The 57,671-nt window shown below is 40.2% G+C and carries 57 protein-coding genes and 4 pseudogenes (1 of these 61 running past the window's edge); 15 read left to right on the top strand and 46 right to left on the bottom strand.

Annotated features, from left to right (window positions below):
- The 6 genes and pseudogenes from rutB to ACAM37_RS11180 form a co-directional block, all read left to right on the top strand.
- Nucleotides 1–676 carry the 3' portion of a pyrimidine utilization protein B gene (rutB, locus tag ACAM37_RS11205; RefSeq protein WP_060994627.1) on the top strand. The gene continues 38 nt to the left of window position 1, outside the view, so 676 of the gene's 714 nt are visible here — the last part of the coding sequence; its start codon lies off the left edge, out of view; the stop codon is at nucleotides 674–676.
- A 56-nt stretch (nucleotides 677–732) separates the two neighbouring features.
- Nucleotides 733–1,116, top strand: a complete 384-nt coding sequence (gene rutC / locus ACAM37_RS11200) for a pyrimidine utilization protein C (RefSeq protein ID WP_369626875.1) — start codon at nucleotides 733–735, stop codon at nucleotides 1,114–1,116.
- Between the two features lie 132 nt (nucleotides 1,117–1,248).
- Nucleotides 1,249–1,821, top strand: coding sequence for an NADH-dependent FMN reductase RutF (gene rutF / locus ACAM37_RS11195; protein ID WP_369626874.1), 573 nt, complete (start codon nucleotides 1,249–1,251; stop codon nucleotides 1,819–1,821).
- A gap of 27 nt (nucleotides 1,822–1,848) precedes the next feature.
- Nucleotides 1,849–3,228 (top strand): solute carrier family 23 protein, encoded by a 1,380-nt coding sequence (locus tag ACAM37_RS11190; protein WP_060994624.1) that lies wholly within the window; start codon nucleotides 1,849–1,851, stop codon nucleotides 3,226–3,228.
- 127 nt (nucleotides 3,229–3,355) lie between these two features.
- A pseudogene (ribB, locus tag ACAM37_RS11185) lies at nucleotides 3,356–4,018 on the top strand (3,4-dihydroxy-2-butanone-4-phosphate synthase); the annotation flags it as partial.
- Nucleotides 4,019–4,116: 98 nt separating this feature from the next.
- Nucleotides 4,117–4,869: an SDR family NAD(P)-dependent oxidoreductase gene (locus ACAM37_RS11180; protein ID WP_369626873.1), complete on the top strand. Its 753-nt coding sequence runs from the start codon at nucleotides 4,117–4,119 to the stop codon at nucleotides 4,867–4,869.
- A 213-nt stretch (nucleotides 4,870–5,082) separates the two neighbouring features.
- Here ACAM37_RS11180 and ACAM37_RS11175 read toward each other — a convergent pair whose 3' ends face one another.
- Genes ACAM37_RS11175 through ACAM37_RS11165 form a run of 3 tightly spaced genes read right to left on the bottom strand, consistent with a single transcriptional unit; the run spans nucleotide 5,083 to nucleotide 11,062 of the window.
- The gene (locus ACAM37_RS11175; RefSeq protein WP_095356960.1) at nucleotides 5,083–7,371 is read right to left on the bottom strand and encodes a DEAD/DEAH box helicase; all 2,289 of its coding nucleotides are present in this window, start codon (nucleotides 7,369–7,371) and stop codon (nucleotides 5,083–5,085) included.
- A gap of 21 nt (nucleotides 7,372–7,392) precedes the next feature.
- The gene (locus ACAM37_RS11170; RefSeq protein WP_369626872.1) at nucleotides 7,393–8,706 is read right to left on the bottom strand and encodes an ATP-binding protein; all 1,314 of its coding nucleotides are present in this window, start codon (nucleotides 8,704–8,706) and stop codon (nucleotides 7,393–7,395) included.
- 16 nt (nucleotides 8,707–8,722) lie between these two features.
- Nucleotides 8,723–11,062: a tellurite resistance TerB family protein gene (locus ACAM37_RS11165; RefSeq protein WP_369626871.1), complete on the bottom strand. Its 2,340-nt coding sequence runs from the start codon at nucleotides 11,060–11,062 to the stop codon at nucleotides 8,723–8,725.
- Nucleotides 11,063–11,495: 433 nt separating this feature from the next.
- Here ACAM37_RS11165 and ACAM37_RS11160 point away from each other — a divergent pair, with 433 nt between their 5' ends.
- On the top strand, nucleotides 11,496–11,771 hold the full coding sequence (locus ACAM37_RS11160) for a transposase (protein ID WP_095356957.1): 276 nt from the start codon (nucleotides 11,496–11,498) through the stop codon (nucleotides 11,769–11,771).
- Between the two features lie 40 nt (nucleotides 11,772–11,811).
- On the opposite strand, the gene ACAM37_RS11155 is transcribed toward ACAM37_RS11160, so the two are convergent.
- The 15 genes and pseudogenes from ACAM37_RS11155 to ACAM37_RS11085 form a co-directional block, all read right to left on the bottom strand.
- On the bottom strand, nucleotides 11,812–12,096 hold the full coding sequence (locus ACAM37_RS11155; RefSeq protein WP_256999136.1) for an integrase core domain-containing protein: 285 nt from the start codon (nucleotides 12,094–12,096) through the stop codon (nucleotides 11,812–11,814).
- A gap of 404 nt (nucleotides 12,097–12,500) precedes the next feature.
- The gene (locus ACAM37_RS11150) at nucleotides 12,501–13,565 is read right to left on the bottom strand and encodes an IS701 family transposase (RefSeq protein ID WP_454800134.1); all 1,065 of its coding nucleotides are present in this window, start codon (nucleotides 13,563–13,565) and stop codon (nucleotides 12,501–12,503) included.
- Nucleotides 13,566–13,594: 29 nt separating this feature from the next.
- Nucleotides 13,595–13,738, bottom strand: a complete 144-nt coding sequence (locus ACAM37_RS11145; protein WP_179286603.1) for a hypothetical protein — start codon at nucleotides 13,736–13,738, stop codon at nucleotides 13,595–13,597.
- A 107-nt stretch (nucleotides 13,739–13,845) separates the two neighbouring features.
- Nucleotides 13,846–14,586, bottom strand: coding sequence for a Qat anti-phage system TatD family nuclease QatD (gene qatD / locus ACAM37_RS11140; protein ID WP_369626869.1), 741 nt, complete (start codon nucleotides 14,584–14,586; stop codon nucleotides 13,846–13,848).
- Nucleotides 14,586–15,911, bottom strand: a complete 1,326-nt coding sequence (gene qatC / locus ACAM37_RS11135; RefSeq protein ID WP_369626868.1) for a Qat anti-phage system QueC-like protein QatC — start codon at nucleotides 15,909–15,911, stop codon at nucleotides 14,586–14,588. The genes qatD and qatC overlap by 1 nt, the downstream gene beginning before the upstream one ends.
- Entirely contained in the window at nucleotides 15,904–16,656 is a 753-nt protein-coding gene (locus ACAM37_RS11130; RefSeq protein WP_201666677.1) for a hypothetical protein, read from the bottom strand. The genes qatC and ACAM37_RS11130 overlap by 8 nt, the downstream gene beginning before the upstream one ends.
- Nucleotides 16,657–16,676: 20 nt before the next feature.
- A complete protein-coding gene (locus tag ACAM37_RS11125; RefSeq protein ID WP_201666675.1) occupies nucleotides 16,677–18,470 on the bottom strand; it encodes a KAP family P-loop NTPase fold protein in 1,794 nt (597 codons plus the stop codon).
- Between the two features lie 464 nt (nucleotides 18,471–18,934).
- Nucleotides 18,935–20,488, bottom strand: a complete 1,554-nt coding sequence (locus tag ACAM37_RS11120) for a TerC family protein (protein WP_369626888.1) — start codon at nucleotides 20,486–20,488, stop codon at nucleotides 18,935–18,937.
- Nucleotides 20,489–20,850: 362 nt separating this feature from the next.
- Complete coding sequence (locus tag ACAM37_RS11115; protein WP_095356921.1) at nucleotides 20,851–21,330, bottom strand: YqhA family protein; 480 nt, start codon at nucleotides 21,328–21,330, stop codon at nucleotides 20,851–20,853.
- Nucleotides 21,331–21,411: 81 nt separating this feature from the next.
- Nucleotides 21,412–22,413 carry a TerC family protein gene (locus tag ACAM37_RS11110; RefSeq protein ID WP_060994617.1) on the bottom strand — a complete coding sequence of 334 codons (1,002 nt, stop codon included), beginning with the start codon at nucleotides 22,411–22,413 and terminating at the stop codon, nucleotides 21,412–21,414.
- A gap of 722 nt (nucleotides 22,414–23,135) precedes the next feature.
- A pseudogene (locus tag ACAM37_RS11105) lies at nucleotides 23,136–23,300 on the bottom strand (helix-turn-helix domain-containing protein); the annotation flags it as partial.
- A gap of 12 nt (nucleotides 23,301–23,312) precedes the next feature.
- Nucleotides 23,313–23,477 (bottom strand): hypothetical protein, encoded by a 165-nt coding sequence (locus ACAM37_RS11100; protein ID WP_257619762.1) that lies wholly within the window; start codon nucleotides 23,475–23,477, stop codon nucleotides 23,313–23,315.
- Between the two features lie 3 nt (nucleotides 23,478–23,480).
- Nucleotides 23,481–23,615: a hypothetical protein gene (locus tag ACAM37_RS11095; RefSeq protein WP_257619763.1), complete on the bottom strand. Its 135-nt coding sequence runs from the start codon at nucleotides 23,613–23,615 to the stop codon at nucleotides 23,481–23,483.
- An 89-nt stretch (nucleotides 23,616–23,704) separates the two neighbouring features.
- Entirely contained in the window at nucleotides 23,705–23,830 is a 126-nt protein-coding gene (locus tag ACAM37_RS11090) for a hypothetical protein (RefSeq protein ID WP_256713876.1), read from the bottom strand.
- A 99-nt stretch (nucleotides 23,831–23,929) separates the two neighbouring features.
- Nucleotides 23,930–24,760, bottom strand: coding sequence for a cation efflux transmembrane domain-containing protein (locus ACAM37_RS11085; RefSeq protein WP_128681863.1), 831 nt, complete (start codon nucleotides 24,758–24,760; stop codon nucleotides 23,930–23,932).
- 75 nt (nucleotides 24,761–24,835) lie between these two features.
- Between ACAM37_RS11085 and ACAM37_RS12240 the strand changes: the two genes are divergently transcribed.
- Nucleotides 24,836–24,952 carry a transposase-like zinc-binding domain-containing protein gene (locus tag ACAM37_RS12240; protein WP_418001145.1) on the top strand — a complete coding sequence of 39 codons (117 nt, stop codon included), beginning with the start codon at nucleotides 24,836–24,838 and terminating at the stop codon, nucleotides 24,950–24,952.
- Between the two features lie 658 nt (nucleotides 24,953–25,610).
- Here ACAM37_RS12240 and ACAM37_RS11075 read toward each other — a convergent pair.
- Nucleotides 25,611–26,687 carry an ATP-grasp domain-containing protein gene (locus tag ACAM37_RS11075; RefSeq protein ID WP_369626887.1) on the bottom strand — a complete coding sequence of 359 codons (1,077 nt, stop codon included), beginning with the start codon at nucleotides 26,685–26,687 and terminating at the stop codon, nucleotides 25,611–25,613.
- Between the two features lie 129 nt (nucleotides 26,688–26,816).
- Between ACAM37_RS11075 and ACAM37_RS11070 the strand changes: the two genes are divergently transcribed.
- Together ACAM37_RS11070 and ACAM37_RS11065 are read left to right on the top strand one after the other, a co-directional pair.
- Nucleotides 26,817–27,197, top strand: coding sequence for a helix-turn-helix domain-containing protein (locus ACAM37_RS11070; RefSeq protein ID WP_095357001.1), 381 nt, complete (start codon nucleotides 26,817–26,819; stop codon nucleotides 27,195–27,197).
- Nucleotides 27,198–27,217: 20 nt separating this feature from the next.
- Complete coding sequence (locus tag ACAM37_RS11065; RefSeq protein ID WP_369625809.1) at nucleotides 27,218–27,736, top strand: IS630 family transposase; 519 nt, start codon at nucleotides 27,218–27,220, stop codon at nucleotides 27,734–27,736.
- 241 nt (nucleotides 27,737–27,977) lie between these two features.
- Here the strand turns inward: ACAM37_RS11065 and tatC are convergent, their stop codons facing one another.
- From tatC to ACAM37_RS11015, 10 genes are all read right to left on the bottom strand, one after another.
- Entirely contained in the window at nucleotides 27,978–28,847 is an 870-nt protein-coding gene (gene tatC, locus ACAM37_RS11060; RefSeq protein WP_011959994.1) for a twin-arginine translocase subunit TatC, read from the bottom strand.
- Complete coding sequence (tatB, locus tag ACAM37_RS11055) at nucleotides 28,844–29,230, bottom strand: Sec-independent protein translocase protein TatB (protein WP_099808687.1); 387 nt, start codon at nucleotides 29,228–29,230, stop codon at nucleotides 28,844–28,846. The genes tatC and tatB overlap by 4 nt, the downstream gene beginning before the upstream one ends.
- Before the next feature lie 55 nt (nucleotides 29,231–29,285).
- Nucleotides 29,286–29,570: a Sec-independent protein translocase subunit TatA gene (gene tatA / locus ACAM37_RS11050; protein ID WP_011959992.1), complete on the bottom strand. Its 285-nt coding sequence runs from the start codon at nucleotides 29,568–29,570 to the stop codon at nucleotides 29,286–29,288.
- A gap of 80 nt (nucleotides 29,571–29,650) precedes the next feature.
- Nucleotides 29,651–32,260 (bottom strand): copper-transporting P-type ATPase, encoded by a 2,610-nt coding sequence (locus tag ACAM37_RS11045; protein ID WP_369626886.1) that lies wholly within the window; start codon nucleotides 32,258–32,260, stop codon nucleotides 29,651–29,653.
- A gap of 303 nt (nucleotides 32,261–32,563) precedes the next feature.
- Complete coding sequence (locus ACAM37_RS11040; protein WP_060995563.1) at nucleotides 32,564–33,049, bottom strand: DUF305 domain-containing protein; 486 nt, start codon at nucleotides 33,047–33,049, stop codon at nucleotides 32,564–32,566.
- Between the two features lie 27 nt (nucleotides 33,050–33,076).
- Complete coding sequence (locus ACAM37_RS11035; RefSeq protein ID WP_369626885.1) at nucleotides 33,077–34,201, bottom strand: copper resistance protein B; 1,125 nt, start codon at nucleotides 34,199–34,201, stop codon at nucleotides 33,077–33,079.
- Nucleotides 34,202–34,232: 31 nt separating this feature from the next.
- Nucleotides 34,233–35,939 carry a copper resistance system multicopper oxidase gene (locus tag ACAM37_RS11030; protein ID WP_160001745.1) on the bottom strand — a complete coding sequence of 569 codons (1,707 nt, stop codon included), beginning with the start codon at nucleotides 35,937–35,939 and terminating at the stop codon, nucleotides 34,233–34,235.
- A gap of 94 nt (nucleotides 35,940–36,033) precedes the next feature.
- Nucleotides 36,034–36,672 (bottom strand): DUF411 domain-containing protein, encoded by a 639-nt coding sequence (locus tag ACAM37_RS11025; RefSeq protein ID WP_369626884.1) that lies wholly within the window; start codon nucleotides 36,670–36,672, stop codon nucleotides 36,034–36,036.
- A gap of 165 nt (nucleotides 36,673–36,837) precedes the next feature.
- Nucleotides 36,838–37,428: a c-type cytochrome gene (locus tag ACAM37_RS11020; protein WP_099834547.1), complete on the bottom strand. Its 591-nt coding sequence runs from the start codon at nucleotides 37,426–37,428 to the stop codon at nucleotides 36,838–36,840.
- Between the two features lie 61 nt (nucleotides 37,429–37,489).
- Nucleotides 37,490–37,762: a hypothetical protein gene (locus ACAM37_RS11015; protein ID WP_065253219.1), complete on the bottom strand. Its 273-nt coding sequence runs from the start codon at nucleotides 37,760–37,762 to the stop codon at nucleotides 37,490–37,492.
- 501 nt (nucleotides 37,763–38,263) lie between these two features.
- On the opposite strand from ACAM37_RS11015, the gene ACAM37_RS11010 reads away from it, so the two are divergent.
- From ACAM37_RS11010 to lgt, 3 genes are all read left to right on the top strand, one after another.
- Complete coding sequence (locus ACAM37_RS11010) at nucleotides 38,264–38,998, top strand: heavy metal response regulator transcription factor (protein ID WP_201666703.1); 735 nt, start codon at nucleotides 38,264–38,266, stop codon at nucleotides 38,996–38,998.
- Nucleotide 38,999: 1 nt separating this feature from the next.
- The gene (locus ACAM37_RS11005; RefSeq protein WP_219300491.1) at nucleotides 39,000–40,472 is read left to right on the top strand and encodes an ATP-binding protein; all 1,473 of its coding nucleotides are present in this window, start codon (nucleotides 39,000–39,002) and stop codon (nucleotides 40,470–40,472) included.
- Between the two features lie 183 nt (nucleotides 40,473–40,655).
- Nucleotides 40,656–41,540, top strand: coding sequence for a prolipoprotein diacylglyceryl transferase (lgt, locus tag ACAM37_RS11000; protein ID WP_096489774.1), 885 nt, complete (start codon nucleotides 40,656–40,658; stop codon nucleotides 41,538–41,540).
- 343 nt (nucleotides 41,541–41,883) lie between these two features.
- Here lgt and ACAM37_RS10995 read toward each other — a convergent pair whose 3' ends face one another.
- From ACAM37_RS10995 to ACAM37_RS10965, 7 genes and pseudogenes are all read right to left on the bottom strand, one after another.
- Nucleotides 41,884–42,216, bottom strand: coding sequence for a type II toxin-antitoxin system MqsA family antitoxin (locus tag ACAM37_RS10995; protein WP_065253217.1), 333 nt, complete (start codon nucleotides 42,214–42,216; stop codon nucleotides 41,884–41,886).
- Nucleotides 42,217–42,218: 2 nt separating this feature from the next.
- The gene (locus tag ACAM37_RS10990) at nucleotides 42,219–42,533 is read right to left on the bottom strand and encodes a type II toxin-antitoxin system RelE/ParE family toxin (RefSeq protein WP_099808677.1); all 315 of its coding nucleotides are present in this window, start codon (nucleotides 42,531–42,533) and stop codon (nucleotides 42,219–42,221) included.
- A 103-nt stretch (nucleotides 42,534–42,636) separates the two neighbouring features.
- Nucleotides 42,637–43,149 (bottom strand): recombinase family protein, encoded by a 513-nt coding sequence (locus ACAM37_RS10985; RefSeq protein ID WP_264755059.1) that lies wholly within the window; start codon nucleotides 43,147–43,149, stop codon nucleotides 42,637–42,639.
- 29 nt (nucleotides 43,150–43,178) lie between these two features.
- Nucleotides 43,179–43,277, bottom strand: a pseudogene (locus ACAM37_RS10980) (calcium/sodium antiporter); the annotation flags it as partial.
- A gap of 88 nt (nucleotides 43,278–43,365) precedes the next feature.
- Nucleotides 43,366–44,553, bottom strand: a complete 1,188-nt coding sequence (gene nhaA, locus ACAM37_RS10975; protein ID WP_036604826.1) for a Na+/H+ antiporter NhaA — start codon at nucleotides 44,551–44,553, stop codon at nucleotides 43,366–43,368.
- Between the two features lie 23 nt (nucleotides 44,554–44,576).
- Nucleotides 44,577–46,319 carry an alpha/beta-hydrolase family protein gene (locus tag ACAM37_RS10970; protein ID WP_060994965.1) on the bottom strand — a complete coding sequence of 581 codons (1,743 nt, stop codon included), beginning with the start codon at nucleotides 46,317–46,319 and terminating at the stop codon, nucleotides 44,577–44,579.
- 65 nt (nucleotides 46,320–46,384) lie between these two features.
- Nucleotides 46,385–47,509, bottom strand: a complete 1,125-nt coding sequence (locus tag ACAM37_RS10965; protein WP_219332326.1) for an AOC03_06830 family ribosome hibernation factor — start codon at nucleotides 47,507–47,509, stop codon at nucleotides 46,385–46,387.
- Between the two features lie 320 nt (nucleotides 47,510–47,829).
- On the opposite strand from ACAM37_RS10965, the gene ACAM37_RS10960 reads away from it, so the two are divergent.
- The gene (locus ACAM37_RS10960) at nucleotides 47,830–48,330 is read left to right on the top strand and encodes a winged helix-turn-helix domain-containing protein (protein WP_099808673.1); all 501 of its coding nucleotides are present in this window, start codon (nucleotides 47,830–47,832) and stop codon (nucleotides 48,328–48,330) included.
- Nucleotides 48,318–48,872 carry an IS630 family transposase gene (locus ACAM37_RS10955; RefSeq protein WP_099808672.1) on the top strand — a complete coding sequence of 185 codons (555 nt, stop codon included), beginning with the start codon at nucleotides 48,318–48,320 and terminating at the stop codon, nucleotides 48,870–48,872. The genes ACAM37_RS10960 and ACAM37_RS10955 overlap by 13 nt, the downstream gene beginning before the upstream one ends.
- Before the next feature lie 259 nt (nucleotides 48,873–49,131).
- Here ACAM37_RS10955 and tnpC read toward each other — a convergent pair whose 3' ends face one another.
- From tnpC to ACAM37_RS10905, 10 genes and pseudogenes are all read right to left on the bottom strand, one after another.
- Complete coding sequence (tnpC, locus tag ACAM37_RS10950; protein ID WP_369626883.1) at nucleotides 49,132–50,919, bottom strand: IS66 family transposase; 1,788 nt, start codon at nucleotides 50,917–50,919, stop codon at nucleotides 49,132–49,134.
- 75 nt (nucleotides 50,920–50,994) lie between these two features.
- The gene (gene tnpB, locus ACAM37_RS10945; RefSeq protein ID WP_050326033.1) at nucleotides 50,995–51,357 is read right to left on the bottom strand and encodes an IS66 family insertion sequence element accessory protein TnpB; all 363 of its coding nucleotides are present in this window, start codon (nucleotides 51,355–51,357) and stop codon (nucleotides 50,995–50,997) included.
- Complete coding sequence (locus ACAM37_RS10940; protein WP_160002932.1) at nucleotides 51,354–51,788, bottom strand: transposase; 435 nt, start codon at nucleotides 51,786–51,788, stop codon at nucleotides 51,354–51,356. The genes tnpB and ACAM37_RS10940 overlap by 4 nt, the downstream gene beginning before the upstream one ends.
- Before the next feature lie 385 nt (nucleotides 51,789–52,173).
- A complete protein-coding gene (locus ACAM37_RS10935; protein WP_099808669.1) occupies nucleotides 52,174–52,515 on the bottom strand; it encodes a helix-turn-helix domain-containing protein in 342 nt (113 codons plus the stop codon).
- Between the two features lie 3 nt (nucleotides 52,516–52,518).
- A complete protein-coding gene (locus ACAM37_RS10930; RefSeq protein WP_099808668.1) occupies nucleotides 52,519–52,818 on the bottom strand; it encodes a type II toxin-antitoxin system RelE/ParE family toxin in 300 nt (99 codons plus the stop codon).
- Between the two features lie 19 nt (nucleotides 52,819–52,837).
- Nucleotides 52,838–53,143, bottom strand: a pseudogene (locus ACAM37_RS10925) (transposase); the annotation flags it as partial.
- A complete protein-coding gene (locus ACAM37_RS10920; protein ID WP_369626882.1) occupies nucleotides 53,058–54,092 on the bottom strand; it encodes an IS701 family transposase in 1,035 nt (344 codons plus the stop codon). The pseudogene ACAM37_RS10925 and the gene ACAM37_RS10920, both read right to left, overlap by 86 nt.
- Nucleotides 54,093–54,249: 157 nt before the next feature.
- A complete protein-coding gene (locus ACAM37_RS10915; RefSeq protein WP_099808665.1) occupies nucleotides 54,250–54,861 on the bottom strand; it encodes a recombinase family protein in 612 nt (203 codons plus the stop codon).
- Nucleotides 54,862–54,994: 133 nt separating this feature from the next.
- Entirely contained in the window at nucleotides 54,995–56,131 is a 1,137-nt protein-coding gene (locus tag ACAM37_RS10910) for a Fic family protein (RefSeq protein ID WP_369626881.1), read from the bottom strand.
- Between the two features lie 95 nt (nucleotides 56,132–56,226).
- The gene (locus ACAM37_RS10905; RefSeq protein ID WP_007117284.1) at nucleotides 56,227–57,426 is read right to left on the bottom strand and encodes an ATP-binding protein; all 1,200 of its coding nucleotides are present in this window, start codon (nucleotides 57,424–57,426) and stop codon (nucleotides 56,227–56,229) included.
- Nucleotides 57,427–57,671 lie beyond the last annotated feature (245 nt).

The raw sequence follows: 57,671 nt of genomic DNA, 5'->3' as shown, positions 1-57,671 counted from the left end.
AGAAACTGCACCTGTGTTAAAAGCTGAGCCAGAGTCTATCAAACTAGATCCAGCCCAAACGGCTCTCATCATTGTCGATATGCAAAATGCTTATACCAGTATGGGTGGCTATTTGGACTTGGCAGGGTTTGATGTGTCTAAGACCACCCCTGTCGTTGCCCAAATTAAAAAAGCCATTGATATTGCTCATAAAGCAGGTATCCAAGTTATCTTTTTTCGTAATGGTTGGGATGAGAATTATGTGGAAGCAGGCGGTGAAGGCTCACCGAACTTTCATAAATCAAACGCCCTAAAAACCATGCGACAAAAACCAGAACTCAATGGCAAGCTGTTGGCAAAAGGTGGCTGGGACTATGATTTAATCGATGAGTTGTCGCCCAGTAAAGATGATATTGTTATTGATAAACCCCGTTATAGCGGTTTTTACAATACCAGTCTCGATAGCATGTTGCGTGTCCGTGGTATCCGTAATTTAATTTTTACAGGCATTGCCACCAACGTTTGTGTTGAATCCACCTTGCGAGACGGCTACTTTTTAGAGTATTTCGGCATTTTATTGGATGATGCGTGTTATCAAGCAGGCCCTCGTGAAGCCCATGACGCCACACTTTACAACGTCAAAACCTTTTTTGGTTGGGTGAGTAATGTCGCAAATATGGAATCCTGTTTTCCATAGAAAATAAATAAAATCAATTATTAACAAATAAACAACTCAATATAAGGAATTTTATCATGGCAAAAACAGTCATTATCCCAGAAGGCACTGGCAAACCATTAGCACCCTATGTACCTGCTACCAAAGCAGACAATATTGTGTATGTATCAGGGACGCTTGCGTTTGATGAAAACAATAACGTGGTGCATGTTAGTGATGCGGCAGCTCAAACCCGTCATGTATTAACCACGATTCAAAAAGTGATTGAAACAGCAGGCGGCACAATGGACGATGTGACTTTTAATTCTATTTTTTTAAAAGACTGGGCGGATTATGCAGCGGTTAATACGGTATATGCCGAATTTTTCCCAAATGACAAACCTGCTCGTTTTTGTATTCAATGTGGTTTAGTTAAACCTGATGCGTTAGTCGAAATCGCTTCTATTGCCCATGTTGGCTAAATAACTTTAACTAAAGGTGGCTTTGACCGAAGGTGTTGTCAATTAATCATCTAGTGTAAAAAATTACCGCTTTAATCTTAACCCAAGCATAGCAATCACCCATTTCTATGCTTGGTGTGCAGGGGAGACACCATGAATTCATTAAATATTGAAAAAGCTTTGGGTGGTACCGCTAGAATTAAGAGTGATTCAACCCAGTTATTAAAACCCAAACTGAATGAAACCCAGCAAAATTATCGTAATGCAATGAGTAATTTAGCAGCTGCGGTAAATATTATTACAACGGATGGTGCTGCTGGTAAGGCCGGATTTACCGCTTCCGCGGTATGTAGTGTGACCGATACGCCACCCACCTTGTTAGTGTGTCTGAATAAAAATGCCTCTGTTTATCAAACCTTTAAAAATAACAAAGTGTTGTGCGTGAATACCTTGGCGTTAGAACATAAAGAGTTGAGTAATCTGTTTGGTGGTAAAACGCCCATGCTAGAACGTTTTGCTCAAGGTAATTGGACGACCTTAACAACAGGCTCACCTGTACTTGAAGATGCTATTTTATCCTTTGACTGTGAAGTTAAAGCCATTAACACGGTCGGTACGCACGATATTTTCATCTGTGAAGTGGTGGATATTCGACATAAACCTGAATCGCAAAGCTTGGTTTATTTTAACCGAGATTATCATCAATTAAGTAAAGTCAATCATTAGCTACTTAACTCAAACATAGGGGGCAATATGGAAAATTGGTTTGTAAAATGGCGACCTTATCAAGGTAATATCGAGACGACACCTGTCAAGATTGATGAATATTTACCCATGGGTAAAAATATCATTTTAGGAGCTCAGCACGCTTTTGCTATGTTTGGTGCGACTATTCTTGCACCCTTGCTAATGGGGTTTGACCCAAGCTTAACCATGATGATAACAGGCTTTGGCACGATTTTGTTCTTTTTAATAACAGGCGGCCATGTACCTAGCTACTTGGGTTCAAGTTTTGCCTTTATTGGGGCGGTTGCTGCGGCAACAGGTTATAGTGGTACAGGGGCTAACCCGAATATTGAACTGGCATTGGGCGGTACCATCGTTTGTGGCATTTTATATGCCATTGTCGGTTTGATTGTTATGAAAACGGGTACAGATTGGATAGAGCGACTGATGCCACCTGTGGTGACGGGTGCGATTGTGATGATTATTGGCTTGAACTTAGCCCCTGTTACAATCAAGAGTGTGTCAGGCAGTAATTTTGATGCTTGGATGGCATTAGTGACCGTGCTTTGCATTAGCTCAGTAGCGGTATTTACCAAAGGTATGGTACGTCGACTGTTGCTATTGGTGGGTTTGGTAGTTTCTTATATTATTTACTTTTTGGTCGCCAATGTGATGGGACTCGGTAAACCCATTGACTTTGCACCAGTTGCCAATGCGGCTTGGTTTGGTTTACCAACTTTTCATCATCCTGTGTTTCAAACCAACGCTATTTTGATGATTGCCCCTGTGTTTATTATTTTGATTGCTGAAAATTTAGGGCATTTTAAAGCCGTTGGTGCAATGACAGGACAAAATATTTCACCTTACATGGGTCGAGCATTTTTAGCGGATGGGGTATGTACCACGCTTTCTGCCTCAATAGGCGGCACAGGTATGACCACTTATGCGGAAAATATTGGCGTTATGGCTGCCACCAAAATTTATTCTACCGTGGTATTCGTGATTGCAGGGGTGTTTGCTATTTTATTGGGCTTATCACCGAAATTTGGTAGCTTGATTAGCACGATTCCTGTGGCGATTTTAAGCGGTGCGTCGATTGTGGTATTTGGTTTGATTGTGATTGCAGGGGCAAGAATTTGGCTAAATGCCCATATCGATTTTAGTAAAAATAGCAATATGTTTGTCGCTGCCGTACCAATTATCATGGGTACAGGTAACTACTCACTACATATTGGTAGTTTTGATTTGGGCGGTATCGGTACCGCAACCTTTATTGCTATTTTGATGAATGTACTTTTCAGTTTTTCAAAAGAAGAGCCTGCTATCAATAGTACAAGTGATACCAAAAACATTGAATCGACTAATTGGAATGCTGAACCAGCATTGAGTGTCACTAAAACTCACTAGGGGGCTTCTTGGAGTTATTCAATAAACAAAATAATTCATGATAAAAATAGGTATGAATAAAAACTTAAGGTAAGGCATTTGTTAATGCAATGTCTTACCCATAGATATACGATAAAGGTAATATAAAATGAACACGATTGATGAGATTATTCAAGATATTAAACAAGGAAAAATGGTTGTTATTTTGGATGATGAAGACAGGGAAAATGAAGGCGATTTGGTGATGGCGGCATCTTGTGTCAGACCAGAGGATATTAACTTTATGATTACTCACGCTCGAGGACTTGTGTGCTTGACCTTAACCCCTGAACAATGTTCTAAATTAAACTTACCTTTGATGTGCCGAAATAATCAGTCGCAATTTAGTACCAATTTTACGGTTTCGATTGAAGCAGCCAAAGACATAACCACTGGTATTTCTGCTCTTGATAGAGCAAAAACCATTCAAGCAGCCGTCTCACCCAATGCAAAAGCAACAGATGTGGTGAGTCCAGGTCATATTTTCCCTATCATGGCAAAACCCAATGGTGTACTGCAACGTAATGGGCATACCGAAGCAGGCTGTGATTTAGCAAGATTGGCTGGATTACACCCATCTGCCGTCATCGTTGAAATCATTAAACCTAATGGTGAAATGGCTCGGCGTGACGATTTGATAGCATTTGCCAAAAAACACGATTTGAAAATAGGCACGATAGCTGATTTGGTCAAGTATCGTAAACGTGAGGAAATAAGTACGTTTAGTCATAAGCAAACAAATATGACTCACTATGCAGGTAGTCGCCTTTATTGTTAATTTCATAATAATTTACAGATCTAAAGTTTACTTTTTTTAACCTAAAATCACTTACTTGAGTACTGATAGAATTAAAATATGTGAGAGAAAATATGAATATTTTAGTTACGGGCGTAACAGCAGGGTTTGGTAAAGCAATTGCTGAATTACTTATTTCAAAAGGTCATACGGTTATTGGAACGGGTAGACGCCAAGAAAAATTGGATGAAATCAAATCTCAATTGGGTGATAACTTTATCCCAATGAATTTTGACATATCCGATTTAGCAGCGACAAAAAATGCTTTACAAAGCCTGCCAAAACATTTACTCGCCAATATTGATGTTCTTATTAATAATGCAGGGCTTGCTTTAGGATTAGAGCCAGCGGACAACGCAAATTTCAATGATTGGCAAAGAATGATTAATACTAACGTATTGGGATTGGTTCATCTTACCCATCAGATTCTCCCCTTTATGACAGCTAAAAACAGCGGATATGTCATTAACATCGGCTCTACAGCAGGTAATCATCCCTATTTTGGGGCAAATGTGTACGGAGCGACTAAGGCATTTGTTCGACAGTTTAGCCTAAATTTGCGAGCTGATTTGGTTGGTAAAAAAGTGCGTGTGACTAACTTAGAGCCTGGCTTGTGTGGTGGTACAGAGTTTAGTAATGTACGTTTCAAAGGTGATGATGACAAAGCATCTGCTGTGTATGAAGGTGTGGAGTATATCCAACCAACTGACATTGCCAATATTGTAGCATGGCTGGTTGAACAACCTGAGCATCTAAATGTCAACGAATTAGAACTTATGCCTACTGCCCAGACCTTCGCAGGGCTGACTGTTGTTAAAGATTTATGAGTCAATAGAATCCTTAGTATTGAAGATAATTTAAAAGAACAACACCGATAATGGAATTTAATAAACTTTACTTTATAAATAGTTAAATGTTTGTGAGATTAAAGTTTGACAGGCATTTAATTTTTGAAATTTAGAATTTTTCTTTTGTAAATATTTGGTTTTAAATAAATTATTTAACATAAAATAAATTGTGCGAAATTATAGATGAAGCTATTAAGCGTTACAAACCAATTCTAGCCACTGTTTTAATTCATCTAAATCAAATGCAATTGCGCTATAGCTCAAACAAAGTAAACTTTCAGGTAAAAAGTCATCAAATTTTTCAAGAGACTTTAGCGGCACTTGTTTTGCTAGCTGTTCAGCGGTTGGCAGTCCCTGCCTTAATATACGTTTTAAACACCTTTGGATTTCAGCGGCAGAAATTTTATCTTCATCATTTGCAGATTTACGTATATCAATTACACCACCATCATTACCAACCATATAACCAGATTGCGCTAGTAACGCGACCAAGGCATTATTTGCTTTATCACCTAACCAAGTAAAAATATAAACCGTTGAGCCTGCTTCAATTAGCCAATTGTTATTCAAACCAAGTTGGTAAAAATTCTCGATACTTTCGTTGAATAATTCTTTAGCAGTTGGATTAATATAATCCCTTTTTTCCCCATTTACCACAATGCAGTAATCCCGCTGCATAAAAATTTTCAGCATCTCTTGACGAACAATTGTATGCACACTTAGACTACCACCGCCAAATAAAGGCGGAACACCCCCTTTAGCACGTTCAACGATGACAATTCTTTTGTCACTATCAATGAATGTTACTAACCACTTTCTACCCCCAAAAACAATATATTGCTGTTCAACAATCATTGAATCAATAGGGAGCGTACCTAAAGGTTTACCTTGATAAATGATTTGATATTCTTCAGGTGTTTTAAAGGCGGCATAAAAACTATAATGGCTAGTTAGTTTTTCACCAACGATACCAAGCGTTATTTCACCACTGCCAAGTTGAGTTATCAGTTGCATTTGACCCATATGAGTCAGTAATTGTTTAAAGTGTTGCGTATTAATGTTTTGGAATATGCCTAATTGGCAAAGTAATCTATAAAGTTGCTCCGCTCGAATACCGCCCCACTGAGCAATGGTGGCTAATATCTGATGAATTAGGGTAGAGAAATGGTATAGTGATGTATCAGCGGGTTCATACCATTGATTAATCAATAAGCGAACCATAGCCAGTGATTGAATTAAACCCAAACGTAGACGGTCTGGGATAGCGGTATCTACGGTAATCTCACGCTCAGAGATTAGCATCCTAAGTTTTGCAGGGTCGCCCCGTCGCCCTGCACGACCCATACGTTGACGTAAGCTGGCAACCGAGTGTGGGGGCGTAACTTGTATGACAGAATCTACTTTACCGATATCAATACCCAGCTCAAGCGTCATGGTACAAAGTGCGGTGGTTGGAATTTTTTCTTGTTGCAGCCGATGCTCAAGCGTCTCTCGCAATTCTTTTGCTAAAGAACCATGATGTGGAAAAAATTCATTGGGTACATGGTTCACTTCACACATATCACTTAGCTTGGCTGATAGATACTCAGTTCTACCACGACTATTGGCAAACACCAAATGATTGCCTTTACGACAGAATTTATATAAGTCAGAAATCAGTAAATCTGGGTCTTCTATAATTGCTTCGGATGTATTTTCAGCAAATTTGTCTAAAGAAATCGGAAGGATTTGTTGAGTATTTTCTGATGGATTTAGCTCTCTAGTAGGCTCTTTGATGAGATAACCACGCACTTGTAGCTGAAGCTGACTAGATGTTTTGTCGTCTTTGATTGTTTTACATGGGAAATACTGATTTTGGTTGGGACGCAAAATATCAGGAATGGCTTCTAAATTACCTAATGTTGCACTTAAGGCGACTCTAGGGATTGGTCTATCCAAGCGTCCCAGTAGATGCTCTAAACGAGTGAGCAAGGATAATAACTGTTGTCCCCGCTCCATACCGATGAAAGCATGAAATTCATCAATACAAATATACGTTAAATTGGCAAATGCTGTTTTTACCCAACCAGATTGGCGCATCATTAACGATTCTAGCGATTCTGGGGTGATAAGTAATATACCACTTGGATTTCTTCTCAGTTTGCCTTTATGACTCTGTGAGCTATCCCCGTGCCATGGCGTGACAGGGATTTGGGTGATTTCAGATAAGCTCTCTAAACGGCGATATTGGTCATTAATCAAGGCTTTTAATGGACTGATATATAAAATACCAATGCCCTCTTGATTATCAACAATAGCGGAGCAAGCAGGCAAAAAGAAGGCTTCAGTTTTTCCCGAGGCAGTTGATGCACTGATAAGTACGTCAGTATTCTTCGAGAGAATAGGGTCAATCGCATCCTGTTGGATGGGACGTAAATCTGACCAACCCTGTTTAAAAATCCATTGCTGAATCCGTCTATCAAGGCATTGATACGATGACATGGCTATCTCTATCTTCTAGCATCACAGTTTAAAGTCAGCAAAATCATCATCCAAATCTTCATCATCAATCGCTATATCCATATCCGAAGGCTTTTCTTCTTCAATATGGATATCGCCAACTAATTGTTGCCAACTGATTTGTGGGTTTTGTTCAATCACGGCTAACATATCCAAAAATGCTTTAATGGTATTGCGAGGGGTTCTAAAATACGCTTCACCAATGGTTTGTTGGCAATGAGCTAAAAACTGCTGAATCGCTTCATCAGGCACTAAATAGTTGCCTTCATCGCCTTCTGCAAAGACATGACGGATGTTTTTTAACAATATATAGAGTTCTTCGGGTGTTAAATTGGCTAAATGCAACGCAGGCGATGAGTAATCAATCACTCCTGCTTGCTTGGCAAAGTTATTTTGTGCCAAACGAGATTGTAAGGCTTCATAGCTATATAGTCCTTTTCGAGGGTCAAGTAAAAATTCAGGCGTACCACCGAGCAAAAGCCCTAAGTGCTCGGCAGTGCCTTGCAAACAGTCATTAAGCATACGCAGGATTTGCTCATAGTTTGACATGCGAGCCTGGCTACTGTTTAATTTATAAAGATTGACCATTTCATCAAGATTGACTAATAACCCTGCATAACCCGCTTGACGCACAAATAAACTTAATAACTTTAGACTGTCATAAAAAGAGTTGTCTGAGATAATAGTACGCACACCCAAGTCGTTTTTGGCATCGGTTTTAGTTGTGTATTCGGCTCTTAGCCATTTGATGGCATTATTTTTAAGGATTTCATTATCCTGCTCATGACCATACCAGTAGGCTTCAATCACTTGAGCGAAATCGTAACCGCCGACCATGTCAGTTAAGGCGTTTAATCGTTGTTGAATGACTTGAGCGACATTTTGCCCTTGGCTATCGGCTTGTTTGCGTGCTTCGGTAATAAATTTCTCAACGACGCTGGTTAAAGCATTGCCATCGGGTTTATTACGAGTGGCAAGATTTTTCATGAGCTCAGCGTATAGATTGCGAGCTTGTCCTGCAGAAGCATGCAGACGGCGGTCGGGTGATAAATCAGCATTGACCGTCACCAGTTTTCGCTCAAGGGCAATGGTACGAATCACGCTTAAAAAAAACGTTTTGCCAGAGCCATATTCACCAATAATCAAGCGAAATGCCGAGCCACCGTCTGCAATACGGTCAATATCTTTGATGAGTGCTGATAGCTCATTGACTCGTCCGACTTGAATGTGCTGAATGCCAATCTTTGGGGTGACCCCTGATTTTAACGATTGGATAATGGCATCTCGTTCTTTACTGCGTATACGTTTTTCGCTCATAGGGTGTCCTTCATTTTTAGTGTAACAGTGCTTGTAATTCTTCAACGATCTCAAAATCAATATAAATCATTTCTTCAGCATCAATGACAGGGGCATCAACGCTGTCGTAAGCCCAATCATTTAACACTTCAATGACCGCATCAGGCATCATATTGGCAGGTCTACATAACTCGGTAAATTCTTCATATGACCATTTTTCTTTGGTGATGAGTTGTTGGAATAATTGTTCATAACTGCTCTCAAGCCCGTTAGCATTGTAGGTTTGGTTAGCATGGAGAGGTTTACTAGTCGATTCTGGTTGAGGTATCGCCTCTTCACTGTCTTGGCTAGCAAAGATTTGGGCCAGTAGAGTTTGAGCGTGTAAGGTATCTTGCTCATGTTTGGCTAATACATCCTGATTAATCACCCCTGCCTGTGGCATTTTAGCCTGCTCATTGAGAGTGGTTTCAGCACTTCCAGATGTATTAGTTTGCATTTGGTGGATATCACTGGTCAGTTGTGATTTGTCAAAACCTAAACTGGTATAAAGTTTCTCTAATCGTTTGATTTTTGCGTTATCGACTTGACCTTCTGCCATTGCAATACGCAAAATATAACGTTTGACAATGTTTAAAGCATTAGTAGGCAATGCGGTCAGACGAGATTTTAAACCTTGGGCATTATTGGGTGTATTCAGTTGCCAAAGTAAATAAGCTCTTAAGCTCATTTTTTCATTGTCAGTTAAACGTTGTTGTTGGTCAATTAGACTGACCACCGTCAGCACTTCTTTTTCTGACACTTGATTATCGTTTACAGCAACCAATGCCCCGATTCTAAGCATCACAACGACTTGGTTAAAAGTAGTACTTGGTTTGATAAAATCTGGCATAGGCTGATATAGCACGATATAACCGTCAGTCTTAAGTTTTTGTTGGTGTAAATTGACATCGGGCGCAATGGCAAAACCTGCCTTATTGGCTATGGCGTGCATAAAATCAAAGTCTTTTTTGCCAAGCGTTTGGGGTAAATCTCTTCCCACATGATCCCAAAAATCCGACACCCAAACCAATCCCTCTTGTTCCTCAATCATTTGCTGTGCCCATTGACAAAATTTTCGTAGAATGGGCTGTTGATTAGCGTCGATGAGTTCCTCGGGCATCAATAGCAAAGCCGATAAATCAGTTCTTTGGCTACCTTCTTTTGCTAAATAACGACTGAGGGGATTTAACAACTCAGTACAGTCATCAGCGATTTCAGCCAGTCTTTTGACAGGAGTCGTAAGTCTGCTAGGGTCTGGCAAGTCACCCACATTAATATTGACACTTTGCATGAGTCTGCTAGCAGGACGGTAATCAAATTTAAGGCGGGTTTTATTTTCGCTGACTTCAAGCCCTCTGCCAAAAGCTTGTTGGTATCTGTGGTTAAATAATTGCTTAAACTCAGTTTCACAGCGTCTTGCGGGCGTTTTTAACGAATAGTTTTCTGAGAACTTCAGCCATGCTAAGGCCAATGAAGCAGGAATAGGGCGTTTTTCTACGACCGTCTTGGCTAATTCAAACCGAAATGATTCGGCATTCATATTCTCGTCATCTTCACTCTCGTCCACGGAAAATAAATGCGGACGGCTAAACTGCATGAGCGTTAAGAAGTTGGTAGCATAGTATTTAAACGACTGGTTATGGCTGTAAATCGCTAATAGACGCTCGACTTCCTCATAAATTTGAGCAAATTCATCAATGCTTACGTTATCATTCTCTAAATTGGTGATAATCCGATACTCAAGTCCATAAAAATAGATGAATACATAACCGATTGGCATATTAGGATAGTCCCGTTTTGACGCCAACCAATCTAAATAAACGCCTTTGCATTGTGGAGATAGTTCTACGTAACTCGGCCAATAGCCTAGCGTATCATCTTGATAGACGTTTTGAGAAGACACTGTAAAATTTGTATGTCCACTCACCCCCATATTATTAATTAATAATGAAGGTTCAATAGTAAACCGCCTACTTCTTGGCATTGACCAAGTATGATAAATCAAGCCTTTTCTAATCGTTCGACCTTGGATGGTTAAAGAAGCGTCGTATGTTAACCATTGAGCTTGAGATTGTGGTTCACTGCGAGTCGGTCGGGGATAAATTTGAACAGGCATGGCATTGAATTCGTTGAGTTGGTTGAGCTGAGATTGCTGATGTGTAGAATGCGGTGAAATTGTAAAATTGGCAAAATCATCATCATGCATAATTGGCTGAGGAGGACTATTTGAATTAATTGCCCTTAAAGCATTATTGTGCTGATTTCCCGATGCATGTTGATTCCCTAGGTTTTTTAGGAACTCACTACTCTTGGCGATTAAAATTTTTAGTTTTTGCATAGTAGATTAAAAGCTATCCGTAAATTTAATTTTTTGGGAGCTATCTTAATAAAGATTCACATGCGCTCAATATTATTTCGACTCAAATTTATCTATAAAATATATCACTTTTTAAGTTGGATATTTTTCCTTAATTAATTCATTTTTAAGTTTCTAAAAAAATATGATGATTAAAGCATTAAAAGGGGTTAGCACAGAAAACGGAAAAAATAGGGCAGTAAGGACTTTTGTCGAGTATTTTTAAGTATCCTTTACTTGTCTAAAAAACGTCGGTTTTTTGGTCACTTCCATTTAGACGAAGGACAGGGGCAAACTGCCCCTATTTTTGTCAATTAACTTGTATATTAAATAGCGTCTAATAAACCCTGTAGTGGTATAACAAACCTAGACAGTTAATAAGAGATTATAATGCCTTAAGTAGAGGGATAATCTCATGACAAAAGTAAGAAATCAATACTCAGCAGAATTTAAACTTGAACTCGTGAAACTGATTGAAGAGCAAGGACAGAAAGTTCCTGATGTTGCCAGTCAATACAATGTTGGCAAATCAACTTTGGAAAAGTGGCTTAAACGCTACCGAGCAGAACAACAAGGCAACCCATTAGTCAAAGGCAACGCCCTAACAGAAGAACAACGAGAAATACAGCGACTAAAAAAAGAAATCACCCAGCTTAAACTAGAGCGAGATATTTTAAATGAGGAGGGATAAGCGAAGCACTAAGGTACTCCCCAATGTCTAGACCAAATAATCACAAAATTAAGATAGAATTGAGTTGATAAAACACAGGATTAACCGAACTATTGTTTAAATAAACCTGTGCAGGTGTATGATAATCGAGCGACTGATGCAACCGCTCATAATTATAAAACTCAAAATAGTCTTTCAAACCAGCTCTAGCTTGGCTAACGGTATCAAACTGGCGTAAATACAATACTGCATGTGAGTTTTTTGCATCAAGAGAATTATATAGTTCGTTTATGCTATTAATCTGCTTTAGAGAATTATTTTCAAAGACTTTATCAAAGATAGACATGTTTTAAATTACCATTTTTAAATTCATAAACTAAAAAATTTTGAAACTCTAAAACTACTTTTTTTACATAGTTCACTTTGATTATCGCGCAAATTGACGGAATTCCTTAGATTTTAATATGATTCAAGTTCTGTGCTAATCTATGTAAGAAATGTCATATAGTGCTAATAAGAAAGTTATTTCGAGTTATAGAAATCATCAATCCATGACCTAAGTTGTTTATTTAAGCAGTCTTGGACTTCGGAAATAACAACTAAATTTGGATTATATAATGCGTAATATGCCCCATATTTTTCATGAAAGCCACCTATATTTTGAACTTTGCCTTGATAGCTATTTTCTCTTAATAAATCAAGATATCCGTTGTGCCAATGTTCGATTGCTAAATTATTTAATATCTGAAGTTACGCACCGCTAATAACCTTAAGCTGGGCAAAAGCCGACTGATTAGCGGAGACGAGTAACTTTAAACGCAAAGCGAAATGATTTAACTTGGTTTTGATTTTCAAACACTCAAGCTTAAACACCGCATACGTGGCTAAAAACATATGATTAAACCGAGCCCTTTGGCTATGAGCAGGCGACTTACCCAAATTGGCATTTTGCTTTAACGACTTATGATACACTTCAACCTGCCATCGTTTTTGATAGCCGTTGATAAATTTATCCTTGTCGCATTGCAAATCTGAGCATACCAGATATAACACCCCTGTAGAATCGTCCTTGTTTGTAAAGACTCGGCGTAATAACAAGACTTCATCATGATAGTCATTTAAAAAGCCGCGAACAGGGGTATTATCGGGTAGATTAGATTCATCAATACGTACAAAGTTACCTTTTTCTCTATCATCCGGGGTTAAAGCCACCAAGCGATTTGACTTTAACGCAAAGATGAAATGCTTGTTAGCTTTACGAATATGTTTGAATGTCGCTTTGGCTGAAAACCAAGAATCGGCTAATACATAGTCGAATTTGACTTGGTTTTTGATTGCCCTATCAAACATATCAAGCAGTCGCTGATTTTTGGTTTTATCACTTTTACGTTTAACGTTGCCTTTGTCATCGGTAAAGACATTGGATTTGGTAATGATGTCAAAGCTTAAGGGTATGTCGATATCTTTGCGATGATACAGACAGTTAAGCAGGTTAATGCCTTTAACATTTTTGTTTTGAGTGTGGTCGTAGTGCCAGCAGTTGATGTCGTCGACGCTTGTGTGCGGTTTGGGCTGTATGGTATCATCAAAGATGAGATAGCCGATGGCATTGGGTGTGGCATTTTCATGCTGTCTTAGCATGGGTTTAATCAGTTGCCATTGTTCTTTGGCGGCGAGTGTTTCACTGTTTAGAAAGCGGGTGATGCTGTCATGGTAGATGCTCCCTTGTAGTAGATTGGCAAGTCCTGTGGCGGTGGTTTGCCCAAAACTTGCAATGAGGTAGTCGCTGTAGAGTTCTATCATGTCTTTGTTCATTTGTTTACTCTCGCTGACTGCTTTTTTTGTTATGATAGCGCTTTTTTAAAGGGCTGCGTAACTTCAGTTAATATTTTATCAAACTCTGTAACATAGCCGATTGTTTCAAGTTTATTTATAGCAGTTATGATATCTTGTTGTGAATTAGCTAAGGAAATTTCCATGTTATTCATTATTAAATCCTATTTATGAAAATTTATTGAGTTATTGAGAGTAACAAATCAAGTTAAGTAAGAGAAATTTCATTTTACTTTTTCAGAATTACTAAGTTAATAGTTTATTAACTTACCTGCCTTATAAGGATTTTAAAGTTATCAAAGATTCTAGCGATAACTTGTTCTTTTGGTTCATTCCAAAGCTTAGATAAATTATCCATCACTGGCATAACTTCGCCAGGAAAAATTGGCTGATTTTTATTTTTAATAAATGGGCCATCAGTTTCAGTGATGATTCGATTTTTGGGAATTTTGCTGACGAGCTGTTTTCCTTTGTTGGTTGAAAGCATCCTTTGATTTACTGAAAACCAACAGCCATTAGCTATCGCTCTGTTTAATTGAATTTCATTTCCTGTGTACCAGTGTAGAACAGGTACGCCATTCGAAAAATGATTTTTTAAACAGTCAAGTACGCTATCCACAGCCTGAAGACTATGAATGGTTAAAATTTTAGGAGTAGACTTATTCGATTGTATAACAATATGCTCAAAAACTTTCTGTTGAATCGGTTGAAATTGTTTTAGTGAGCGCGAGCCATCTAATCCTATTTCACCTATATATTTTGTGTCGTCCACTAATAGGTCAAATAAATCTAGTTCTTCACTACGTTCATGAGCTATCTGTGGATGCAAACCAAGAGCTGTTTGAATTCTTTGATGGTTTTCTGCAAGTTCCTTTGTACCGAACCATGCTTTAGGTGTTGTCGTGACTGATAAGATATAACTTGAAGCATCGCATAAAGAAGCGACTTTATGCGAATTTTCATATAAATCCAAATGGCAATGCAGATCAATCAATGGGTACATTAGACAGTTACATCCAAATTTTGAGTTTGTAAATAATTTTTCACTTCACCCATTCCCCTTAAAACAGTATCGATAATGCTCTGACGTTCAGTTTTCTCAAATGGTAATGAACCAGACCTTGCCACCCAAATATTTTTATTCGAAGCATTTTCTAAATTCCGAATAGCGACAATCATAGACATCAAATCGTCTCTATTATTAGGGTTCTTGATGACATCGTTTAAAATTGGGAATTGGTATGGTGTAGTATCATTATAAGTGGCTGCATTAAAAGAAGCTCGCCTAATCAAGCATGGCACACATCTGCCGCATTGAGTACCTGAGCGTTTCCATTTACCACAGGAAACTGTATCAACGGCAACTTTTTTCAGTAAAGTCTGATTTTGGCAGTCTACTATCATCTCACCCTTTGTTTTAAACTGGTAAGGGTTCAATAGCTTAACAGGCAGACCAATATTGACAAACAACTCGTTCAACTTTCCTAAAAAAAAGGGATGGGTTGTTCTTGTACTCAATGAACCAATTCGTCGAGCTGTTAATGGTGGATTGATCGAAATAAGCCCATTTTCTGGGATATAAAGGTTAACGGTTTGATTATTATAGTGGTTTTTTGATAACGCAGTAGCAATCAATGCTCCAAATGCAATAAAGTTAAAACTCCGTGTTCTCATTTGTACATCGACTGGGATTTCTTTTACTTTTCTTGGGTTTGCGACGACTTGAAATTTAGCATTAGTAAGGCGAAGTTTGTTATAAACATCATCCTGTTTTTCCCTATCTTTTGGATAAGCATGGCTGACTAGTACAGGTTTTTTCCCTTGTTGTGTTAAATCTATGGCTCCAATCATACTGTCAAGACCGCCAGAGAATAAACAAACCGAGTCATGATTATCGATGTGTATTTTTCGAGCTCGTCGATGCGTTATCTTACTTGGTATTTGAAAATCACTTTGACTAAATTCAAAATCCCATAAGTCACCGCTGAGAAAATGTAAAGTTTCTTGAAGTAATGATCTTTGTTGTTGCCACAAATCTGGTTCTAGTAAAGGTAGATGAACCTTAAATTGACGACACCAAGCATCTTCTGCTCTTGTGTTTCGTTCAACAAAAGTATCAGCGGCAGTAACTGCTAACGATAACATCATTAAGTCAAAAGCTGTTTCGTCAGGCTGTTCTTGTAATCTTCTGAATTCTTGTAAAGCAGCTCCGCCAATACTGTTGTACATACCTTCCAGTGCAGATTTGCCAAACATCCGGACTGGTAATACATTGCTTGACATATTAGGTAATCTAGTGAGGTCAGTCTCAAAATATAGTTCAATCATTTAGATAGTCCTCCCACTCGGTCCAAATCTCTTTAAGTGCGGTTTGTTGGATGGTTTCAATGTCAATGCGGGTTAGTGTATCTTTGTTTTCTTTTAGCTGTTCACTCATATGTTTATCTACACAAGATTCAATCAGAGCATGTAAATCGTTTTCTAGTTCAAGAAATTTCTCTGGCGTATCTGCCTTGTCAAACGATGTTCTGGAATCTAGCATAATTTCTTCAAATAAGTATTCTGAGGTGTAATTAAGCATTAAATCAATAATCAAATCATCAGAAATTTGACTAGCGTCGAAGTCCTCTACCCCATCCAAGCATTCTGATAATGATTGATTTAAACTTGCTCTGATTCTTTCAGAATCACCATCCACTTCTAGGATTGTTTCAATGATTTTATCAATGACAATATCGATTGGTTGACCATTTAAATCAGATAATTTCAAACCTAAATAATCATTGCCAGCTTGAATGTTCTTAAATACATCAAATAACCCACCGCCTGCTCTAATTATTTTCTGGTAACGTTTTGGACCTACAGTTTTGCCACCAGTTGCATGTTTGGCATAATGACCGATAGCTTTCTTGAGATGATTGCTTGATTTATTTCCCGCAGCTTTACCTAGCTCACCTCTAAATCTCTTTAAATTTCTATCAATATTGGGTATTGGTTGGTTATCTTCATTAGCCCAAGAAGGAACTAACGGTGATTGCCCATTTGTTCCTTTACTGGAAGTTGATGTTCCCATAAATTTGTCACTCCCTAAAATTAGTTGTTGAACCATTCTTCATCTTTCACTGATGTTTTGAACCAAGGTTTTGATGTAGGCATTACTTCCGAGAAAAATGCTTTAAATTGAGGTCTGGTTTCTTCTCTTTCTTTAGCTAATAAAAACGCACCTGCATAACCATTTGGTTTATCGGCCCAATTAGAATTTTTACGCAGCTCATCTAATATTAATCCCATTACTTTCATCTCTTCACCGTCAGGAATGATACTAATGGCTTGTAAAGCGGCTCGTGAGGAGACCTTATTTGTACGCAATAGCAAATTAAATGCTTGACTTGCAGGTTCTGAAAGCCCTTTAGAAATAACCCTTAGCGGTACAGTTTCCTTACTTAAATAGACTAGTGGACGTAAATCTCTATTAGACAATGCTGGTTCTAGACTTATCCAATCAAAAATAAACCATTTATACTTATCCCACTCACTAGGTAATAATTTCTCAAATTGCTCAAAATCTTCTTTTGATGATTCAAGTTTTTTAAAAATTTCTGGTTTACCATCGGCCGTCGCATTTATTTCATTGTATAAGGTTGAAACTGCTTTAGAGTCACAGCATCGCTCAAATAATGCCATTTTCGCAATGAGTTTTAAATCTATGGGCATTTGACGTGCACTAGCAACCATATTTCGCATACTAATGACGTTGAGCATTCGTTTAACAATACGTGGATTACCTTCAACATTTTTTGAAGAAGCTAACAAAGGAGCGATACGATCTGCTACATTAAAGTCCGTTAAAAGATTTTGCACAGTTGGAGCAGCACTATCTAAAAGCTCAAGTGCATCGTTTACACTAATTGGCTCTTCTTTCCACGAAAGGCGTAAATTTTTCTCCAATCCCTCTCTTAGATTTTCCAGTTTTTCTTGTTGCTGACCATAGATAGGGTGAATTGAAGCATACAGTAGGAATAGATAAGCCCTTACCTCTCTAGTACTTATTTTTGGGACTTTGACAGGAAATTGAATCAATTTATCCAAATAATCGGTAACATGCTTTTCATCAATGCCATTAAAATGCTCTTTAACGGCATGTCTTACCATGTCTTCATCTGCAGCAATAACGAATGCTGTATTTTTCATGAATAAAAATAAGCGTAAAGATTCCAATGTCTGAATAGTTTGTTTTGGCAAACAACGATCTAAATTATCAACAAATACAATAATTTTTTTGTTGAACTCTGTTAAAAGTTCTTCAAGTTCTGTTTTTAGTGCAGCGATTTCCTTTGGTGCAGATAGAGCTTCTTCATTAAGAAAATCTTTAGTTCCTTCTTGTCCACTCTCGATAAATTTATTTACTGCCTCAGCATCTTCTTCGTTTGCTTGCCCGTTGAACCCATTGCCAACGGCTTCAATTGCTTTGGAAGCCATACCAAACATAGGAACACCTGCGGCTAATGCAGCCCCTTCGGTGAATAATCCAAATAACCTTAACTTATTAATTCTCTTACTAATTTTTTTTGTTTTCTTAAAAAGACTTTCATTATCTTGAACTAATTTTGCGATTTCTAGTGTTATTACTTCAAGTAAGGAAGCACGAGCATCATCAAAACCTTGGTATAACCAGGCATCAAATTTGATAATAATAAAATCATTATTAGTTTCTGCCTGGATTGTATCTTCAATTAAATTCAATATGGTTGACTTACCTGTTCCCCATGAGCCAAACACGCCTATTGAAATAGGTAACATCGAGGGGGTTTTTAACACATTAACTACTATCTCGGAAGCTTCCGAATAATTTAAAAAATCCTTTTTAGAATCAGTATCTGACCACATTTTTCGACCTATGTTTATCCTATTATCTTTTGTTTGAGTATACTAAGATAAAATTTAATAAAAAAGCAGATTTAAAAAAATTACGACAACTTATGTTATTTGATATCAGGCTAAAGTATTTTAATTAAGTTTTTTAAAAATTATTTAAAGAAAATTATATTAATATTATTGATATGTTTTTATTAAAGTAAATAATAGCGGTTATTATTGAACGCCAAATACGACAAAACTGCTGATTAGCCAGCGGTTATAATTTTCAACAAGAACAAGTGTTTTACTTAATTGAGAATTGACTGTGGTATATCTAATAGATATGGGTTTTGATTTATAAAATGGTGAAAAATAATTATTTTTATTGGGCACAGTCCTTTTTGACTAATTCATTATCAAAGTTTGGCTAAACATTTATTAAATCAAAAAATAAGCCCCTATTTCGGGGCTTATTTTTTAACACCACAACACAATTATTGATCAGTCATTCGCTCAATTCTCACCAACATCACCCGATTTGAGAAGATCTCGATAACAGTAAAGCGATAACCATCTTCCTCAATACTGTCATTGATATTTGGTAAATTGGGCAAATTCGCACCCATATAACCCCCAATCGTCAACTGCTCTGCATCCGCAAACAAATCGGAGTTATCGAGTTCTAAGCGCAACTGGTCTAAGCTTGCGGTACCATCGACCAACCAATGATTATCATGCTGGGTAATTTCTGGTGATTCGTCCTCGTCAGGGAACTCACCAGCAATCGCTTCAAACAAATCCAGCGGCGTGACCAAACCTGACACTTGACCAAACTCATCAATCACGATGGCTAAATTACCTTTGGAATTTTTAAGTAGCTTAATCAAATGCAAATTATCAATCGTGTCTGACACATACACGGGCTGGTGCTGTTTTGCCAAATCATACAAGGCTTGTTTATCAGCGTCTGTCATCGTTTCAAGCGTTGATAAAATACTCTTAGAACGCACCACACCCAAGATTTTATCGACTGAGCCATCGCAAATCGGTAATAAGCTATGCGGGGTACTTAACACCTGTGTCTTGATATCAGCCAACGACCCATTGATATCGACCCATGAAATGTCATTGCTCGGTGTCATCACTGTTTCGATATCTCGCTCACCTAGGGCTAACACGCTGCTAATCATATAGCGTTCTTCTTGGACAAAGGCGACTTCCGTATCAGATGGCCTATCTTCGCTAACGAGTTCACTGTTTGGCTCTGCTTTACCACCCATTAGTCGTAAAATACTGTCGGCGGTACGCTCACGTAGTGGTACACGATTTTCATATTTGGTGCGGTTACGTTGGGCAAACTGGTTAAAGGCTTCAATTAAGATTGAGAAACCAATTGCCGCATACAGATAGCCTTTGGGTAAATGAAAACCAAAACCTTCAACAATTAAGCTAAAGCCAATCATGAGCAGGAAGCTTAAACACAAAATCACGACAGTTGGGTGACGACCGACAAAGTTCGTCAACGGCTTTGAAGCAAATAGCATCACCGCCATAGCAACGATTACGGCAGCCATCATCACTTCAAGCTGTTTTACCATACCGACCGCCGTAATCACCGCATCAAACGAGAATACCGCATCTAAAATCACAATCTGTATGACGACAGCGGTAAAACTGGCGTAAATTTGCTTACCGCCGGTGTGTTCAGGTTTGCCTTCGATACGTTCATGTAGTTCTGCCGTGGCTTTAAACAACAAGAACACACCACCGACAATCAAAATTAAATCTCGAACAGAGATATCGAGCGAACCGAATAACGCAATGGGATTGGTCAAGGTGATTAACCAAGACATCACGAACAACAATCCGAGTCGCATGACTAAGGCTAACGTCAAGCCTAAGTTACGGGCTTTATCCCGCAGGTGAGGTGGTAATTTGTTGGCAAGAATGGCGATAAAAACAAGATTGTCGATACCCAGAACGATTTCTAGAATGACAAGTGTGAAGAAACCCAGCCAAACCGATGGATCAGCCAATAGTTCTATCATGGAAACTATACCCTTTTAAGTAATTAATCAGTCATTAAAATTGTTGAGTCAATGACTAGGGCAGATTGGGTGGGAAAGTTGGATAAAATAGGGCGTTGTTAGCGGTTTTCCTGACCTCCTCTTACCTTAGCAAAAGACAAGTCAAGGTCTGGCTAACTATGGGAAACCTTTAAATAAGGTTAAATGGTCATAGCTGATTTACCGATGGGATGGTAACATCCACATGGATTGACGATAAATCACAAGCTTAAAAAAGCAGGAAGTTACTCCCCTTGATGATCATGAGTATATTTTAAGCAACACTAAAAAGCAAATAGTTGCTTAAATTAATTAAAGCAATTTGTAACTAAACAGTTCGACTATTAATGTCGTAAACTTTTAATCGCTAACACAATCGCCCCAACCACCATCGCAATGGCAGCTCCATAAAGAAAAGTATTAAAATTAGCGCCACTTTCAACGGCTTGCTCCAAAAATAAAATCACCAAAATGATCATCGATACTTGCATCAAATTAATTTTTAAGTCATGAAAATCATGAATGCCAAGTACAGTTAAAAAACGAGATTCTTGGGCAGGTTTGTTGGAGATAAATAAACGGTAATAGGCAATCGCAATCATCTGAAAACTTAATGCAATCAATAAAATATCCAACGTCTTTAGCAGATTAACCGCCAAAATCTGCCCATCAAGGGGTTTAACCGCGGGATTGGTAATAAAGTCGGATAGCACATGAAAAATAATATTTAATGAAGCAACATACAGCGTTACTGAAGAGAGTAGGCTCACAATAATCGTGAGAAACACCAAATAACGGCTATTTTTAAACAGCTTTTCCATCATAAAAAAAATAAGCCTTTGTAAAAAAGGCTTATTTTATCACAGTTAAACATGATCATTAGCAATCGGTAATTACCGTCGGGTCTATGCTTTACCCAAATTCGGAAATTTCACTGACAAAATCGCCGTTATCGTTAATACCGTAGCGATAAAGCCGAGTGAAATAGCCATCGGCACGTGAAACACCTCAAGCAGTAGCATCTTGGCACCGATAAACACTAAAATCACGCTTAATGCATACGGCAGTAAATGGAACTTATCCGCCAAGCCTGACAACAAGAAGAACATCGCACGTAAACCCAAAATCGCCAGTAAATTTGCCGTCAATACAATAAACGGGTCGGTGGTTACCGCAAAAATCGCGGGAATCGAATCCACCGCAAAAATCACATCCGACAATTCCACCAAAATCAGCACCACCGCTAATGGGGTGAAATACTTAACGCCGTTTTTAACCAGTACAAATCGCTCTTGACCCGATGCATCATGGCTATCATCACTGATTCGCAAATGTTTTTGTAAAAACTTATACAAACCTGACTGTTTTGGGTCTTCTTGTTCATCATGGTTTTGCCACATCTTGATACCCGTGTACAGCAAAAAGGCACCAAATATATATAAAATCCAGCTAAACTCACTTACCAGCCACGCACCCGCAAAAATCATCACGGTACGCATGACAATGGCACCAATCACGCCATACAGTAGAATTTTACGCTGCATCGCAGGCGACACCGCAAACGCCGCAAAAATCATGAGCCACACAAACACGTTATCAATGGCGAGTGACTTTTCGAGTAAATAACCCGTGAAGAATTCACCGACTTTTTGATTGGCGATTGCCGAGCCAAACGACCCGTTTAGATACCACCATAAGCCACCTGCAAACAGTACAGAGACACCAACCCAAATCGCACTCCAAATCCCTGCCTGTTTCATGGATACGGATTCGCCTGGCGGCGGAGTCTTAAAAGTAAAAAAATCGACTAACAGTAATGTTGCCACAATGGCAAAAAACACGGCGTATAACATCGGACTGCCGATAGCTATCGCTTCGGTGTTGGCAGGTAAACTCGCAAGTAACATTATCGCTCCTTAAACGTCTCATCAAAAAATTGATAGTGTCATGGAAGCGATGGAAAAAGGTTAGCCTAAAACAGAAAAACCTTGACCCATGCTAACCACAAATGATTAACAACGAGTCAAGGTCTGGCTAACTATTGTGACAATAGCTGACTTACCGATAAGGGCTAATAATTGAACAATGCCTTACGTAATGACGATAAGCCACAAACTTAATAAAGTGAGAAGCTACTCCCCTTGAGTAACGCTAGCTTACTTTAAGCAACATCATTAGTCAATATGTTGCATATAAATAATTATAGAAGGGGTCAGCACAGAATTCGGAGAAAATAGTACGCTAAGGAATTTTGTTTATTAATAAGTTTATTAAAATCAAAGACTTATTTTTTTACCCTTTGCCTTTTTAATAGAGATGAATAATATGCAATTTAATTAAGAGTATTTTCATAAATTTATTAAACAACAAACACATAGAATTCAATAAATGTACCTAGCGTACAATATGAACCGAATTACGTGCTGACCCCAAGTTGATACGATTCAATTTGTCCAAAAAACGAGGGTTTTTTAGACAATTTTATTTAGGCGAAAAAACAGGGGCAAATCGCCCCTATTTTTATCAATTAACTTGTCTACAAATCAGCATCCAATAAATATATAGATAGGCCCTATTAGAAAATTTTAATTAAAATCAACGAAGGGTAGTTACTAAAAGGCTTCAAGTACTACGCCAAATGAGCAATCTCATCAATTAACTCAGGCTTTTTGCCTAATAATTTAAGTAAAACTTGAGCTGAACCGCTGGGTTTACGTTGTCCTTGCTCCCAAGATTTTAACGTATTGACCGAAATGCCTAGGATTTTGGCAAATTGACTTTGCGATAAACCCGCTTTATGACGGACTTAAGCCGTATCTGATATGTCTGTCGTACGTGCAAAGATACCTGCTTTGATTTGGTTCAATGCTTCAATCAGATTGTCTCGCTCTGCGACTAAATCAGGTTCATCATCAATAATCGCTTGAACAGCTGCTTCAATATCGAAGTCTTTAGGAAAATTTGTTTTCATCGGTTATCTTTTTAGCTTTTGAAGCTCACTTGGCGATATATTTTCTTGTTCATTTTTTGCGTAGAAGTAAGACATCACAATCAGCCCATCTTCTAATACATTAAAGTAAATGAGACGAACGCCGGTATTTTCAATCATAAAAAGACCAAACAAATTTCCTTAGCGTGCTATTTTCTCCAAATTCTGTGCTGACCCCATGTAGGTTTGAATTTTATTAGTGTCCTAAATTAGTTGACCACCACCAGATTCTTATCAAAGACTTCATCATCTATTATTCGCCAAACGGCAACTTGCTGATGGTCTTTGGTGGTGACTAGATTTAAAGTTTGTTCAATCATTGCTTGAGGTCTCATATCCTTATGATGTTTATTTGCTTCAAACCCAGTTACTTTACACTTAGCGGTTTAATTAAGCTACTTACTTGAGCTATTTGCTTCAGTTATTAGGCTTGGCTACTTACTCAACTTCAATATTCTAAAGGCGCCCTGAATAACTAAAGCAAATACGATGCTACCAATAATCAAATCAGGCGTACTAGAGTGTAACCAATTAACCAAAATCCCTGCAACAATTACCCCTAAATTGATAATCACATCGTTTGAAGTGAAAATCGTACTGGCTTGCATATGGGCTTCTTCTTTGCTTTTCGATTTTTGTAGTAAATAGAGGCAAATCGAGTTTGCAATTAGCGCAAGAATCGATATGACTATCATGGTAGAAAAGTCAGGTAACTGCTCATTGCCAAAGAAACGTCTTAGTACTTCTAAAAAACCAAGAATCGCCAGCGTAATTTGAAAATATCCGGCAACTCTAGCAATCCGTTTTTTCTTAATGACCGTTCCACCGACCGCAAATAAGCTAATTCCATACACGAAGCTATCTGCTAACATATCTAAGCTGTCGGCGACCAACCCCATCGAACGAGAAATCAGTCCCGTGCTCATTTCAATAATAAAGAAAGCAAAGTTAATGACCAGCACTATCCATAGTAGCTTTCTTTGCTCAGCATCTTTTTTGTGACTAGAGTCAGCATCAACTTTAAAATTATTGTTGGGATCAGAGGGGTCAATGGTTTCGGTCGAGAGTAGGGTGTCTCCTAATTTTAGGTCATGAATAGCAGTCTCTATCCCTTCTATATTGTCATGATGAAACACAGTTAATTGACGGTTAGGAATGTCGAACTCAAGATGTTCAATATTCGAGTGGCCCTCTAATTTCATTCGGATTAGGTTTTCCTCCGAAGGGCAGTCCATCTTTGATATTTTAAAAGTTGTTTTATTCATAGCTACATTTATATCCGGGTGGTGGTTCAAAAAGTAGGCTGGAAAAAACAGGCTGAGAAATTGATAAATAGTGAAATGCAAATGACACTATACATCAAATGCCCAGCCTGTCTAAGTGACAATATAAAGAAAAATGGTTTCAAAAGCTATGGTAAGCGAAACTATAAATACAAAGACTGCAAAAGGCATTGAAGGTAATAATTGCATTATCAGACATCGAGTAAGGCGAGCATTTAGGCGAAGTTGTAACTTTCCTAAAAAGCTGGAAAATCACTTTAAAGCCTTTGATTTAGCTTTCTTTGGGGTCAGCACAGAAAACGGACCATATAGGGTGGTAAGTACATTTGTTTAGTATTTAAATTACTGTGATAGGTAAAACTCATCATTGGAACAACTGACCTCTGCTGTCAAGAACGGAGAAAAACACTTGGTAGATTATGTCAGGCAGCCTGACGGTAAAAGGGGTCAGCACGGAATTCGGTTCATATTGTACGCTAGGTACATTTATTGAATTTTATGTGTTTGTTGTTTAATAAATTTATGAAAATACTCTTAATTAAATTGCATATTATTCATCTCTATTAAAAAGGCAAAGGGTAAAAAATAAGTCTTTGATTTTAATAAACTTATTAATAAACAAAATTCCTTAGCGTACTATTTCCTCCGAATTCTGTGCTGACCCCATTTACTGCTATCTCTAGCTCCAATTGTTTTCGAAGTGTTTTGAAAAGCGTGCCGAAAGTAATAGACAATCATAAATATACAACCATCTTTTGTTAGGTAAGAAGAATATTGAATTAGTTAACCGGACTTATAACAGCCTAATGCCATCTAAATAAGACCTAGACGATCACACCTGAAAGACAGGCGCGAATCCACCGCCTGGCGTACGGAAGTTAGTCACCTGACCTTGATACACACGCGCAGCAGGTAGTAACAGTTTTCCGCCATACGTATAAAGACGTATATCTACCTTTCTTGTTGTTACGATGTCATCAATTTTGAGTGATCTCTCTCCTGCAGGGACAAAGGTCTGTGCGATATAATCTTCATCCAGAATGTTTTCGAAGACGCGTCGAGTCAGTTTGCTACCGCGATAAACGCCTTTGCTTCCATGACCAGCAACTGGCTTAAAAAACAGTTGCCGCCGAGTAAGCCACAACTCTGCTGCATCGTCTCTTGATACAATCTTAGTCCTCGGTACAGACCTTTGGAGGCACTCCACTGCAGCCTCATCCAGACCCCAAGAGCGCAATATTTGGGAGTCTGATAGCAATGTCAGGTTTTGCTTATTGGCCAACATAGCATGTACGCGGGGATTGGGTGTCACTACCACAGCACCCTCTAAATAAGCCTGCTTAAGCAATACATGGTCAGGGTCCTCAAATGCAAAGTCGACAAGCCGATTGTAAATCATATCGATTTTCTGGCCATGGGCTGTTAACGTACCGTCGATATACTCGAGTTCAGAGGGATCAAGTATCACAGTATCAATACCTCTAGCTTGGAGCAGTTGACAGGCTAACTCAAACTCTAAGAACATGAACTGACTCTCGGGGTCATTGTCCACAATGGCTATCCGATTGGGCATAGCAACAGCGGACTGTCGCTGCCATTCCTGTTTGAACATGTCAAACACTGCTTCCTCGAACCTATCTAGCATTTGATTGGTTGCAGCGCTTTGCTCTGAGGGGTTGCAACAGCGTTTTTGTGCGCGAGCGAGCAACACATTCAGAAATGCGCCACCGGCATTAGTATTGACCTCGATGAGCTGAGGTCCATCGCTACCCAAGTGAAAGTCATAACCCATGAGGGCCCCTATTGGGCCTGGGTCGAAAGCAGCTATTTCTGGTGCCCACGACAGCACTTGCTCTTGATACAATGGCAGTTCGGCAGCTGACTCGATAGCCCTGACGATTCGCTCCATCGCCTCTATCTCTGTTTTGGGAACGAACACGGGTGTTGCTGAAAAAAGCTTATTAAGCTCGTTCGCTCCTATTGGATTGTTTCTATAGTTAAAACTGTAATATAATAAGCATTTTAAACCAATACCACCATGCCCAAAATATACAACCAAGACTTACGAGACAGAGCCGTCAACCACTGGCAAAAGACAGGCAACAAAAGCAAAACAGCTAGGTTGTTTGAAATCAACCGCAACACCCTTGATGACTGGATAAAGCTCTATCAAGAACAAGGGAATACCAAGCCAAAACCCTTTGCACCTGTTGGCGTAAAACACATTATCACAGACCTAATCGCCTTTGAGGACTACGTTAACGCTCAGGAATTCGACACCGCAAAACAGCTTAGAGAACAATACTTAAAAGACCATCCTGATATCAATATTTCCTATAACGCCTTTTTACAAACCTTACGTCGAATCAAATGGAGTTTTAAAAAAAGACCCCGCTCTTTAAGCAAGCCGATTTACTAAAGCAAATTGGGTTTAAACTGATGCTGGGTTTACTGCTATTAACCTTGAGCCTTACCGCTGACAACATCCTATTTATGGATGAAACAGGATTTTATCAAAGGCAATATTACACCCGCAGTTGGTCGCCTATTGGCAAGCCTTGTTATGCCAAAATCGATGCCAATAAGGGTAAACGCTTAAACTTAATGGGAGCCATGCGATTAAAGGACTTTAAACTCATCGCTCCTGTTACCTTTGAAGGTGGTTGTAACCGTGTGATAGTTGAAAACTGGCTACACACGTTGGGACGAGATTTGCCAAAAGATGATAAGGGAAATTATCCAAACCGTGTATTGGTGTTGGATAATGCCAGATTTCATCATGGTGGCGATTTAAAGCAAATTGCGGAACTTTATAATATTGAACTGACGTACTTACCGCCTTACTCACCTGAACTCAATCCAATTGAGCAGTTGTGGGCAGTGATTAAGCAAAAGGTTCGTTTAACGCTAAGCAATTTTGATACGCTTAAGGATTGTGTTGAAAGTTGCTTGGTATAATTCGGTTTTAACTATAGTTTCTACCAATTGATCTTGAAGGCTTGTATTAAGCGCTTTACGATCAAGGGTAATGCAGTAGCACTCTTGGTTAAGTCGATTTGCAAGACCGTCATTTTTTTCGTTGTTATTAGTTGGGTGTTCCATTTAGAGTCCGTCGCTAAGTAGAGTACTCACGCTGACATACTCTAGTAAAAAGTAAAAAGTAAAAAGTAAAAAAGGTTCTTGGCGTGTTTAAGTAGTGCTAGCTACTTTCTAATGTTTCATTCCCTGAGACTAAATCATTATTTCGTTCATTTTTAATTAATATCTTTGCTAAGAGTAAACCTAGCTCAAATAATAGCCACATAGGAATCGCCAACAACAGCATTGATACACCATCAGGCGGTGTCACTACCGCGGCGATCCCAAAACAGCCGACTATGATATAACGACGCTTATCTTCTAAAATTTGAGTAGAAACGATTCCGGCCATTATCAGCAATAAGGTAACCACTGGAATCTCAAAAGTCAGTCCAAACACCATAAATAGCTTGAGGGCAAAGCTCAGATAACTGTCAATATCGGTCATTGGTATAACGTTCTGCGGAGCGAACATAATAAAAAATTTCAATACCCCTTTGAGTACGACAAAGTAGGAAAAAGCAACACCCGCATAAAATAGAAATATCGAAGATAGCAGTACAGGAATGGCAATTTTCTTCTCTTTTTTATATAAGCCGGAAGCTACAAATGACCAAATTTGATACAGGATATAAGGCATTGCTAAAAATGCGGCGACGAATATCGTTAAGCGAATGGGTGCCATAAAGTTTGACGTTATATCAGTGGCAATCATGGTCGAATTGATGGGTAACTGCGCCACTAATGGGTCTGATAAAAGATTATAAAGCTCGCGTGAAAATCCCACCAATACTAAGAATATAATTAAGACGACCACGCATATTCTTATTAAGTGCGTACGCAGCTCGATTAAATGTCCGGTAATAGGCATATCGCCAAGCGTACCTAACGTATCTCCAGACTCACTATTCTGTGTTGTATCTGTTGGCGCCTCAAACTCTATATCTGTTATTTTTTCTTGTCGACTTTTTTGCCGTTTAAATAGGCTCACTGATCCGCCTCCTGTTTAATGAACGAGGAGGTAGTATTCTGTTGATGGTCTTTATCATAAGGGGTGATTGACTGATGTGAAGCGTCTAGGCTTTGGTTCTGTGACTGCTCAAACTTTTGCATACTGCCACGCATTTCTGCTAATTCGCGCTTCATATCCGACTCGGTCTGACGGATTTTCGCAAGTTCATTTTGCATTTGTTGACGTGTTTCAGCTAGATCAAGCTCAGCTTCTATTCCAGATTGTAGGGTGGATACTGTACGGCGCAGTTTGGCATACCATTGCCCAGCGGTACGTGCGGCTTGCGGCAGTTTTTCTGGGCCCAATACGATTAAAGCAATGACGCCAAACAAGAGTAATTCGGAAAACCCAATATCAAACATAACAGTCACATATATTAATAGACTACTTAGTACCGCTATTTATAAGCGGCGCGCTTCATACTTTAGGCTGGTCATCAGTGGAAATAGGGCTGATTTCCATATCATCAGCCTGATTACCTACACGCGTATTTAAATCATTACTTGCAGCTGGCGTACTATTTTCATGGCTAAGCACATGATTTTTGCGAGCATTCTCGGGTTCTTCATCTTTGACCGCTTCTTTAAAACCCTTCACCGCACCGCCTAAATCTTTACCTGCATTTTTAAGCTTGGCAGTACCAAATACGACCACCACTACGACCAATAAAATCAGCCAATGTGTAATAGAAAAGCTGCCCATAACGGTATCCTTATATTTTGTGATCTTGTTTAGACCAGTATGTGTCAGTGTACTTTAGAACACTTTTTACCGTACCAGAATTATAGTTTCAAACGGCGCAATCGCAGCGCGTTAGCAATCACCGAGAATGACGACAAGCTCATCGCTGCCGCTGCTATCATCGGACTGAGCAGAAGCCCAAATATGGGATAGAGCACACCTGCGGCAATAGGAACACCAAGTGCATTGTAGATAAAGGCAAAAAACAGATTCTGTCTGATATTGCGCATGGTGGCGTGGCTAAGCTTATAAGCTTTGGCAATGCCCATTAAATCACCTTTTAGCAGGGTAATGCCCGCACTCTCCATCGCCACATCGGTACCGGTTCCCATAGCGATACCAACATTAGCTTGCGCTAGCGCTGGTGCGTCGTTGATACCATCACCCGCCATAGCGACCAATTTACCGCTGTCTTGCATTTCTTTGACGATACGGTTTTTATCCTCTGGTGAGACATCCGCATGAACTTCATCAATACCTAGTTTATTGGCGACTGCCTGCGCGGTTTTTTCGTTGTCACCGGTTAGCATCACAACTTTTAAACCTGCGTCATGAAGCAGTGAAATAGCCTCTTTAGTGCTTGGTTTAATAGGGTCAGCAACTGAAATAATACCAGCAGCTTTACCGTCTATAGCCACAAACATTACCGTTTCACCGTCTTTTCTACGGACATCAGCTTTAGTGGACAGCTCATTATCAAAACTATTTAGGCTTTCCATAAGCTTAGAGTTACCAATAGCGACTTTCTTACCATCGACCACGGCTTGTACGCCTTCGCCAGTAATCGACTTAAAGTCAGTAGCTTTAGGAATAATGAGTGATCTTTCTTGAGCTGCTCTAACGATAGCTTCTGCTAAAGGATGCTCGCTAGCGCTTTCTACTGAGGCTACCAATGCGAGGAACTCGTCTTCATCTTGACCTACCTGCGCATCAATTGTGGTAAGCTCGGGCTTACCAGCGGTCAGTGTTCCGGTCTTGTCGACGACAATGGTATCGACTTTTTCCATACTCTCTAACGCTTCAGCATTTTTGATGAGGACGCCGTTTTGCGCGCCTTTGCCGGTACCAACCATAATGGACATCGGCGTCGCTAGACCAAGGGCACAAGGACAAGCAATAATCAGTACCGCAATCGCGTTAACCAAAGCATAGGCCATAGCGGGCTCAGGGCCGAATATCGCCCAGACAATAAAGGTAATGACGGAGCAAATAAGCACGATCGGTACGAACCACCCAGCTACCTTATCTACCAATTTCTGTATAGGTGCGCGGCTACGCTGGGCTTCAGCAACCATTTGTACAATTTTAGATAATACTGAATCTGCTCCAACATTGACCGCTTCGACTAATAGCGTTCCGGTGCCATTTACCGTACCACCAGTCACTGTATCTCCTGCTACTTTTGATACAGGGATTGGCTCACCCGTCACCATTGATTCATCAACATTACTATTACCATCGATCACTGTACCGTCTACGGGTAGTTTCTCACCTGGTTTAACCCGTAGCTTATCGCCAGTGACAACCTCATCAAGCGAGACTTCGACTTCTTCACCGTTTTCATCGACACGTCTTGCGGTTGGTGGTGCTAGCTCAAGCAAAGCTCTAATCGCACCTGAAGTTTGACTTCTGGCTTTGAGCTCTAATACTTGACCCAACAATACTAAGGTTACAATGACAGCTGCTGCTTCATAGTAGACTCCGACTTGACCACTAGCGTCTCTAAAACTGTCTGGGAAAATATTGGGAAAAAAGGTCGCGACAATACTAAAAACATAAGCAGCGCCTACGCCTATCGCAATCAAAGTAAACATATTAAGATTGCGGCTTTTTATAGACTGCCAGCCACGAACGAAAAACGGGGCGGCCCCCCAAAGCACTACAGGTGTCGCAAGCACCAACTCAGCCCATTGTAAAACCTGTGAAGGTATACCATACTGACTAAAGTCAACTCCAAACATACCGCTCATAACATATATTAATAGCGGTATAGTGAGTACCGTACAGATCCAAAAACGACGAGTCATGTCGTCAAGCTCTGAGGTGTCCTCTTCACCGATAGTAAGCGTTTCGGGCTCAAGCGCCATACCACATATCGGACAACCGCTATTTCTAACGTCTCTCACTTCAGGATGCATAGGACAGGTATATACCGTGCCATCGTAATCAGCAGGTACTTTATCGTATTTACCGCCTTTAACAGATTTTACTCCGCTACTATCAGTATCCTTTCCATGACAGCTAGCGTGACTATCATCTTTAGCAACTTCGTCTTCAGGTTTAAGAAACATGCCACATATTGGGCAGTCACTTTTTTCAACATCTCTTACTTCTGGATGCATAGGACAAATATAGACCGTACCGCTATAATTTTCCGGTATCTTGTCGTACTTATCGTCTTCGACAGAATTTACCTCATTACTATTATTAGCATCCGCTCCATGACAATGCGCATGACTATCTTCATGGTTGTTGGATTCAGCAACCTCGTCTTCAGGTTTAAGAAACATGCCACATATTGGGCAGTCACTTTTTTCAACATCTCTTACTTCTGGATGCATAGGACAAATATAGACCGTACCGCTATAATTTTCCGGTACTTTATCGTACTGACCACCTTTGATAGATTTTTCATCGGCAATATGTTTCATAAAACCACTCCTTAAAGACAATAAATATTGATAATAAGTACAACTCTTAAAGCACTATCACTCAAAAATAGCAATCGACAGATATTGAACATTTCGATATAGGAATAAGAGGTTTTGAAATAAGAACAGTAAAACAAAGAGCAGTTACTGCAGTTGAAGGGGTAGGTAAAAAATCACATTAATTATCTGTGCAATCTGTCCTTTTAAGGTAAAGGTACCAGCGAAGACTATAGCGCTGATACCAGGTATCACCATTTTTTCATAATCAATTTCTTAGCTTGCCATACCTCTATATATAGCCGTCTATTCGAGCTCTTCAATAAGCGCTTGCATCTCAGCGATTTCACGCTTTTGCGCTTTAATAATATCGTCAGCGAGCTGTTGTACTCTAGGGTCTTCAATATCTGCTCTTGAGCTCGTCAAAATGGCAATCGAGTGATGAGGTATCATGGCTTGCATCCAATCGACTTGATCAACCGTTGCTTGGGAACGCACACCCCAAATACCTACAGCAAACATTACTACACTTATTCCATAAACCAGTAAATTAATCTTAGTCTTTTTATACATATTGCTCATAAAGGCGAGCATGATAATCGCCATGACTGCGCCCATATATAATGCCATATAGGCTCGGGTCTCACTAAAATAAACATGATCCAGCTGATAGGTATTAAAATACATCATGATAAACATTACAATCGTAGACGTCAGAATCATCAAAGTGAACTTCACATAAGGATTCATGCCCTGTTGATGATTCATGTTACCTTGATTTGAAGTATTCATAATATACCCCTTATTATTTTAATAATGTTAGAACCAGAATTTAACACCGGCAGTCAAACTACTGCTATCAACCGATTCATTTTCTTGACGCCGCTGGCCACGCGCACTGCCAAGAGCCGTCTCATAGCTCACACCGACGTAAGGTGCAAGTTGACGATTTAAAGTCTCGTACATTAATCTAACTTCAGCGTCAAAATCATTGAACCCTTTAGCAATACCGTTATCAGTATCGTCTTTACTAAAGGCTGTCAGCCCTACTTCTGGTCTGACAACCCAACGCTGAGTCAAACGCCACTCATATGCCGTACCTAAGTCAAGACGTACTTGACCATCAGTATAGAGATAGGCTCTTGCATCTGTTTCAACAAAGTATGGTGCAGTACCTACGATACCCGCCATAAGGGCAGCCTTATCGTTTTTGGTATCATAAGCGACACCTGCTTCACCATTCCAAAAAATACTTAGCGGCTTCCAATAAGCCAGTGAGGTCAGACTATCAATTTTTTTATCGTCCTTAGTCTGAACACTACCTTCGCTGCGTACAGCTAGGCGTCGCTCATCTTTTCCATACCAAGCATCCACCTCATAGTTAATCTGATCGTCATCAAACTGATAGCCCAACTGTTCTACAGAAACACCCCATAACGGCATATCACCCATCATCATAGGCTGACCATAGCGTCCATAGGGAACGCCGTTTGAATAGTCAGGACTGCGAGCATCAGCTGGAGCTTTACCACCTTGCATACCAGACATATCCATTTTGCCATGGTCCATGCCTGACATATCCATTTTGCCATGGTCCATGCCTGACATATCCATTTTGCTATGGTCCATACCTGACATATCCATACTGCCATGGTCCATGCCTGACATATCCATTTTGCTATGATCCATACCTGACATATCCATTTTGCTATGATCCATGCCTGACATATCCATGCCACTGTGATCCATATCCGACATGTCCATACCAGACATATCCATTTTGCTATGATCCATATCCGACATGTCCATTTTGCTGTGGTCCATGCCTGACATAGTTATGTCTTTTTTAACCGTGGACGGGTCAGCAGCATTAGCAAATGATGATGCTAGTAATACCAATGATGATACCCCGGCGAACCGTAAACCTACTTTATGTATTTTCATCTCATCTCTCACTTAACCATCAAAGATTTGCTTAAACGACCGCCACTTCTCTAAACATACCGGCTTCCATGTGATAGAGCAGATGACAATGCCATGCCCATCGACCAGCTTCTCCTGTGACATCAAAGCTAATTTTTTGTGCCGGTTGCACCATCATAGTATGCTTGCGCACCTGAAACTCGCCGTTAGGCATGCGCAAATCGCTCCACATCCCATGTAAATGCATCGGATGATTCATCATCGTGTCATTGACTAAGGTAATACGCACGCGCTCACCCGGCTTGATATTGACCGGCGTGGCCTCACTGAACTTAACCCCATCAAACGCCCAAATATAGCGCTCCATGTTACCGGTTAAATGTAGCTCGATCTCTCGGGTAGGCTTGCGCTGCTCCGCAAATATTGCCTCATCGACAGAGCGTAGCTGACTATAATTCAATACCTCTCTATTAATATTGCGCAGGTTGATACCTGGATCGTCAAGGTTCATACGTGGACTGTCCACACGCATATCAGACTTAAAGTCATATTCTGTTTTAGCGTGCTTAGCTTTATAACCATTAGCACCCATAGCACCCATCATATCTGCCATGGTGAGCCATTCAATTTTGTCCATAGCAGGCGTTGCCGCACGAGCACCTTCTTTGGTGGCAAGCGTTGCTGCGACATAGCCCGAACGGTCTATGTTTTGGGCAAATATGGTATGCGCATCTTTGGTCGGGGTGACAATGACATCATAGGTTTCAGCCACGCCAATGCGAAAGTCATCAATCGCAACTGGGGCGACATCAATGCCATCGGTTGCCACCACAGTCATTTTGAGACCGGGTATGCGCACATCAAAGATAGTTTGTGCTGAGGCATTGATAAAGCGTAATTTAACGCGCTGTCCTGCTTTGACGATTTGTGCCCAATTAGCTGCGGTCGTTTTGCCATTGATAAGGTAGGTAAATGTGTTTTCACCCGACAAGTCCGTAAAATCAGTGGGCATCATGCGCATCTGATTCCACATTTTGCGCTTATCAAACGCGGTTTTCATATCCGTTTCGGCAATATCAGCAAGCAGTTTTTTGAAGTCTGGTAGATGGTAGTTGTCAAAGTCGGCGCGCTGTTTGAGCAGCTTCAAGAGATTATGCGGGTTGCGGCTGGTCCAATCACTAAGCACGATCACATGGTCTTCGTCGATAGGATGACGCTCACGCCCTTTAGGTTCAATCACAATGGCACCCAGCATACCGGTTTGTTCTTGGAACCCACTGTGTGAGTGATACCAATAAGTGCCTGATTGTTTTAATTTGAATTTATAAGTAAAGGTGCTGTTCGCAGGAATGCCATCAAAGCTAATGCCCGGCACCCCATCCATCTCAAACGGTACTAGTAGTCCATGCCAATGGATAGAGGTTGATTCATCCATCTGATTATGAACACGTATCACCACCGTATCGCCTTCACGCATTTTTAGCGTCGGTGCTGGTAGTGAATCATTGATGAGCGTCGCCATGCTCTTTTTGCCGTTCACAATAGCGGACTGTTTACTGACGTATAAATCAAACTCTTTCCCTGTCAATACAGGTACTTTATGAACGTTTTGATCACTATTAATAGTAGCGCCCTGACTGCCTGAGCGACTCGATTGTCCCAATGCGCTACTAGCAATAGTCGGCATCAAGGAGGCACCAAGGACAGCAGAGGATCCGGTTAAAAAACGTCGGCGGTTCAGTATGTTCTTTTTATTCATAATGATAACCTTATTTAATTTGAGAGATGGTGGTTAAGCTTATAGTTATAATATTTTCGATATTTAACAGAATCTATTCACATCTAAGCCAACACTACAGCTGCTGCTGAGGAGACTCAATAGCAGCATAGACTTCTGTGGTGCCGTCTTTATTAAGCTGCATTACCTTATAAGGCATGAATTTACCTTCATACTCCATACCGGGGCTACCAACCGGCATACTCGGTACAGCAAGTCCAATAGCTTGTGCAGGAGGATTTGCTAAGAATTCAGCCATGTGTTTAGCAGGGACATGCCCTTCAAAGACAAAACCGTCGGTGGTAACGGTGGTATGACAAGAACGCATTTGCTGTGGTACGCCATAACGCTCCTTAAATAAGGATAGATCTGCAACATCGTGCGTGGTTGCGTTTAATCCATTACCTTCTGCATAGCCTACCCATTCTTTGCAGCAGCCGCAGTTGGCATCTTTATAAACCGTGGCTGAGACGTTTTTGAGTAATGATGACGAGCTGTTAACGGGAGCATTTGCAGGAGCAGAACTTTCATTCTGTACTTGTGCATTCTGGGCAGCAGACTGTTCAACCTGTACTGGTTGAGAATCAGAGCCACTGATATTAGATTGGCTGCAAGCGGCTAGCGTTAACGAGAGTGACGATGTCACCACCAATAAAAGGACACGACCGGATAACCAGTTATGTCCATTAGAAAACACATGTGTGTAATGTCTCATTAAATTAATCCTAAACGTCTATTGTTATGCTCGCTATTCTAAAAACTTACACCCTATATTTGAATTCTTATGTACTTAACTAAAAACATTAAATGTAGCACTGTTTAGTACTACATTGGTGATAGCGACAACCGTGAGTTGGGAGGCTTTCATATCTAGAAAGTATTAATGCTGCATTCCAGATCCATCATCCGACATATTCATATCACCATCAAATGACATGTCCATCATATCGTCATCTATCCTAGTGGTTAGCATCGTGTACTGAGCTTCATCTAATTTAGGTAACGATCTGATAAAAGCAACCATTGCCCACATTCTAGCGTCATCATGAGAGGCGCCCCATGCAGGCATTCCCGAAGCCATAATTCCGTGTTTGATTGCCCAAAAGCTTTGCTTTGCACCGTCCGCTGTTTGATAACGTTTGACGATCTCAGCCTTAGTGAAGTTAGGTGGCTTTGGATATAAGTTTTCGCTAAAGTCAGTTTTGTCCACTCCCGGAGATAAGTGACAGCCTGCACACATATCTTTATAGTCCGCGCCCCCAGAGCTGATATCGACCTTCTCTAAATCTGGTACCACAATATCTTTACTGGCATTTGCTATGGAACGATTGCGAGCGGTTTCCAAAAAGCTAAAAATCATTGGGCTATGCTCTTGGTCAGCTCCCACATAGACAACGCCACTGGTAACAATCGCAAACACGCTAACGATTGCCACAAATACAGTAAAGAGCGCACCCAATAAAAATTTCATATGTTTTCCTATAAATTTATTTCCGTTAAGTGTTGACTGCTATTTAACAGAGCTAAAATTTTTAAGATTTACTGTCGTTAGTAACGCAGTGTTTTTGGTACATTTGCTTCATTTTACCCATGTTAGCCATCATTGCTTTCATAGCAGGATCGCTCATGTCCATCTTGCTATGATCCATTTTTCCCATCATATCCATATGCTTTTTCATCTTTTCACAGTTCATTTGATCTTTTTCATCATGCATTTTAGGATCATGCGCCATAGCTGAGGTCGATACGACAAGAGCGATGGCCGTCATTGCGATTGATTTAGACAGTAATTTAAATTGTGACATGATTAACTCCTATTGTTTGGATTAAAGACTATTGAGTTCAATAGCTGTTAAACTAGCCTAAATGATATATTAATCATTCTGACTGGTAGATGACGTTAAGATTACAATGCTGTCATTCTTACCGCTTTAGATTTTAATGCGCGATATATTCATTTAATATGGCTTCAGCATTTGTATCACGATCGCTACCATATTTTTTCAAAAAATACTTTTCAGACTGCAAATGTTGCTCGTAGAGATGGTCTGTATCAGAGACAAACCTCTATGCGGCGTTGATTTAGAATACTAAATGGTGGCTGACAGCTAGATGACACGGATATTACATGTTCGTTAGGGACAGCCTAATATTGTCATCTTCTTGTCATTAAAACCAAATACCAGCATCTGTCTCTATCCAAAGAACACTGTTATAACAAGGGTTCCTGATAAATATATGGCTGATAAGCTAACAATGTTAGTGATACGCTGTTGACAACTATAATGATATAAAGGTAAACAACGATGAAAGTACTGTTAGTAGAAGATGAGAAAAACCTTGGAGAATATATTAAGAAAGGCTTAACTGAGGCCGGTTTCATCGTGGATCATCACATGACAGGTTTAGATGGCTATCATGCGTTGATGACTGAAGATTTTAGTGTGGTGGTGATGGATGTGATGCTGCCTGACGTCAGCGGCTTTGAGCTGATACAGCGCTACCGTGCTGCTGGAAAGCATACGCCTGTTTTATTTTTAACCGCTAAAGATGATTTAAGCGATCGGATTAAGGGCATTGAAATTGGTGGCGATGATTATCTGACCAAACCTTTTGCTTTTGCCGAGCTAATTGTCCGAATAAAAAGCCTATTGCGGCGTGCCAATCAATCAGACTATAAAAGCTCTGTCATACATATGGCTGACCTAAAAATGGATATTGCTAAACGCACTGTATATAGAGGCGATACCAACATAAAATTGACTGCTAAAGAATTTGCTTTATTACAACTTTTCTTAGAACGTCAAGGTGAGGTACTGCCACGCACTGTGATTGCCTCACAAGTATGGGACATAAATTTTGACAGTGATACAAATGTCATTGACGTCGCTATAAGACGGCTACGGATAAAAATCGATGATGGTTTTGACACCAAGCTTATTCACACAGTACGCGGTATGGGCTATCGATTAGAGCCACTGAATGTCGGAGCAGACAGTAGCATGGGCGACGATGACACCAACAAAGATGATCTAAAATAAAATGAGAGATAAATTTAAGAATCGACGCTGGCCTTTGTTATGGCGTACTGTTTTTTTACTGACAATATTTGTTGTTATCTCTCAAGTTGTTATTTATATATGGGTTCAGCGCTCTGTTAACGAGCACTTTGAGCAAATGGACTCAGAGATTATTACCCATGTAGCTTTTAACCTGCGTAAACGCATGGTGAATTTTAACGATCACATAGAACCTTTTACAGTGTCAAAGTCGCAAGCGCTAATTGATGCCAATCATCCACATTCTTCTTGGTTAGACTATGATTTAAAAACGTTAATATCAGACAAAAACGGCAATTTATTGTCCAGCGATCCCAGTAATTTCATCAATGATCTACCGGCAGATTTTAGCTTGTTACAACTATTGCAGGACTATCGCGATCAGCAGTTTATGATCAAGATAAATAATAGGCATTACCGAGCCATTATCATTACACATCAAGAGGTTTTGGCATTTATTGCTCTACCTATCGATGTGCATCATCAATATCTTATCCAGTTTAATCGCCAGCTGAGCTTGATACTTATCGCCATTACCTTATTATTGGTTTCAGTAGCAGCACTAAGTGTACACTGGGGTTTTGCTCCCCTAGCTACTATCGTACAAAAGATGAAAGGCATTAATCTTCAAAGGTTAGATGAAAGAATTGTGGTTGGCGATATGCCGTTAGAATTACGTCCACTAACGGAGTCTTATAATTCTATGATGGTCAAGCTTGAAAGTAACTTTGAATCATTATCACGGTTTTCAGACAATATCGCCCATGAGCTACGTACGCCAATAGCGACGCTGAGTACGCAAACGCAAGTCATGTTAACTAAGCCAAGAGAAAGCGACGAATACATTGAGCAATTGCATCATCAGCATGATACGTTAAAGCAGTTATCCGCCATGATTAACGATATGTTATTACTGGCAAAAACTCAAAAAGAGCTGAGTGATTCGCAAATCAGTCATGTCGATATAGAGAGCTTGATCACAAAGCTTATAGATTATTATGAGATGATTGCTGAGGATCGTGAGATAATCTTTGAAAAATCGGGTGATTTTAAAACAGTACTAGGTGATAAAGGCTTATTGCAACGGCTGTTTGCCAACCTGATGTCAAATGCGATTTATTATGCGGCTAGTAATAGCACTATTATGATATCCGCTACTGTCCTCACTTCAAGCACCTCGCTTAATGCGCCAAAAGACGATATTCAATCCCCAGAGCAGCTCTGGTTAAGAATAACTATGACCAACCGTCTAGACAAACCATTAAATCAGATTGAAGCCGATAAACTGTTTGAGCGATTCTATCGTCATGATAAAACGAATACGATGCATTCAGGAACAGGCTTAGGCTTATCTATTGTGCAAGCTATCGCCAATGCTCATAATGGCAAAGTTAGTATTACTATCAAAGATGAGTGTCTTTTTGAGGTTGCTGTAAAGTTGTTGATTGCCAGGTAGTAAATACCTTCATACTGTCTATGAACCGCTCAGATTAGGTCGAAGGCGAGTTTACTTGGAAGGTCTCTCTATCCATAAGATGAGATTCTGACTTGCGATAGTTGTACTTTTCAATTGTTGGACAAAAAATTTCTTATATAAGCCTATTTCATACATTCTATTACCAATAATTATGATGCCTTTATGATGATTCATCCTCAGTATGATCCCGTAGCGCTTTCCTTGGGTCCATTGGAAGTGCACTGGTATGGGCTAATGTATTTGCTAGCCTTTGCTGCCGCTTACGGTTTGGCTTGGTATCGCAGTACCAAACGCGACAATTGGACCACCGACATGGTCTCTGACTTAGTCTTTTATGGCGCGCTTGGTGTCATCTTAGGCGGTCGTATTGGCTATGTGCTGTTTTATCAGTTCGGTGAATTACTCCAAAACCCTGCCTATATATTAAAAGTCTGGGAAGGCGGTATGTCTTTCCACGGCGGCTTTATCGGCGTCATGCTAGGTATGTGGTTCTTTGCCCGTAAATATAAAAAGACTACCTTTCAAGTATTCGATTTTATCGTTCCTTGTGTACCAACCGGCTTACTGTTTGGGCGTATCGGCAACTATATCAATGGCGAATTATGGGGTCGCGTCTCAGACGGTGGCTATAACTGGCTGACCTACTTTCCGCAAGCCGCGGCGTTTGATATGGAGCAATTACAGAGCAATCCACAATTGCAAGAATTGATGATTGAAGTCAATGGTCAATACATATTGCCTCGTCATCCATCACAGCTATATGAAGCCTTTGCCGAAGGTCTGCTGCTATTTATATTCTTATGGTGGTATTCATCAAAACCACGTCCACGTATGGCCGCCTCCGCTGTATTCTTACTAGGCTATGGCATCAGCCGCTTTATCATTGAATTCTTCCGCCAGCCAGATGCTGACCAAGGATTCATATTATTAGGTTGGATGACCAAAGGGCAAATCTTAAGCGCGCCGATGATTATCGCCGGCTTAATCATGCTGATTTATGCTTACAAACGCGGTATTTATGATTGGGGTAAGCAGCCTGCATATTAGAAATAAGTATCGAGGTGCATGAACAAATAAATATAAATGCAGTTCTAACAAGATACATTCCATTTGCAGAATTAATACCTATGTTAGGGGTTACCCCAGAATTCGGAGAAAATAGTACGTTAAGGAATTTAGTCGAGTATTTTTAAAATTGATAAAGGTCAAGGTGTCTAAAAAACGTTGGTTTTTTGGACACTTCCATTTAGGCGAAAAAACAGAGGCAAATCGCCTCTATTTTTGTAAATTAACCTGTCTACAAATCAGTATCTAATAAATATGTAAATAGACCCTATGAGAAAATTTCAATTACACTCAAAGAAGGGTAGTTACTAGAATGGCTCAAGTACTATGCCAAATGAGCAATCTCATCAATTAACTCAGGTTTTTTGCCCAATAACTTAAGCAAGACTTGAGCTGAACCGCTCGGTTTACGCTGACCTTGCTCCCAAGACTTTAAAGTATTGACTGAAATCCCCAATGACTTGGCAAATTGACTTTGCGACAAGCCTGTCTTTTGACGAACTTGGCTGACTTCCGATACGGGTGCATACCGTCCTTCTCGTAATTGAGAAAGTGATTTGGCTAAACTGTCCTTAATCACAATCGCATCAGGATCATCTTGAATCACTGCCTCGACAATATTGGCAATATCTACGTCAGAGAAATTAACAGGTTTCATAATTAGTTTCCTTGCTTTTCATTTTTCAAAGATTTTAATTCTTTGGCAGAAATGTTTTCTTTTTCATTTTTCGCATACACAGCTAGACAAACTATCAGTCCATCATCCAGCATATTGTAGTAGATAACTCGAACCCCACCCGACTTGCCTTTACCACTGGTTGCCCAACGAATTTTACGTAAACCTTTGCCATGTTGAATCACATCACCCTTTAATGGATTTTGTGAAAGGTAAGTAAAGAAAGCCAATCGATCATCCAAATCTAACAAGTGAGCAATCTCAACTTTAAAGCTTTCCGTTTCGACGACCGTATACATAGTAAACCTTTAATATATGATACATTGCATTATAATACTAAATCTACTAGTTAACAATCGATTTTAGAATCCTGAAAAATTGAAACTTCCCAAAATTTTGAAATTAATCGAGTTTGCTTATTAAATCCACCCCTGCCTTCTTCAACTCCCCTTTCGCCGTCACATAGTGGTACAGCGTACTGCTGGGAATATCACCAAGCTCCCTGCAAATCGCAGGAATGCTTTTGGTTTGGTCTTGCATCAGATGCTGAGCATAACGAAGTTTCTCAGCCGTCATAATTCTAGGTCGTCCCCCTTTTCGTCCTCGAGCCCTAGCAGCGGCAATCCCCTCTTTCACCCGCTGGCGGATAATATTACGCTCCATCTCAGCAAAAGCGGCTTGAATTTGTAAAAACGCCCGACCTGCAGGGGTGGTGGTATCCATCGGTGAATTAATCGCTTTAAAGCCAATGCCATTTTCAGCCAGTTCATCAATCAACTTTATCAAGTCACTGGCTAACCGCCCTAACCGATCTAAATCCAAAACAACAAGCACATCGCCTTTTCGTAAATAGTTGAGACAATCATCCAATCCTTTACGTTGGGAATTACTGCCTGATGCTTTGTCTTCAAAAATTCGCTCACAGCCGATTTCTTTTAACGCATCAACTTGACGGCCAAATCCGTTGCCCCATCAATAAACACGTTGGCACTCCACACCAGTATAGCTAGCCCCACTAAAAATGCCACAATCGCAATCAACATAAAAAACTCACTTTGCTATTCAATTAAAAAATGCGTTTTTACCGCTATCAATGATAAAAACGCATTTTAGGTATAGGATAGTTAAAGGCTAGGCTTGTTTTGGCAATGTCTTATTCAGATAAAAATAACCGATAATGCCTGCTAAAACTGAACCCATGACAATCCCTAATCGCTCATCAAACGGTTTAATCTCCAATCCTGCGAACGCCAAGCTCCCGATAAATAAACTCATGGTAAATCCAATGCCACATAGGGCAGCGACACCAATTACTTGACCCCAGTTCATGCCTTGTGGCAGATTGGCGAGCTTTAGCTTAACCCCAAGCCAACTAAATAACATCACACCCAGCATTTTACCGACTAGCAATCCCATGATAATGCCCAATGACACAGGGTGGGTGAGTGACGCCATAAAGCCTCCTTCCGCTCCCCCAAAATGGATCCCTGCATTGGCAAAGGCAAATACGGGCAAAATCAAAAAGCTCACTGTATGATGCAAATCATGCTCAAGTTCTTTTAACGGTGAGATTTTAGGGTTTGCCGAATCAGTCATTGGGATAAACATCGCCAGCAATACCCCAGCAATCGTGGCATGAATACCCGATTCAAGCATCGCCACCCATAACACCAATCCAATAATGACATACGCAGAAATACGAGTGACATTAAAACGATTCATGATAAACAATACTGCAAGCGTTAAAGCGGCAACCCCTAAGGCGGCTAGGTTTAACCCACTGGAATAAAACAAAGCAATGATTAAAATCGCCCCAATATCATCGAAAATCGCAATTGAGGTTAAAAACACTTTAAGCGACAGCGGCACTCGGCTACCCAGTAAGGTTAATACCCCCAACGCAAAGGCGATATCCGTGGCCGCAGGAATCGCCCAACCCTTAGCAAAATCAGGGTTTTGGTAGTTAAACATCAAATAAATTAAGGCAGGAAACACCATGCCACCCATGGCAGCGAGTGCAGGTAAAATGATGTTGCGTGGGTTGGACAATTCCCCTACCATCATTTCACGTTTAAGCTCAAGCCCCACTAAAAAGAAAAACACTGCCATTAACCCATCATTAATCCAATGAAGCAAATGGTGTTTCACCACGAAATCACCAAAACTTATCGCAATCGGAAAATGCAATAAATGCTCATAGCTTTCTTGCAATGGCGAATTGGCAACAATCATTGCCAGTAGTGCAGCGATGGCTAAAACAATACCAGCCGCTGCATCCATCGCAAAAAACCGCTTAAGCGTTTGCTGAAAATTACTCATAGACCCTCCTAATATAAAAATAGCTATTTATTCTCTTTTGTGAATGCTATTCGCTGTTCAATTCTTTCTGCCACTTGCTTAGGGTCAACTTGTGAATTATCGAGTACCGCCGCCCACGCATACACGATATCATCTTCATAAATATGACCAAATCCTGCAGGCGTTTGGTTAGACGCTGGCATATCCAGAGATAATTCCCAAAAACTTAACACAGGCAACCATCTAGGTAAATGACTAACCCCTCGACCCTTGGGTTCTGCCATCCAGTCAGGTGCTTGCCATAGCATCTTGGACGACCACCACACGATAGGGTCTGTCGCATACTGCAAAAATACAATTCGTGGTGACTGCCAATCATTTGTCAGTTGTTTTAATGAGGCAGGATTATCCATAAATCGCACATGTTGTCCGCTGTGAATAATAGGCAAGGCTTCTGTCGAACCTTTATTCCGATTCGCCACCAGTTGTTGCCATAGTGGGCTAAATCTTGGCGTTCCCACCCACACCGCCCCATCAATACGATTAATGACATCATCATAATTGTTAAAAAGCGATTGACTGGCATACGCCCCTAACGACTCTCCTGCAAGCAATAGTTTAGGGCGTTTATCAATCGGCATTTGCTCAAGACGTTGTTTGACGGCATTTATCAACTCGCTATTGGCAAACGTGGCAAGCTCACCATTCAACAAAAACGAAAATTGACTGGGTAAATACGAGTATTGAATCGCCACCGTTGCCACATCGCCTTGGGTCAAATACTCAACCGCCTGACTGCTGTACTCTTCAATCCAGCCCCGTCCTGTAGCCCCTTGTATCACGATATAGCGGCGGGTAAACGCCTGCGTTCTATCCATCTCATCAAGGGCGGTCTGCACCATTTTTTCTAACAACGCTTTATCAGGTTCTTGACGATTCAAACCAACGAATACCCGAATCGGCTCTTTGGCAGGCAATCCTGTCAGCAAGCTAATATCCTTCTGCGACGCCCCAAGCGAGACAAAGCGTTGTCCAAAATGCCCCAACTCCTGCCACTGTTGGGCAGGTTTTTCTTTATTACTATGCCCCGTTTGCCCACTATCAAACCCTGATTTATACCGTGAGAATGGGGCTGATAGGGTATCGGGTTCAGAGGTATCAAGCTGCATGGCACTATAGGCGACTTTCTCGACAACTTTGTGCCAGATATAATCTCGACTTAACGTAACCAATCCGACAATCAGTAGTAAAAAAGCCCCTGCTTTCATACTCATTTTTGTGGTAGTAGAAAACTGTGGAAAGCCACGTTCTACCCCCATCAACACCAATTGCTTTATCAAGCGAGCGATAAACACCACCAACCCCCAAAGCAATAGACTTAAGAGCATAGCCCCGCTGACATTAAGCAATGACGGCGGTGTTATCTGGACCTGTTGGGCAATCTTGGCAGTAATCTGGTAATGATAAAAAGCAAAACCAATCGCACCTAAAAATCCTAATACCATCGTCATTATTGGTAAGATATTTAGGTGGTTGATAGCTGATTGATGATTGGAGTTTTTTAATAAACGCTGTAACCAATACCCTATAAGACCCAACAGCATTCCAAACGCATAACCAACGATAGCGTTAATGCCACCACTGATTGCCTGCAACCACCAGACCCGTGGCAACAACATTGGTACATAGGACACATATAGACAAAAAAAACCCAGCATTAACCCAACTGCTGAACTATCTTTAATCTGTCGCTGTAGCCATTGAGCGACCAAATGCGTATTATTCATCTATTTTACTCAATAAAAAAAGGGTAAGACCATTGTCCTACCCTTCATTGTAAACGATTCGACGATTAGTAACGAGTAATCAACGCAATCGGCTCCTTTTCATCCATTTGCTCAGTGGGTACAAATACCACCTCACCACCTTTATGGCTAACCAATTCAATGATTTCACTAACCGCATCATCGGTTACACCCTCAGCAGTAGCATCATCTTGGACTTGTAGGGTCTGTGCTTTCTCATCAATCTTCGCAGGCACACTATGACCTTGACGAACCAATAGCGTTACCGCATTGCCTTCAAACGCCGAGCGATAGATTTGTTGCAAATCAGTACGCACCATCTTTTCATTACGAGCTTTTTCAAGGTCGCCTTTGGCAGTTTCGTAACGAGTCTGACGCTTTTGCTCAACGATGTCTTGAACGCCAGCAATAATGTCCTCTGGCTTGCTGTCGTTCAGATATGTTAAATTATCGACTTTACCAATAATCATATCAGGGCGGTCGCACACTTTTTCATAAAAACCAATATTGTGGCTATCACCCACCAAAATCACAGGTAGTGGTGATTTGTTATAAAGCTCTTGCAAGCTTTTATCAACACGGTTAAAGAACTCTTTTAAGTACATATCATCGTCTGATGAGCCTGTACGGTCTGCTTTACTGTTGTTGGGTAGCGTTGAGTTGTTAATAGGGAAGGTCAACTCGCTCATTGTTTGTTGACGTTCGCTACCGCCTTTAATTTCTTTAACCAGACGATTATTCACGCCTTCAATCAGACGGGCTTTTTCAGGCGTAACTACCAACACATAATAGCCAACCCCTTCTGATAAGTTACGCATGAGGTCACGGGTCGCAAACTTTTCACCAATGATGACTCGCTCAGCGGCATCAAAGGGCAAACGCACCACTTGAGCAGATTCAGGCGTGGCAAACACAGCCAGCGTATCTAAGTTATAGTTATGGTCAAGCTCATCGGTTTGGGCATGGATTTTTTCCATCACACTTGCAGCAACACGCTTGTCGTATTCATTGGTGACACGTTCTTCGACGATTTTAAGTTGGTTTTTTAGGGCAATTGCGTCTTGCTCATTGTCTGGGAAAGTACGGTGGGTCGGAATAAATACGCTAACCGCTGGATTACCTGTTTGCCCACGCAATGTTTTAAAAGTTTCTTCTAAATTGATGTTATTCATGTGTAACTCCCATTTTAAAATTAAATATCAAAAACAAAAAATAATAAGAAAATATATTTCTAAATATAGCAAAATATAGAATTTATTTTTCATATTTAAGCTAAAATTTGATTATATCAATCATAATAAGAATTAAAAGTAAAATATTGTATCGCTTATATATGGCAATGTTATAGTTAGCATCGTTTGAACAATAAAAACGAGTATTATAAAAGACGTAGATTTCAAAAGTTCTAGACTGGGATAAACGATAATGGTCTCATACCTAATCTGCCATTTATAACTAATACCAAACCCATAAACTATAGTATCATAGATACATGAATAAACTAAGATCCAAACACAGCCTAGACGAACATGACTTTGGCGAACTAGCCAAGACCGAAAGCAAAGCCAGAGCCAGAACACGCCTCTACATCCTTCACCAATACCGTATCGGTAACACCAGTGAAGCAATCGCTAACAACCTCAGCATCAACATCGAAACCGTTCGGCGTACCCGCAGACGCTATCAAGCGTTTGGATTAGACAGCCTGTATGACAAACCAAGAAGTGGCAGAAATAGCAAGCTTGCACCCGAGCACATAGACAGCTTTAAACAACTAATAGTTGACACCCAAGCAAAACGCGGTGGTGGTAGGCTCACAGGACAAGATATCCAAAAGCTTGCTTACGAGCATTACCAAGTTAATTACAGTGTTAATGGCATTTATGAACTGCTAGCTCGAATGGGTATGACATGGATCAGTGCCAGAAGCCAGCATCCGCAGGCGGATATTAATGCCCAAGAAGCCTTTAAAAAAACTTCATCGAGCAGGTAACCGCCATACTGCCCGAAGGTACCGACTTAAGCAATGTTGACATCTGGTTTCAAGATGAAACCCGCATTGGTCAGCAAGGTTCAATCACCCGAGTATGGCATTACCGTGGTAAAAGACCAAGAGTAGTGCGTCAACAGCAATTTATTTCTACCTACCTTTACGGGGCAGTGTGTCCTACGACAGGACAATGTGTAGGGCTCGTTATGCCTTATGCCAATGGCGAGTGTATGAAGCGACATTTAAAAGAAATCAGCCAAGCTGTACCCAAAGGTCGCCATGCGGTTGTGGTCATGGATGGGGCAGTATGGCATAAAGATCGCTATAATTTACCAAACCTGACTATCTTGAAACTGCCACCTTATTCGCCTGAGTTAAACCCGATTGAACAGGTTTGGCAATATATTAAGCAACATTGGTTATCCAATCGCTGTTTCGATAGTTATGAAACTATCGTCGATGCCGCCTGCCAAGCTTGGTGTAACTTTGCTAAACAGGTGGAGACGATCAAGTCCCTGACTGCTCGAAAGTGGGCAATACTTTAATTATTGGGTTTGGTATAACTTAATGTCTAGAAACAAAATTTTGGGTCAAAGGGTAGATATAAATGCACTCACAAACGTGGCCTTGGCTTATCCGAAAGCGGCTAGACTGCTATAGTCTTCGAAGACAGAAAGTGCTACGGCGTTAGGCTCACTCACAGTACTATTTGTACAGTTTCGTTCGCCTGCCTTGTATCACTTTTATGTTTCTGTGACTATATTTCCCTAATTCTTTGCTGATATGTAAGCATCCGACCAACCCCTATTGCATTTTCCAAACATGAGGCAGGAGCTCATCAATATCCTTATCTTTATGGGTAGGCAGACGTTTAAGCACATCAGACAAGTAGGCATAAACATCCAACCCATTCAAACGAGCTGACTGGATAAGCGACATAATCACCGCAGCACGCTGCCCACTTTTAAGCGATCCTGCGAATAACCAATTCTTACGCCCGAGCGCCCAAGGACGCATCTGATTCTCCGCCCAATTATTATCAATCGGCAAACTGCCATCCTCAAGATAACGTGTCAGAGCTTGCCACCGTTTTAAGCAATACTCGATTGCTTTGGTAATACTTGCGTTCTTGGTTGTGCCTAACCTTTTTTCCTGTAACCAACGATATAACGCTTTGGCAATCGGTTTTGCGTGTTGTTGCCTGATGGCAACTACCGTTGTAGCGACTCTAGGGCTTGGCGTCTCATTTTTCTCAAATAACGCATCAATCTGGCATTCAACCGCATACAGCTTTTGAAATAATGCCAACGCTTCATGAGCCACCAAACTCTGACCCTTGATATGAAGCTCATGGAATTTACGTCTGGCATGAGCCATACAGCCGACTTCGATAACCGCTTGCTTTTGATTAAACAAGCACTTATAGCCATTGTAATCATCGCAAATGAGCTGACCCTGCCACTTATCTAAAAAGGCTTTGGGGTGTTCATTTCGCCTACTTTCGGCAAAGTCATACACCACGGCTTTAAAACCACCATAGCTTTGACAATGTTGTGGGGTCAGATACGCCCAAACATAGCCTTGCTTTAACTTACCCTTATTGTTATTAAACTTTAAAATATTGACAGGGGTTTCATCGGCATGCAGAATCGGTTGGGTTAATAGTAATTCATGCAAGCGTTTCACCAGTGGCTCAAGGGCAACACCACAGCGTCCTACCCAGTCTGCCATTGTTGAGTCGGATAAATGCACGCCACTTCGCCCATAGATTAGGCTTTGACGGTATAGTGGCTGATGATCAGCAAATTTGCTAATGATGATGTGGGCTAGTAGCTCAGCGGTGGCAATGCTTTTAACGATGACCCCCGCAGGGACTTTGGCTTGAATTAGGCGGTGATTTTGGTTTTGGGTGTCGTCAATTGGCTGTTTGCTAAAAGATTGACGTTGGCAATGCTGACAAGCGTATTTGCGATAGATGTGGCGTTCACGGTAAAAGCAAGCAGGGATAAGTCCGAGTTTGTCTTGTACGTCTTCGCCAATTTGTTTCATTTGACAGCCACAACCACAAGTGATTGATTCAGGCTCATGAATGATGGTTCGGACTTCTAGGTTATCAGGGATGACAATACGCCGCTCGCGTTTGGGTTTCGCTGGTTTGTTGTCATCTGAGTTTGTGTCGGTTTGCTTACTTTCACTTTGGGTGATAAGCATTTGGCTATCTGTATTGACCGATTCGTTTGTCGACGCAGCATGGCTGTCGTTATCAAGCTCGGCTTGAGCATTGTCTTTAATTTGTTCAAGGGCAGATAGGTCTTCTAGAGCAGATTCTTTGCCCAAATGGTCTTGTTTGGGCGTTAATGCTTCGTTCTTTTGTCCAAATAGTTGGTGAATGAGCAGTTTTTGTTTTTCGATGAGATGTTCGATTTGAACCTGATAGGCTTTAAGCTGTTTTTCGTATTGTTGCTGCTGCTCTCGTAGACGCTGTTGATACGCATCTTGCTGCTGTTTTTGTTGTTGTTCAAGCAGGGCTATTTTAGCCAATAGTTCAGCGTAGCTAGGGTTGGTTAGGTCGGTTGGGCTGTGATCGGTCATGGCGCTATGTTGCCATAATCACTATAGCTTGTCAGCGAGTTGGTTGTGATAGTGGGAATTTTTTAATGTTATGATTCAGATGACGGGGGTGAGTATCTCTTTGCCTAAGTTGTGCCAAGCTAATCCGCTGATAAGGGCGTTAAATTGTTGTTGATTGATGGCAAACCCTGTGTTTTGGTTGGATTGGCTGTGATGTCGCATGAGACGTTCACTGAGTCCATGAAATTTGCTGTCATCTAGAGTTCGGCTACACAGCCAAACGCCTAGTCCGTCATGAATGAGCACTTTTAGCCGTGTGCCTGTTTTGTTGTAAAATAGGTAGGCACAGTGCGGTTTGATACCATGGTGTTTTTCTAGAATAAAGGCGAGTAGTTTGTTGCTGCCACTTCGCATGTCCATGGCTGTCGTGGATAGCCAGATTTGGTTGATTTGTATCATTGTAAGCCCCGTAGCAGTTCAATAAGGCTATGGGTGTCAATTTGAGCAATGCTTAATGTTATTGGCGTCCCGTTATGCTTAGGAATTTGAAGCTGTATGCCTGTGAGGGTTGGGGCGAAGGCAGTTGCTTGCGGTGTTATTTCGTGCTTGGTTTTATGTTGCAGGATAACGGGTAAGAAAGCAGGCTCAGACCCATGATCAATGAGATTGGTTTCGATATTTGAGCTGGCTAATGGTTGAGATAAGGTTGCTGCGATTTTCTCGTCTCTGACAGATTTTATCCATTTCTGTAGTAAATTTGGGTTGATGCCGTGTCCTTGAGCTAGGCTAGCAATCGAGCGTTTGCCTGTTAAGGCTTGTTCTACGAGATAGGCCTTGAGTTCTTTGCTGTATGTCCGTCGTTTTGGTTTGGTTGTGTTTGTCTGTGCCATTTTAGTGCCCACTTAAAAATAAGTGGGCACTATCTCGTATTTTTTAGAATGGTGGTAGATGGGATGGTCGGATGCTTACGCTGATATCGAATAAGGTAGAGTGTAAAAAAACAAGCCACACTTTAACCAGGGGTTATCTGAGAATTCGGGTCATATTGCACGCTAAGGAATTTTGTCGAGTATTATACCATTATAGATTCGCGTGATAATAGAACTAGCCTACGGAAAACAGATGTTTTCATAGAGTTTCTTATTTTCTTAAGTTTATGCCTATTTTTGTAAATTAACCTATCTATAAATCAGCGTTCAACACATCTTTAAACAGAGCTTATAAGAAACTTTCGATTACACTCACTAAAAGGTGTTTAATAGAAGGGCTCAAGTACTATGCAAAATGAGCAATCTCATCAATTAACTCAGGTTTTTTGCCTAATAATTTAAGTAAGACTTGCGCTGAGCCACTCGGTTTACGCTGACCTTGCTCCCAAGATTTTAACGTATTGACAGAAATACCTAAGGCTTTGGCAAATTGACTTTGCGATAAACCTGCTTTACGGCGGACTTGAGCCGTATCTGATATTTCTGTCGTACGTGCAAAGATACCTGCTTTGGTTTGGTTTAATGCTTCAATCAAATTGTCTCGCTCTGCTATCAAATCAGGTTCATCATCAATAATCGCTTGAACCGCTGCTTCAACATCGAAGTCTTTAGGAAAATTCGTTTTCATCAGTTATCCTTTTAGCTTTTGAAGCTCACTTGCCAAAATATTTTCTTGTTCATTTTTTGCATAGAAGTAAGACATCACAATCAGTCCATCTTCTAATACGTTGAAGTAAATGAGACGAACGCCACCACGCTTACCCATACCTGCCCGAGACCACCGTACTTTGCGAAAACCGCCACTTTTAAGAATCACATCACCAATAAATGGATCACTAGCTATCTGAGTAAAACACTCAAGCCTTTCTTCCGTTGTCCAAAACTTATCAGCTTGCTTTTTAAACGTTTCAGTTTCTACGATAGTGTACATAGTTTCATAATTCTAGGACTTACGCAAAGACGACCGAAGGCGAGCGTAACTGCTCACGCAAATAATCACTGAGTAAACCCCTTTTAACCTGATATAAAGATTGTTTTAACCGTTTAGCCTGTCTGGCTAACTGCAGCCAAACCAGCATACAATAACAAATATGATTCCGCTGAATACGAGCCTTACGACACTGATTAGCTTCAATACCAGTGAGTTGTTTAAGTTCTCGGTGAAACTGCTCAATCTTCCAGCGGATGGCACACACCAATCGTGTGCCATCTGATGAATCCTGAGTGGTGTCGTTGGTGACAATCCAGTCCGTCCTGATATAAAGATTGTTTTAACCGTTTAGCCTGTCTGGCTAACTGCAGCCAAACCAGCATACAACAACAAATATGATTCCGCTGAATACGAGCCTTACGACACTGATTAGCTTCAATACCAGTGAGTTGTTTAAGTTCTCGGTGAAACTGCTCAATCTTCCAGCGGATGGCACACACCAATCGTGTGCCATCTGATGAATCCTGAGTGGTGTCGTTGGTGACAATCCAGTCCGTGCGGTTTTCATTAACCACTACTCGGAACAGTTGCACTTTGTAATCTTTAGGAAAGGCATGTATTTTAATCAGTTTGCCATTTTGTTGCTCTTGGTCAGTCCAAGTTAATTCGTTGACTGCTTTGTAAGGGTTTACTCCTTTTGAATCATCGACTTTGCGATTGGATTTTAAAGGACAATAATAGATTTTTTGTAAGTTATCAATATACAGCATGATGTCTTTGGTGGCATACCATGTATCCATGAGCACATATTTGAATTTAATTTGTTTGTGTTCAATACTGTGCTGTAGCATGTCTTTTAGATGGTCAAGTTTGCTTTTGCCATCGGTGGTTTTGTCATAAATACGGTAATCAATGAGCCAGTATTGTTCGGTCTTAGGATTGACATAGATACAGTTAACGATGCAGATGCCTTTAATAATGCGATGGGCGTTGCCACTGTATTGGCGATTAACCAATTCGATTTTGTGACTATGATTTTTATCGAGTATGCTGTCATCAAAGATAAGATAGCCATCGTCGTCTAATACGATGTCGTCTTTGACTTTTTCCCATACGAGCTTGGGTTTTAGTTTGTCATGACGTAGGTATCGATTGATGCGGTCATGACTAATTGATTCAGGATGATGTTCTGCGTAGTTGGTAAGGGTGTAATTGGTTTGGCTTACCAGTAAATATTGACAGTAGTCTAAGCGGGTGATAGCTTTTTTCTTCATCTCTTTATGCTACTATATTTTTATCCGCTTTCGCAAAATTTTATGCTTTTTGCGTAAGTCCTAAATTCATAAAATACAGTCTTAATTATAATACTTTGCATTACATTGTCAATAAGCCTTCATATTCATGATTTTGACTGGATTGCTCTTCAACGTTTTAGTTAGTGCTGATATTCATCAAATCAACTCCCGCTTTTTTAAGCTCCCCTTTCGCCGTCACATAGTGATACAGCGTACTACTGGGAATATCACCAAGTTCTTTACAAATCGCTGGAATGCTTTTGGTTTGGTCTTGCATGAGATATTGAGCATACTGCAATTTCTCAGTGGTCATAATTCTAGGTCGTCCACCTTTTCGACCACGGGCACGAGCAGCAGCAATCCCCTCTTTCACCCGCTGGCGAATAATATTGCGTTCCATCTCAGCAAAGGCTGCTTGAATCTGTAAAAATGCCCGACCAGCAGGTGTTGTCGTATCCATCGGTGAATTAATGGCTTTAAAACCAATCTCTTTTTCAGCGAGTTCATCAATCAGTTTGATTAAGTCACTGGCTAATCGCCCTAGCCTATCCAAATCCAAAACGACTAACACATCACCCTTTCTTAAATAATTAAGACAATCATCCAAGCCTTTACGTTGGGAATTACTGCCCGATGCTTTGTCTTCAAAAATTCGCTCACAGCCGATTTCTTTTAACGCATCAATTTGACGGTCAAGCAACTGTTTCCCTTCAGAAGTTGAGACTCGAGCATAACCGATTAAACTCATGGTAAAATTCTCACGATAAATGATAATTTCGATATATTATCATATTTAGATTTATTTGATTTTATCGTGAAATTAAGTTAATAAAAAAGAGCCGAATTAGCTCTAATTTACAAAATCACGAAAAACAATTATTTTAACTATCAGCGTCAGCGCTTAGCTCATAGCTTTGACTACGCCCAGATTCCGCAGATTTAACCAGTACGCCCTTATCGACCAAATCATTAATATCTCTCAGTGCTGTATCTGCTGATGTTTTGGTCATCATTGCCCATTTCTTGGTGGTCAATTTACCAAAGAAGTCGCCCCATAATCGATTAATCATCATCACTTGGCGTTCATTAAACGTTGTATTCCGATGACGATGCCAAAATTGGGCTTTATCAACCGTTCTTTGGGTACGAGTGAGTGCCATCGTTAAAGCCTGTCCTAGCGTTTGTAAAAACCAAACTAACCAGTCTGTCACTGACGTTAAGCCTTTTTGAGTGGATTCCAAAATCTTATAATACTCTGACCGAGTTGCTAAAATTTGCGCTGACATACTATAGAAACGCCTGGCACTGCCATCGCTTTTAGCGAGCATACGCTCGGTAATCGCCCGAGTTAAACGCCCATTGCCATCTTCAAAGGGGTGCAGGGTCACAAACCATAAATGTGCAATACCGGCTTTTAAGGTTAAATCTAAATCTGATTGCTCCTCATTATACCAAGCAATAAATTTAGCCAATTCATCTGGCAATAGTTGTGCTGCTGGTGCTTCAAAATGCACTTTAGTGCGACCATAGCCTCCTGATACCACTTGCATGGCACCTGTACGATCATCTCGAAGTCTGCCCGCTTGTATTTTATATAGCCCACTAAAACCCGTGGGAAATAACGCCCGATGCCAAGCAAAGATTTCATCGAGCGTCAGTGGTTGGTTAAAATAAAAACTGGCTCTTAACATCATCTCCACAATAGCATCGATTTCTCGAGTGGGTGTTACCAGGGTATCCGGGTTGTATAGGTGTTCAATACCTAAATGCCGAGCAACCGATGAGCGTACCTGCTCATTATTGAGTATCTCCCCTTCTATCTCAGACGTTTTAATCACTTCAAGCGTCACAGCGTCCAATTGGGCTTCAAGCGGCAACTCAAAACCCAAGCTTTGCATTTGACCAAGTAGTTTACCTTGTAATAGACGCACATTAGCGACCAATGGTAATAACTGATTATTATCAATTTGCCAATCGGTCCAATTAGGATAGTCGTGAATGTATTTTTTATACAGCATTTATAAATAGCAATAAAAAGTAGATGCGGTAATTATAGCAAACAATCACCGCAAAATATGCAGAGAATATCTATTTTATATTAGTTGATTTTTGTTTATTCATCAGATTCCAACAACCAATCCACAATATAAATCAGTGGAATACCGTCAATTTGGCGACGCTCATCATATTTTCCTGTAATAACTATCTTTTTATGATTATCTCGAATATGTAATAAATTATCCGTTTCATGGGTATTCTCTGGGATTTGATAAGTCACTTGCACATATAGCAATTCATCTGCCCTGCGAGCCACAAAATCAATTTCTTTACTGTCTAAACGACCCACATCTAAGGTATAGCCCCGTCTTAATAGCTCCAAAAATACAATATTTTCCAACCGATTGGCATAATTTGCCTCTTTTTTACCAATTGCATGACGCCTTAAGCCATTATCGACAATAAAGTACTTAGCATTCGTCTTAAGATACCCCTTACCTCGAATATCATATTGCTGCACCTTATAGAACAAAAACGCATTTTCTAATAACTCAAGATATTTATTAATGGTATGATTCGAGGTTGGCACTCGCTCACTGGTCAATGTGTTACTAATTTTGCTTGGATTAACTAACTGCCCGACATTATCAGCTAAAAATAAAATGACGCTTTTTAAAATATGGGTATCTTTCACCCCTGCCCGATGCGCAATATCATTGAGCACAATCGAATCAAAAATTCCTGATAAAATAGTATCCTTCAAAGGCTCATCTGCCATAACAACACTGGGAAACCCGCCGTATTGTTCATACTCAAGATAATATTTATCAACCAACCTAGAATCCACAGGTACTTGCTTAGCTAACAGATACTCTCTAAAGGACAAGGGATAAATCTTAATCGCCACATAACGACCGCTTAATAAAGTCGCCAATTCCCCAGAGAGTAAATTCGCATTAGAGCCTGTAATCACAATATCAGTGTTAAAGCTAACTCGGACGGCATTAATAATTTTTTGCCAACCGTCTACAAATTGGATTTCATCAAATAACAAATAAACCTTATTTTCACTGCCTTTAAGTTTCTCATTGATTAATTGGCTAAAATCATCCGCATTTTTGACCCACTGGTAATCAAAACTCTCAAAATTCAGATAAATAATATTTTCTGCACTAATTTGTTGAGACAGCAAATAATCTCGATATTGCATCAATAAAACAGATTTGCCAGAACGGCGAACCCCGGTTATCACTTTTATAAAATCTGAATCTTTAAATTGAATCAGTTGCTGTAAATATTTTTCTCGAGAAATCATTCATTATCCAATTTAGTATTTTATTTCCAATTTTAGCAAAATTAACAAAATATTGGAAACTAATTTCCAATTAATTCTATAAATTCTAATTAATGGAAAATAAAAGCATTCTTTTAGAAAAATATACATTATTTGAAGCGTATTTCATTTTATCTAGTTTTTACAGATTTTTTAGAATAAATAATCAATTTATTACCAAAGAACAAACTCATAAATAAATGTTATAGATTTTATTCAAATGTCAA

It is taken from the genome of Moraxella sp. K23, from assembly GCF_041154765.1.
In the GTDB taxonomy this organism is placed as follows: domain Bacteria; phylum Pseudomonadota; class Gammaproteobacteria; order Pseudomonadales; family Moraxellaceae; genus Faucicola; species Faucicola tetraodonis.
The sequence above is the reverse complement of the archived record's forward strand: the minus strand, read 5'-3'. Positions and strand labels throughout refer to the sequence as shown.

Excerpts from the sequence above, each read along its gene's own strand:
- rutC (WP_369626875.1), top strand. The coding sequence starts at position 733 with ATGGCAAAAACAGTCATTATCCCAGAAGGCACTGGCAAACCATTAGCA.
- rutF (WP_369626874.1), top strand. The coding sequence starts at position 1,249 with ATGAATTCATTAAATATTGAAAAAGCTTTGGGTGGTACCGCTAGAATT.
- ACAM37_RS11190 (WP_060994624.1), top strand. The coding sequence starts at position 1,849 with ATGGAAAATTGGTTTGTAAAATGGCGACCTTATCAAGGTAATATCGAG.
- ACAM37_RS11180 (WP_369626873.1), top strand. The coding sequence starts at position 4,117 with ATGAATATTTTAGTTACGGGCGTAACAGCAGGGTTTGGTAAAGCAATT.
- ACAM37_RS11175 (WP_095356960.1), bottom strand. The coding sequence starts at position 7,371 with ATGTCATCGTATCAATGCCTTGATAGACGGATTCAGCAATGGATTTTT.
- ACAM37_RS11170 (WP_369626872.1), bottom strand. The coding sequence starts at position 8,706 with ATGAGCGAAAAACGTATACGCAGTAAAGAACGAGATGCCATTATCCAA.
- ACAM37_RS11165 (WP_369626871.1), bottom strand. The coding sequence starts at position 11,062 with ATGCAAAAACTAAAAATTTTAATCGCCAAGAGTAGTGAGTTCCTAAAA.
- ACAM37_RS11160 (WP_095356957.1), top strand. The coding sequence starts at position 11,496 with ATGACAAAAGTAAGAAATCAATACTCAGCAGAATTTAAACTTGAACTC.
- ACAM37_RS11155 (WP_256999136.1), bottom strand. The coding sequence starts at position 12,096 with ATGTCTATCTTTGATAAAGTCTTTGAAAATAATTCTCTAAAGCAGATT.
- ACAM37_RS11150 (WP_454800134.1), bottom strand. The coding sequence starts at position 13,565 with ATGAACAAAGACATGATAGAACTCTACAGCGACTACCTCATTGCAAGT.
- ACAM37_RS11145 (WP_179286603.1), bottom strand. The coding sequence starts at position 13,738 with ATGAATAACATGGAAATTTCCTTAGCTAATTCACAACAAGATATCATA.
- qatD (WP_369626869.1), bottom strand. The coding sequence starts at position 14,586 with ATGTACCCATTGATTGATCTGCATTGCCATTTGGATTTATATGAAAAT.
- qatC (WP_369626868.1), bottom strand. The coding sequence starts at position 15,911 with ATGATTGAACTATATTTTGAGACTGACCTCACTAGATTACCTAATATG.
- ACAM37_RS11130 (WP_201666677.1), bottom strand. The coding sequence starts at position 16,656 with ATGGGAACATCAACTTCCAGTAAAGGAACAAATGGGCAATCACCGTTA.
- ACAM37_RS11125 (WP_201666675.1), bottom strand. The coding sequence starts at position 18,470 with ATGTGGTCAGATACTGATTCTAAAAAGGATTTTTTAAATTATTCGGAA.
- ACAM37_RS11120 (WP_369626888.1), bottom strand. The coding sequence starts at position 20,488 with ATGATAGAACTATTGGCTGATCCATCGGTTTGGCTGGGTTTCTTCACA.
- ACAM37_RS11115 (WP_095356921.1), bottom strand. The coding sequence starts at position 21,330 with ATGATGGAAAAGCTGTTTAAAAATAGCCGTTATTTGGTGTTTCTCACG.
- ACAM37_RS11110 (WP_060994617.1), bottom strand. The coding sequence starts at position 22,413 with ATGTTACTTGCGAGTTTACCTGCCAACACCGAAGCGATAGCTATCGGC.
- ACAM37_RS11100 (WP_257619762.1), bottom strand. The coding sequence starts at position 23,477 with ATGAAAACAAATTTTCCTAAAGACTTCGATATTGAAGCAGCTGTTCAA.
- ACAM37_RS11095 (WP_257619763.1), bottom strand. The coding sequence starts at position 23,615 with ATGATTGAAAATACCGGCGTTCGTCTCATTTACTTTAATGTATTAGAA.
- ACAM37_RS11090 (WP_256713876.1), bottom strand. The coding sequence starts at position 23,830 with ATGAGACCTCAAGCAATGATTGAACAAACTTTAAATCTAGTCACCACC.
- ACAM37_RS11085 (WP_128681863.1), bottom strand. The coding sequence starts at position 24,760 with ATGAATAAAACAACTTTTAAAATATCAAAGATGGACTGCCCTTCGGAG.
- ACAM37_RS12240 (WP_418001145.1), top strand. The coding sequence starts at position 24,836 with ATGCAAATGACACTATACATCAAATGCCCAGCCTGTCTAAGTGACAAT.
- ACAM37_RS11075 (WP_369626887.1), bottom strand. The coding sequence starts at position 26,687 with ATGGAGCGAATCGTCAGGGCTATCGAGTCAGCTGCCGAACTGCCATTG.
- ACAM37_RS11070 (WP_095357001.1), top strand. The coding sequence starts at position 26,817 with ATGCCCAAAATATACAACCAAGACTTACGAGACAGAGCCGTCAACCAC.
- ACAM37_RS11065 (WP_369625809.1), top strand. The coding sequence starts at position 27,218 with ATGCTGGGTTTACTGCTATTAACCTTGAGCCTTACCGCTGACAACATC.
- tatB (WP_099808687.1), bottom strand. The coding sequence starts at position 29,230 with ATGTTTGATATTGGGTTTTCCGAATTACTCTTGTTTGGCGTCATTGCT.
- tatA (WP_011959992.1), bottom strand. The coding sequence starts at position 29,570 with ATGGGCAGCTTTTCTATTACACATTGGCTGATTTTATTGGTCGTAGTG.
- ACAM37_RS11045 (WP_369626886.1), bottom strand. The coding sequence starts at position 32,260 with ATGAAACATATTGCCGATGAAAAATCTATCAAAGGTGGTCAGTACGAT.
- ACAM37_RS11040 (WP_060995563.1), bottom strand. The coding sequence starts at position 33,049 with ATGAATACTTCAAATCAAGGTAACATGAATCATCAACAGGGCATGAAT.
- ACAM37_RS11035 (WP_369626885.1), bottom strand. The coding sequence starts at position 34,201 with ATGAAAATACATAAAGTAGGTTTACGGTTCGCCGGGGTATCATCATTG.
- ACAM37_RS11030 (WP_160001745.1), bottom strand. The coding sequence starts at position 35,939 with ATGAATAAAAAGAACATACTGAACCGCCGACGTTTTTTAACCGGATCC.
- ACAM37_RS11025 (WP_369626884.1), bottom strand. The coding sequence starts at position 36,672 with ATGAGACATTACACACATGTGTTTTCTAATGGACATAACTGGTTATCC.
- ACAM37_RS11020 (WP_099834547.1), bottom strand. The coding sequence starts at position 37,428 with ATGAAATTTTTATTGGGTGCGCTCTTTACTGTATTTGTGGCAATCGTT.
- ACAM37_RS11015 (WP_065253219.1), bottom strand. The coding sequence starts at position 37,762 with ATGTCACAATTTAAATTACTGTCTAAATCAATCGCAATGACGGCCATC.
- ACAM37_RS11010 (WP_201666703.1), top strand. The coding sequence starts at position 38,264 with ATGAAAGTACTGTTAGTAGAAGATGAGAAAAACCTTGGAGAATATATT.
- ACAM37_RS11005 (WP_219300491.1), top strand. The coding sequence starts at position 39,000 with ATGAGAGATAAATTTAAGAATCGACGCTGGCCTTTGTTATGGCGTACT.
- lgt (WP_096489774.1), top strand. The coding sequence starts at position 40,656 with ATGATGATTCATCCTCAGTATGATCCCGTAGCGCTTTCCTTGGGTCCA.
- ACAM37_RS10995 (WP_065253217.1), bottom strand. The coding sequence starts at position 42,216 with ATGAAACCTGTTAATTTCTCTGACGTAGATATTGCCAATATTGTCGAG.
- ACAM37_RS10990 (WP_099808677.1), bottom strand. The coding sequence starts at position 42,533 with ATGTATACGGTCGTCGAAACGGAAAGCTTTAAAGTTGAGATTGCTCAC.
- nhaA (WP_036604826.1), bottom strand. The coding sequence starts at position 44,553 with ATGAGTAATTTTCAGCAAACGCTTAAGCGGTTTTTTGCGATGGATGCA.
- ACAM37_RS10970 (WP_060994965.1), bottom strand. The coding sequence starts at position 46,319 with ATGAATAATACGCATTTGGTCGCTCAATGGCTACAGCGACAGATTAAA.
- ACAM37_RS10965 (WP_219332326.1), bottom strand. The coding sequence starts at position 47,509 with ATGAATAACATCAATTTAGAAGAAACTTTTAAAACATTGCGTGGGCAA.
- ACAM37_RS10960 (WP_099808673.1), top strand. The coding sequence starts at position 47,830 with ATGAATAAACTAAGATCCAAACACAGCCTAGACGAACATGACTTTGGC.
- tnpC (WP_369626883.1), bottom strand. The coding sequence starts at position 50,919 with ATGACCGATCACAGCCCAACCGACCTAACCAACCCTAGCTACGCTGAA.
- tnpB (WP_050326033.1), bottom strand. The coding sequence starts at position 51,357 with ATGATACAAATCAACCAAATCTGGCTATCCACGACAGCCATGGACATG.
- ACAM37_RS10940 (WP_160002932.1), bottom strand. The coding sequence starts at position 51,788 with ATGGCACAGACAAACACAACCAAACCAAAACGACGGACATACAGCAAA.
- ACAM37_RS10935 (WP_099808669.1), bottom strand. The coding sequence starts at position 52,515 with ATGAAAACGAATTTTCCTAAAGACTTCGATGTTGAAGCAGCGGTTCAA.
- ACAM37_RS10930 (WP_099808668.1), bottom strand. The coding sequence starts at position 52,818 with ATGTACACTATCGTAGAAACTGAAACGTTTAAAAAGCAAGCTGATAAG.
- ACAM37_RS10920 (WP_369626882.1), bottom strand. The coding sequence starts at position 54,092 with ATGAAGAAAAAAGCTATCACCCGCTTAGACTACTGTCAATATTTACTG.
- ACAM37_RS10915 (WP_099808665.1), bottom strand. The coding sequence starts at position 54,861 with ATGAGTTTAATCGGTTATGCTCGAGTCTCAACTTCTGAAGGGAAACAG.
- ACAM37_RS10910 (WP_369626881.1), bottom strand. The coding sequence starts at position 56,131 with ATGCTGTATAAAAAATACATTCACGACTATCCTAATTGGACCGATTGG.
- ACAM37_RS10905 (WP_007117284.1), bottom strand. The coding sequence starts at position 57,426 with ATGATTTCTCGAGAAAAATATTTACAGCAACTGATTCAATTTAAAGAT.